The 56854-nt window shown below is 56.3% G+C and carries 57 protein-coding genes, 2 tRNA genes and 1 pseudogene (2 of these 60 only partly in view); 20 read left to right on the top strand and 40 right to left on the bottom strand.

Translation table 11 applies throughout. The features are described 5' to 3' along the window. Positions 1-296, bottom strand: partial view of an ArdC family protein gene (locus tag GOW31_RS04260; RefSeq protein ID WP_254441633.1) — the 5' end (the start) only. It extends 628 nt beyond the left edge of the window; 296 of the gene's 924 nt are visible here — the first part of the coding sequence; the start codon lies at positions 294-296; its stop codon lies beyond the left edge, outside the window. A gap of 443 nt (positions 297-739) precedes the next feature. Between GOW31_RS04260 and GOW31_RS04255 the strand changes: the two genes are divergently transcribed. Beyond that, on the top strand, positions 740-4252 hold the full coding sequence (locus GOW31_RS04255) for a DEAD/DEAH box helicase (protein ID WP_171168116.1): 3513 nt from the start codon (positions 740-742) through the stop codon (positions 4250-4252). Then, a complete protein-coding gene (locus GOW31_RS04250) occupies positions 4252-5595 on the top strand; it encodes a hypothetical protein (RefSeq protein WP_171168114.1) in 1344 nt (447 codons plus the stop codon). The genes GOW31_RS04255 and GOW31_RS04250 overlap by 1 nt, the downstream gene beginning before the upstream one ends. 742 nt (positions 5596-6337) lie before the next feature. On the opposite strand, the gene GOW31_RS04245 is transcribed toward GOW31_RS04250, so the two are convergent. The 5 genes from GOW31_RS04245 to GOW31_RS04225 all read right to left on the bottom strand — a co-directional run bounded on the left by GOW31_RS04245 (position 6338) and on the right by GOW31_RS04225 (position 11000). Beyond that, positions 6338-6664 carry a hypothetical protein gene (locus tag GOW31_RS04245; RefSeq protein WP_171168111.1) on the bottom strand — a complete coding sequence of 109 codons (327 nt, stop codon included), beginning with the start codon at positions 6662-6664 and terminating at the stop codon, positions 6338-6340. A 12-nt stretch (positions 6665-6676) separates the two neighbouring features. Continuing rightward, positions 6677-8233 (bottom strand): hypothetical protein, encoded by a 1557-nt coding sequence (locus GOW31_RS04240; RefSeq protein ID WP_171168109.1) that lies wholly within the window; start codon positions 8231-8233, stop codon positions 6677-6679. Beyond that, on the bottom strand, positions 8202-9716 hold the full coding sequence (locus GOW31_RS04235) for a hypothetical protein (RefSeq protein WP_171168107.1): 1515 nt from the start codon (positions 9714-9716) through the stop codon (positions 8202-8204). Before GOW31_RS04235 ends, GOW31_RS04240 begins: the two co-directional genes overlap by 32 nt. Continuing rightward, the gene (locus GOW31_RS04230; RefSeq protein ID WP_171168105.1) at positions 9713-10306 is read right to left on the bottom strand and encodes a hypothetical protein; all 594 of its coding nucleotides are present in this window, start codon (positions 10304-10306) and stop codon (positions 9713-9715) included. Before GOW31_RS04230 ends, GOW31_RS04235 begins: the two co-directional genes overlap by 4 nt. Positions 10307-10397: 91 nt before the next feature. After that, positions 10398-11000 carry a recombinase family protein gene (locus tag GOW31_RS04225; RefSeq protein ID WP_171168103.1) on the bottom strand — a complete coding sequence of 201 codons (603 nt, stop codon included), beginning with the start codon at positions 10998-11000 and terminating at the stop codon, positions 10398-10400. A gap of 155 nt (positions 11001-11155) precedes the next feature. Between GOW31_RS04225 and GOW31_RS04220 the strand changes: the two genes are divergently transcribed. Further along, entirely contained in the window at positions 11156-11563 is a 408-nt protein-coding gene (locus GOW31_RS04220) for a hypothetical protein (protein ID WP_171168101.1), read from the top strand. Here GOW31_RS04220 and GOW31_RS04215 read toward each other — a convergent pair. Then, positions 11504-12268 (bottom strand): hypothetical protein, encoded by a 765-nt coding sequence (locus GOW31_RS04215; RefSeq protein WP_171168099.1) that lies wholly within the window; start codon positions 12266-12268, stop codon positions 11504-11506. The genes GOW31_RS04220 and GOW31_RS04215 overlap by 60 nt on opposite strands. 101 nt (positions 12269-12369) lie before the next feature. Between GOW31_RS04215 and GOW31_RS04210 the strand changes: the two genes are divergently transcribed. Both GOW31_RS04210 and GOW31_RS04205 read left to right on the top strand, forming a co-directional pair. Then, positions 12370-12651 carry a type II toxin-antitoxin system ParD family antitoxin gene (locus GOW31_RS04210; protein WP_171168097.1) on the top strand — a complete coding sequence of 94 codons (282 nt, stop codon included), beginning with the start codon at positions 12370-12372 and terminating at the stop codon, positions 12649-12651. After that, positions 12627-12944 (top strand): type II toxin-antitoxin system RelE/ParE family toxin, encoded by a 318-nt coding sequence (locus tag GOW31_RS04205; protein WP_171168678.1) that lies wholly within the window; start codon positions 12627-12629, stop codon positions 12942-12944. The genes GOW31_RS04210 and GOW31_RS04205 overlap by 25 nt, the downstream gene beginning before the upstream one ends. Here the strand turns inward: GOW31_RS04205 and GOW31_RS04200 are convergent. After that, the gene (locus GOW31_RS04200) at positions 12923-13660 is read right to left on the bottom strand and encodes a hypothetical protein (protein ID WP_171168095.1); all 738 of its coding nucleotides are present in this window, start codon (positions 13658-13660) and stop codon (positions 12923-12925) included. The two genes, GOW31_RS04205 and GOW31_RS04200, sit on opposite strands and share 22 nt — an antisense overlap. 245 nt (positions 13661-13905) lie before the next feature. Here GOW31_RS04200 and GOW31_RS04195 point away from each other — a divergent pair, with 245 nt between their 5' ends. From GOW31_RS04195 to GOW31_RS22230, 6 genes and pseudogenes are all read left to right on the top strand, one after another. Continuing rightward, entirely contained in the window at positions 13906-14205 is a 300-nt protein-coding gene (locus GOW31_RS04195) for a hypothetical protein (RefSeq protein ID WP_171168093.1), read from the top strand. 68 nt (positions 14206-14273) lie between these two features. Further along, on the top strand, positions 14274-14420 hold the full coding sequence (locus GOW31_RS04190) for a hypothetical protein (RefSeq protein ID WP_171168091.1): 147 nt from the start codon (positions 14274-14276) through the stop codon (positions 14418-14420). Between the two features lie 78 nt (positions 14421-14498). Further along, positions 14499-16148, top strand: coding sequence for a type IV secretory system conjugative DNA transfer family protein (locus tag GOW31_RS04185; protein ID WP_171168089.1), 1650 nt, complete (start codon positions 14499-14501; stop codon positions 16146-16148). A gap of 29 nt (positions 16149-16177) precedes the next feature. Beyond that, positions 16178-16735: a hypothetical protein gene (locus GOW31_RS04180; protein WP_171168087.1), complete on the top strand. Its 558-nt coding sequence runs from the start codon at positions 16178-16180 to the stop codon at positions 16733-16735. Positions 16736-16764: 29 nt separating this feature from the next. Next, positions 16765-17679, top strand: a complete 915-nt coding sequence (locus GOW31_RS21860; protein WP_217356608.1) for a recombinase family protein — start codon at positions 16765-16767, stop codon at positions 17677-17679. Further along, a pseudogene (locus GOW31_RS22230) lies at positions 17642-17764 on the top strand (zinc ribbon domain-containing protein); the annotation flags it as partial. The gene GOW31_RS21860 and the pseudogene GOW31_RS22230, both read left to right, overlap by 38 nt. On the opposite strand, the gene GOW31_RS21855 reads toward GOW31_RS22230, so the two are convergent. The 11 genes from GOW31_RS21855 to GOW31_RS04125 all read right to left on the bottom strand — a co-directional run bounded on the left by GOW31_RS21855 (position 17708) and on the right by GOW31_RS04125 (position 26120). After that, entirely contained in the window at positions 17708-17959 is a 252-nt protein-coding gene (locus GOW31_RS21855; RefSeq protein WP_217356607.1) for a hypothetical protein, read from the bottom strand. The pseudogene GOW31_RS22230 and the gene GOW31_RS21855 sit on opposite strands and share 57 nt — an antisense overlap. 346 nt (positions 17960-18305) lie before the next feature. After that, positions 18306-18382: transfer RNA gene (locus GOW31_RS04170), tRNA-Arg, on the bottom strand. A 77-nt stretch (positions 18383-18459) separates the two neighbouring features. After that, complete coding sequence (locus tag GOW31_RS04165; RefSeq protein WP_171168085.1) at positions 18460-19680, bottom strand: cysteine desulfurase; 1221 nt, start codon at positions 19678-19680, stop codon at positions 18460-18462. 12 nt (positions 19681-19692) lie between these two features. Beyond that, positions 19693-20259, bottom strand: a complete 567-nt coding sequence (locus GOW31_RS04160; RefSeq protein ID WP_171168083.1) for a YIP1 family protein — start codon at positions 20257-20259, stop codon at positions 19693-19695. Continuing rightward, entirely contained in the window at positions 20256-20741 is a 486-nt protein-coding gene (locus tag GOW31_RS04155) for a YIP1 family protein (RefSeq protein ID WP_171168081.1), read from the bottom strand. The genes GOW31_RS04160 and GOW31_RS04155 overlap by 4 nt, the downstream gene beginning before the upstream one ends. Then, positions 20741-22021, bottom strand: coding sequence for a SufD family Fe-S cluster assembly protein (locus tag GOW31_RS04150; protein WP_171168079.1), 1281 nt, complete (start codon positions 22019-22021; stop codon positions 20741-20743). The genes GOW31_RS04155 and GOW31_RS04150 overlap by 1 nt, the downstream gene beginning before the upstream one ends. Then, positions 22021-22776: a Fe-S cluster assembly ATPase SufC gene (gene sufC, locus GOW31_RS04145; RefSeq protein WP_171168077.1), complete on the bottom strand. Its 756-nt coding sequence runs from the start codon at positions 22774-22776 to the stop codon at positions 22021-22023. The genes GOW31_RS04150 and sufC overlap by 1 nt, the downstream gene beginning before the upstream one ends. Positions 22777-22825: 49 nt before the next feature. After that, positions 22826-23029, bottom strand: coding sequence for a hypothetical protein (locus tag GOW31_RS04140; protein WP_152458013.1), 204 nt, complete (start codon positions 23027-23029; stop codon positions 22826-22828). Next, positions 23029-24549 carry a Fe-S cluster assembly protein SufB gene (sufB, locus tag GOW31_RS04135; RefSeq protein ID WP_171168075.1) on the bottom strand — a complete coding sequence of 507 codons (1521 nt, stop codon included), beginning with the start codon at positions 24547-24549 and terminating at the stop codon, positions 23029-23031. Before sufB ends, GOW31_RS04140 begins: the two co-directional genes overlap by 1 nt. Positions 24550-24567: 18 nt before the next feature. Further along, positions 24568-25611 (bottom strand): cysteine desulfurase family protein, encoded by a 1044-nt coding sequence (locus GOW31_RS04130; RefSeq protein ID WP_171168073.1) that lies wholly within the window; start codon positions 25609-25611, stop codon positions 24568-24570. Positions 25612-25661: 50 nt separating this feature from the next. Beyond that, a complete protein-coding gene (locus GOW31_RS04125) occupies positions 25662-26120 on the bottom strand; it encodes an Rrf2 family transcriptional regulator (RefSeq protein WP_171115867.1) in 459 nt (152 codons plus the stop codon). 181 nt (positions 26121-26301) lie between these two features. On the opposite strand from GOW31_RS04125, the gene GOW31_RS04120 reads away from it, so the two are divergent. The 6 genes from GOW31_RS04120 (at position 26302) to GOW31_RS21850 (ending at position 31807) form a co-directional block, all read left to right on the top strand. After that, entirely contained in the window at positions 26302-26955 is a 654-nt protein-coding gene (locus GOW31_RS04120; protein WP_152458017.1) for an alpha/beta hydrolase, read from the top strand. Beyond that, a complete protein-coding gene (locus GOW31_RS04115) occupies positions 26955-27200 on the top strand; it encodes a hypothetical protein (RefSeq protein WP_152458018.1) in 246 nt (81 codons plus the stop codon). Before GOW31_RS04120 ends, GOW31_RS04115 begins: the two co-directional genes overlap by 1 nt. Beyond that, complete coding sequence (locus tag GOW31_RS04110) at positions 27197-28360, top strand: HD family hydrolase (RefSeq protein ID WP_171168071.1); 1164 nt, start codon at positions 27197-27199, stop codon at positions 28358-28360. Before GOW31_RS04115 ends, GOW31_RS04110 begins: the two co-directional genes overlap by 4 nt. Positions 28361-28739: 379 nt before the next feature. Beyond that, positions 28740-29075 carry a multidrug efflux SMR transporter gene (locus GOW31_RS04105; protein ID WP_171168070.1) on the top strand — a complete coding sequence of 112 codons (336 nt, stop codon included), beginning with the start codon at positions 28740-28742 and terminating at the stop codon, positions 29073-29075. 76 nt (positions 29076-29151) lie between these two features. Further along, entirely contained in the window at positions 29152-30969 is a 1818-nt protein-coding gene (typA, locus tag GOW31_RS04100) for a translational GTPase TypA (protein ID WP_171168068.1), read from the top strand. Between the two features lie 463 nt (positions 30970-31432). Further along, positions 31433-31807 (top strand): hypothetical protein, encoded by a 375-nt coding sequence (locus tag GOW31_RS21850; RefSeq protein ID WP_217356606.1) that lies wholly within the window; start codon positions 31433-31435, stop codon positions 31805-31807. Positions 31808-31881: 74 nt separating this feature from the next. Here GOW31_RS21850 and GOW31_RS04090 read toward each other — a convergent pair whose 3' ends face one another. From GOW31_RS04090 to recA, 4 genes are all read right to left on the bottom strand, one after another. Next, the gene (locus GOW31_RS04090) at positions 31882-32505 is read right to left on the bottom strand and encodes a transglutaminase-like cysteine peptidase (RefSeq protein WP_254430056.1); all 624 of its coding nucleotides are present in this window, start codon (positions 32503-32505) and stop codon (positions 31882-31884) included. 369 nt (positions 32506-32874) lie between these two features. Further along, the gene (locus tag GOW31_RS04085) at positions 32875-33162 is read right to left on the bottom strand and encodes a DUF1330 domain-containing protein (protein WP_171168066.1); all 288 of its coding nucleotides are present in this window, start codon (positions 33160-33162) and stop codon (positions 32875-32877) included. A gap of 1 nt (position 33163) precedes the next feature. Beyond that, the gene (gene alaS / locus GOW31_RS04080) at positions 33164-35836 is read right to left on the bottom strand and encodes an alanine--tRNA ligase (protein ID WP_171168064.1); all 2673 of its coding nucleotides are present in this window, start codon (positions 35834-35836) and stop codon (positions 33164-33166) included. 175 nt (positions 35837-36011) lie between these two features. Beyond that, complete coding sequence (recA, locus tag GOW31_RS04075; protein WP_152458025.1) at positions 36012-37079, bottom strand: recombinase RecA; 1068 nt, start codon at positions 37077-37079, stop codon at positions 36012-36014. Positions 37080-37271: 192 nt separating this feature from the next. Between recA and GOW31_RS04070 the strand changes: the two genes are divergently transcribed. Beyond that, the gene (locus GOW31_RS04070) at positions 37272-37865 is read left to right on the top strand and encodes a sulfotransferase family 2 domain-containing protein (protein WP_171168062.1); all 594 of its coding nucleotides are present in this window, start codon (positions 37272-37274) and stop codon (positions 37863-37865) included. A gap of 5 nt (positions 37866-37870) precedes the next feature. Here the strand turns inward: GOW31_RS04070 and GOW31_RS04065 are convergent, their stop codons facing one another. From GOW31_RS04065 to guaB, 3 genes are all read right to left on the bottom strand, one after another. Next, a complete protein-coding gene (locus GOW31_RS04065) occupies positions 37871-40162 on the bottom strand; it encodes an ATP-binding protein (protein WP_171168060.1) in 2292 nt (763 codons plus the stop codon). Positions 40163-40271: 109 nt separating this feature from the next. Then, complete coding sequence (locus GOW31_RS04060) at positions 40272-41429, bottom strand: RsmB/NOP family class I SAM-dependent RNA methyltransferase (protein WP_171168058.1); 1158 nt, start codon at positions 41427-41429, stop codon at positions 40272-40274. Positions 41430-41521: 92 nt separating this feature from the next. Then, the gene (gene guaB, locus GOW31_RS04055; protein ID WP_171168056.1) at positions 41522-42970 is read right to left on the bottom strand and encodes an IMP dehydrogenase; all 1449 of its coding nucleotides are present in this window, start codon (positions 42968-42970) and stop codon (positions 41522-41524) included. Between the two features lie 216 nt (positions 42971-43186). Between guaB and GOW31_RS04050 the strand changes: the two genes are divergently transcribed. Next, a complete protein-coding gene (locus GOW31_RS04050; protein WP_171168676.1) occupies positions 43187-45232 on the top strand; it encodes an ASKHA domain-containing protein in 2046 nt (681 codons plus the stop codon). A 52-nt stretch (positions 45233-45284) separates the two neighbouring features. On the opposite strand, the gene GOW31_RS04045 is transcribed toward GOW31_RS04050, so the two are convergent. The 11 genes from GOW31_RS04045 to GOW31_RS03995 form a co-directional block, all read right to left on the bottom strand. Then, positions 45285-46391 (bottom strand): alpha-hydroxy acid oxidase, encoded by a 1107-nt coding sequence (locus GOW31_RS04045; protein ID WP_171168054.1) that lies wholly within the window; start codon positions 46389-46391, stop codon positions 45285-45287. Continuing rightward, the gene (gene comE, locus GOW31_RS04040) at positions 46391-46945 is read right to left on the bottom strand and encodes a sulfopyruvate decarboxylase subunit beta (RefSeq protein WP_171168052.1); all 555 of its coding nucleotides are present in this window, start codon (positions 46943-46945) and stop codon (positions 46391-46393) included. The genes GOW31_RS04045 and comE overlap by 1 nt, the downstream gene beginning before the upstream one ends. Next, a complete protein-coding gene (gene comD / locus GOW31_RS04035) occupies positions 46942-47448 on the bottom strand; it encodes a sulfopyruvate decarboxylase subunit alpha (protein WP_152458032.1) in 507 nt (168 codons plus the stop codon). The genes comE and comD overlap by 4 nt, the downstream gene beginning before the upstream one ends. A gap of 49 nt (positions 47449-47497) precedes the next feature. Then, positions 47498-47908, bottom strand: coding sequence for a universal stress protein (locus tag GOW31_RS04030; protein WP_171168049.1), 411 nt, complete (start codon positions 47906-47908; stop codon positions 47498-47500). A gap of 23 nt (positions 47909-47931) precedes the next feature. Further along, positions 47932-48912, bottom strand: a complete 981-nt coding sequence (locus GOW31_RS04025; RefSeq protein ID WP_171168048.1) for a zinc-binding dehydrogenase — start codon at positions 48910-48912, stop codon at positions 47932-47934. After that, on the bottom strand, positions 48909-49670 hold the full coding sequence (locus tag GOW31_RS04020) for an SDR family NAD(P)-dependent oxidoreductase (protein ID WP_171168045.1): 762 nt from the start codon (positions 49668-49670) through the stop codon (positions 48909-48911). The genes GOW31_RS04025 and GOW31_RS04020 overlap by 4 nt, the downstream gene beginning before the upstream one ends. Next, a complete protein-coding gene (hisD, locus tag GOW31_RS04015; RefSeq protein WP_171115843.1) occupies positions 49663-50970 on the bottom strand; it encodes a histidinol dehydrogenase in 1308 nt (435 codons plus the stop codon). Before hisD ends, GOW31_RS04020 begins: the two co-directional genes overlap by 8 nt. A 12-nt stretch (positions 50971-50982) precedes the next feature. Further along, complete coding sequence (locus tag GOW31_RS04010) at positions 50983-52311, bottom strand: TRAP transporter large permease (RefSeq protein ID WP_171168043.1); 1329 nt, start codon at positions 52309-52311, stop codon at positions 50983-50985. 11 nt (positions 52312-52322) lie between these two features. Continuing rightward, positions 52323-52835 carry a TRAP transporter small permease gene (locus tag GOW31_RS04005; RefSeq protein WP_170344207.1) on the bottom strand — a complete coding sequence of 171 codons (513 nt, stop codon included), beginning with the start codon at positions 52833-52835 and terminating at the stop codon, positions 52323-52325. A 111-nt stretch (positions 52836-52946) separates the two neighbouring features. Next, on the bottom strand, positions 52947-54092 hold the full coding sequence (locus GOW31_RS04000; protein WP_171168041.1) for a TRAP transporter substrate-binding protein: 1146 nt from the start codon (positions 54090-54092) through the stop codon (positions 52947-52949). 23 nt (positions 54093-54115) lie between these two features. Beyond that, positions 54116-54301 carry a hypothetical protein gene (locus GOW31_RS03995; protein ID WP_171115836.1) on the bottom strand — a complete coding sequence of 62 codons (186 nt, stop codon included), beginning with the start codon at positions 54299-54301 and terminating at the stop codon, positions 54116-54118. 134 nt (positions 54302-54435) lie between these two features. Here GOW31_RS03995 and GOW31_RS03990 point away from each other — a divergent pair, with 134 nt between their 5' ends. Next, complete coding sequence (locus GOW31_RS03990; protein WP_171168040.1) at positions 54436-55458, top strand: LacI family DNA-binding transcriptional regulator; 1023 nt, start codon at positions 54436-54438, stop codon at positions 55456-55458. Positions 55459-55583: 125 nt separating this feature from the next. Here GOW31_RS03990 and GOW31_RS03985 read toward each other — a convergent pair. The 3 genes from GOW31_RS03985 to GOW31_RS03975 form a co-directional block, all read right to left on the bottom strand. Further along, positions 55584-55657, bottom strand: a tRNA-Gly gene (locus tag GOW31_RS03985). Between the two features lie 70 nt (positions 55658-55727). Next, complete coding sequence (locus GOW31_RS03980; protein WP_152458042.1) at positions 55728-56555, bottom strand: polyphosphate kinase 2 family protein; 828 nt, start codon at positions 56553-56555, stop codon at positions 55728-55730. Positions 56556-56681: 126 nt separating this feature from the next. After that, positions 56682-56854: the 3' portion of a methyltetrahydrofolate cobalamin methyltransferase gene (locus tag GOW31_RS03975; RefSeq protein ID WP_152458043.1), read on the bottom strand. 889 nt of this gene lie beyond the right edge of the window; only the last 173 of its 1062 coding nucleotides appear in the window; the start codon falls outside the window, past its right edge — the gene reads right to left on this strand; the stop codon is at positions 56682-56684.

Below are 56854 nucleotides of genomic sequence, written 5' to 3'. Positions count from 1 at the left end.
TCGCCCTTCTTGACGTGTGCGCCAAGTTCTTTGGCCTGCTTGAACGTCATCCAGAACGGGGAGTGATAACCCGCTTCCACGGCGGCGCCCCAAAGCATTAGAATATTGATCCCGTTGTAGGGCACGCCGTTGTGCCGCAAGGGTTTTGTGAATTTGCTGTCAAGGTTTCCAGCTTTCCAAGGCTTGAGCCATGACAACTCGCCTTGTTCCAGATCAGCAATAATCTTGTCGGTTACTTTTTGATAAGTATCTAGTCTCATTGGCTTTTTCCTTCCTTTGAAAGCTCGGTTGCGCATGCAACCGGACTAGGCCCGCGCCAATGAGCGGGGGGACGGCCGTCCAGACCGAAAGACATGGAGGGGTGCGGGCGCAGGCGTAGCCGAGCCACGGCCATGACTTTCGCCCGACGCCGTAGCGGAGGGCTTGGTCTTGACGGAGGACGGGCCTGCAAGGCCCCAAACGAAAAGAAGAAGGGTTAGCCGTTCACGGCTGGCAATGGTAGCGCAAGGGATGGAAGCCGCAGGGCCGAGACCACCAAAGGTGGACTCGGTTCACGACAGCCCGACCCGAAGGGTGTGCCCCAAAACTCCCTAAAAATATACGTTGTGTAGGTTGTATGCCGACACCCAAACGTGACAATAACTGGTGTGCAATATCGCATGACGATGCCACCCAGAAAATACTCAACGAATGCCTAACACCATGATAAGTTGAGGTTTAATAGTAACGAGAATAAGAAATGCCGAGCAGACCATATTTTAATAAATCAATTAAAGAGCTGGAAGCACTATTCGCTCAAAACAGTGTTGATGCCGCTGTTCTGACCAATCTGAAAGCTGAGCTTGGATTTCGAAATACGCAGCGGGCGCTTACCCTGAAAAGCAAGGTGCTTGCCGCAAATGAAAGCACGCCAAAGGCTGCACCCAAAACCAAGACGAACATCAAAGAACCAAGCACCAGAGGTAAGGTGGAGCCGAAGGCCGAAACACCTGCCCAGCCTGCCCCCGTTCAACCGACCGTCAAGCAAATGACGTTGAAGCGCAGTGATCTAGGTCCAAAACCACCTGTCGAGAATTCTCCGCAGGATATTTTGCGTGCCTGGACAGCACTCGAAGTTCTCTCACCCCAAGGATACAAGCGCGAAGCGGATTTGGCTGCTGGCGATACCTCAAGAATTGCCCGTTTCGATGAAAGAGACTTGCCTTGGGAACTCGGTGAGAGATCACGGCCAAAGAAGCGCCTGTATTATGAGCTTATCCTAGGCGCTATCGCCCTTGCACCCGCCGTAGAAGAGCTTCTGAAGCTCTATTCCGACAATCGGCCAGATAAGCCAAGCATGAAGGGCTTTTGCCCGATAGCCAGTGTTTTGCTTGATAAAGAAGGCAGACCGCTGGAAGAAGATACGTCTGCCGCAATTTCCAGCTTTGCCTGGGGCGTTCCCATCGCGCTTCAAGGTGATCTGAAAGCATTGGCGGACTGGCCACATCAAGAAAAGCAATTGATGGGCGAGTTCAAAAAACGGCTGATCAGACGCGACCGCAATGATGATGTCATTCCTCTATCCAAAAAGCACATTGCGGAGTTGTTTGATCATCTGGTGCAGGCATTGAATCTTGCTGGTCATGAAATCAAGGCCCCATATTTTGCGCTTCGGCGCTATGAGTTTTTTGCCAGCAAGACACCGCCCGAGCCTGGATTGCTGAATTCATTCTTTCTGGAAGATCTGGCGCTTGCCCGAACCATGGAAAGCAGCGGCGCTCTTCCTCATGCACTGAAACACTATCTGGGCATTGCCAAGCCGCCAAGGCAAACAGACCTGTTGGAAAATGATGCGGGCTTGCAGCATCTTCTTCAACCTGCGCTATCGCCGCTTGGGCGCTGGCCGGGCAAAGGCCGCTATCCATTGGCTTTGTTGCAGCAAGCCGCTGTCAACGCCACCGACAAGCGCCTGATGGAAACAGGGGTATTGGCGGTTAATGGACCGCCGGGAACGGGGAAGACAACCTTGCTGCGGGATGTTGTGGCAGCAAGGCTTATCGAGCGTGCCAAGATCATGTGCGAGCTCAAAAAACCTGCTAGCGCCTTCACCCCAACAAACCAGAGCCTTCAAAGAAGCGGCGCAAAAATCACCCTGCACAAGCTTGATGAGCGTTTGAAGGGCTTCGAGATGGTCGTTGCATCATCAAACAACAAAGCGGTTGAGAACGTCAGCGCCGAGTTGCCCGCGCTGGAGGCCATCGCAGAAGATGCGCCCGAATTGAGATACTTCAAGAGCATTTCTGACAAGGTGTTGGAGCGTGATACTTGGGGGATCATAGCGGCGGTTCTCGGAAATTCATCGAACCGATACCTATTTTCTCAAGCCTTCTGGCGCGATGAAGAAAATGGCCTTTCCACCTATTTGAACCATGCCAGCGGCTTGCCTCAGATCGTCTCGGAGCCGCAAGATGACGGCCCGCCCATAAAGCGAAACCGCGAAATCGTGGATGCCGAGAAGCCGCCCGCAAACGCGCGCGAAGCACAGCTACGCTGGGACAACGCTCGCAAGGAATTCCTGCAAGCGCTCAAGACTTCCCAGAAAACTCGAAGCATGCTTCAAGATTTGCACAAGGGTCTTGTTCGGCTTGTTGAAATCGCAAACGCGCTGGATGATCTGCACGCAGAACAACCGAAACATGAAGAAGAACTTGAAGCGCTTTCAGCTTCGACAAAACGGGCGCAGGAAGAATTTCGGCAGGCAGATGAAATCCATAGAGGGAGCGAGCGTGATCGAGGCGCTCACTATGCGGGGCGGCCAGGCTTTTTTGCACGATTGTTTCGAACCAGCCGCTTTAGAGACTGGCAAAGGCGCTTCGATGAACTAACAGCGAAGGTTGCTAGTGAAAAGACCGTCACAGATGCCAACAGAACGGCGTTTGACAACCTGCGGAGCCAGCTTTCGACAAAACAAAGGATCACTGACGAAGCGAAATCGAAAATCACGGCGTTGCAAACCGAAGAGGCGCAATTAAGAGACGAAATCAAAGCTGCCAAGAACGGTCTCAATGTTCCAATGCCGGATGCCGACTTCTTTGCTCTGGCTCATGAAGACATTCAGATTGCCAATGTGTGGTTTGATGAAACCGCCAACCGCGAGCGTGATCTGGTCTTTGAGACTGCCATTGCGCTGCACCGCGCCTTTATTGACTGCGCCGCCGATCCGATCAGGCAAAATCTCTCGATTTTCGTTGAATCGTTCGGCACGCGCTCGCTGGGCACGCCGCAGAAAGACGCTTTGATCGCAGATATGTGGGCATCGTTCTTTCTTGTTGTGCCTGTTGTCTCAACGACCTTCGCTTCGGTCCATCGCATGCTCTCTCGCCTTCCGGCAGAAGCACTCGGCTGGTTGCTGGTCGATGAAGCGGGCCAGGCACTTCCGCAAGCGGCGGTCGGCGCAATGATCAGAACGAAGAACTCGGTAGTCGTTGGTGATCCCTTGCAGATCGAACCTGTTGTGACACTTCCCAACAGCTTGACCGAGGAAATTTGTGGGTTCTTCGGGATTGATCCGCTGAAATTCAATGCCCCCGAGGCATCAGTACAAACGGTGGCCGATGCAGCCAGCATGTATTGCGCCCGCTTTCCTATAGGAAGCGGACACAGAGATGTCGGCGCGCCGCTTCTGGTGCATCGGCGCTGTGATAGCCCCATGTTCGAAATTTCCAATGAGATCGCCTACGCGAACCTGATGGTGCAGGCCAAAAAGCCGTCAAGTAATGCTCCCGTCCTAGGACGTTCCAGTTGGATCAACGTGGTTGGAAAGCCGGGGCCGGATAAATGGTGTGCCGATGAAGCTACTGTACTGATTGATCTGCTGCGGAAGCTACGGGATGCTGGCGAAAACTCTGATCTTTACATCGTCACACCCTTTGTCATCGTGCAGAATAACTTGCGGCAAGAACTGCTGCGAAGCGGCGTACTAGATGGGTGGACGAACAACCCGAATGCGTGGGTATGGGAGCATGTCGGCACTGTTCATACCGTTCAGGGGCGCGAAGCCAGCACAGTGTTCTTTGTGCTCGGCGCGCAAGGATCATCACAAAACGGCGCGCGCAATTGGGCGGGCAGCAGGCCAAACCTTGTAAACGTTGCCGTTACACGTGCGCAGACATCACTATACGTGATCGGCAACCGCCAGCTTTGGAAAAACGCGGGCGTGTTCGCGGCGCTGGATCGCTATCTGCCGGATGGCGCGAGTGCGAGTAATCCCTGATGGCAGGAATTTGGCCCTGGCTCACTGAAAACTTTAACAATCGGGAACTCGCTGGAGCGTTTTGGCTCACGCTGGTTTTTTCCCTTCTTTTTCTGAAAAAGGACGTTCGCAACGGCATCGGCGGCATCATCAAAGCGGCAGCGGCTCCGAAGCTTCGAGTTCTGTTTCTTGGATATGCAGGTTTTGTAGCTCTTCTGGCTTGGTTGGATATTAGTCTGGGTTTATGGACAAACGCGCTGATCACGCCAACCGTAGTCTGGTATTTTGTTGGCGGTTTGCCGCTTTTATTTCGCGCGTTTGATGCAAAAGAAGGCACACAACATTTTCGAGGATATGCAACATCGGTGCTCAGCGGAACTGCCCTGCTGGAGTTTTTGTATGTCGCCAAGACATTCAGCCTTCCAGCCGAGCTGGTTCTGACACCCATTGTCACTGTTGTCGCGCTGCTCGCGGCAGTATCAGAGCGCGATCCAGAACATTCCGCCGTGAATAACTTAATGACGTGGTTGCTAGCTGTTTTCGCCATTGTTGTATTCTGGAATTCGATCTCTCAAATTTGGGCGGAACCAAAAGACTTTTTCACGACTACAACGTTTAGAACCTTCTGTTTACCGATCTATTTAACCATAGGGTCGATTCCGTTTTTCTATCTGATTCATTGTTATTCGCATATTGAAAGCGCGCGAATTCAAATCGACCAGAAAACATTCCAATCCAGCGACTTAAAGGCCTATGCGAAGAAGCGTTTCTTTCTAACATTTCTTCTTCGACCGTGGCTATTGAGGCGCGCAACTCGCCAATTTCACATCAAACCTGCAAAGGAAAAGAATGATGTGGATGCAATCATCCGTGAAATTCTTCAACACGAACGCGACACGGAAAACCCTCCTGATGTGAGCGACGAAGAAGGTTGGAGTCCGCACGCAGCACGCGAATTTCTAGCCGAAGAAGGAATGAGAACCGGAGACTACCATTCTGGCTATGATGGTGAAGAATGGTGGTGCGGAGTAACTTCGAAAGAGCTGGATGACGCGCTTTTGCCAAGCACAGCCAACTATTCATTTCTTGGCATCGAAGGGCTGGTTACTCAAATCAAGTTGCGCGGCCACTTTCGGGATGAGTTCGTCAAGCAAGAGGCCCTGGACGAGTTTTCAAGGCTGTCGCAGCTGCTTGCAAAACGAGCGATACCACGAGCCAAGATTGAAGAGGTATTCGCGAAGCTGGAAGAACGCCAGCCGTTCCAGATCAGTAATGGCGAGACAAAGGCCAAGCTTATGCATGAACGGTTCCCTAATGAGCTAGGATTTGAGTTGGTATTCGAACTAACACGGCCTACCGAATAACTGGATGAAGATAAATAGTGGTTTGGGAATCCGTAGGCCATATAATGTTCAAGCGGAGGATCAATCGTTCCGTCGATTGTGTTTGGTTCGGTGCAGGTGGAGAAGTCACTCTCTCCAAGTCCTGTGAGCTGGTTTCAACGGGCGGTGATAGGTCCTTTGATCATGATCCATGTTTGACAAAATGGCGCGCATCCAATCTGAGGAAGGTTGGTCTTCATGAAATGATCTGGATGAAATCCTCATGGGGGTATCGGTTGGGAGCTCGAAGGCTACCCTGATTGGTGGTCAAACGGGCAGCCGTTTGTGCATGGTTCGGTGTTGGTGGAGAGGCACGTCTCCAAGCCCAACGACTGATTGAACGGGGATACGTTCTATGTGGCTCTGGGAGGGGCTTTATGCCCTGATCCGAGCCACTGGCCGGGGGGATGCAACGGGGGCGCGCAGGAACGAAGTTTCGGAGCGGGCCCCCTTGCCAAGATGTGTGTGGTAGTACCACGCACACATCTTGCACATCAAGAATTGGTGCCTTGAGGCCGATGTAGGCGGGCAGAACTTCGGCTCACACAGCCTTCGAAAGACGTGAGGCTATCATCAGCGAGCCCGGCCCTTGCTCACGGCTGCCTATAGCCACGCTACGCAGGCACAAACGCTCGAATATCTGCGCATCCAGAACAAGGAAGTCCACGATCTCTACGCTATAGAGCTATGATGTAGTACCTGAGCAGCGGCGCACACAAGATATCTATTGGAGGAAGAAGCCGTCGAGTGGAATGCCCTGAACGCTACCAGCAGACTCTCCGCCAGTTCCATTCACTCCATCACAGATCGCGCGAGCGATTGGGTCGGCGGCTCCCAGCAAAGGGTTCTTTAGCGCAAGAATAGATGAAATCATTGAGATCGTTGGTACAAACCGACACCCACCATCACTCGCTCCCCTTGAAGTTGCTGCTTGAACGGCTCCATACAGGCTTTCGTTTAAGATGGCCTGACCTTCTTGGGTACTCAATTCATCGCAGCCTGCCAACAAAACAAATGCCATCATCGAAACGGCGCTTCCAGCTTTCTTCATATTCTTCTACCTCTATTCCTGAACAGCATCGTACCGATAAGGCAGATACCCAGCCAAATTAGTCTCCCTAAGAACGCGTTGTGCAACGCCACCCTTCGAAACACTTGCGTCAATTACCTGAAATCTGATTGGTTTGTCCTTGCCTACCGCCAGAAAAATGTAGACGTGGGAACCAGCCTTCAACAGAATATCCCCCGGGCGCAACTCTGATTTACTTTCGAGCTTAGACGATATTTGCGATAGCGTTGACGTGCCGTACTTTTGGCTACCAATTCCCCAAACTCGAGTAACGAAGCCAGAGCAATCAACACCTGCAGATTCTTTGATAACACAGTTCCCGCTACAGGTTCCGCCTCCATTTAGCTCGCCGTACCGAAAGTTTGTGCAAATGTCCCCCGCAAGCGAACCACTGGCCACTTTTTCTCTATAGCCACTAATAGAATCATACTTTCCCCATGCGTATGGAACTCCTCCAATTACGCTCCCGCCCACTGCATTTTCTAACTTTCTCGGCCGCAAGTGACGGCTTTCTCCGCGGCACCCGAAATCCAATGAAAGACCGAGGTTTCGGCTTGATAAAAAAGTGATGTTTTTGAGATACTTCTCCGCTGTCACCAACATTTGGACACGAGTAGTTTTCGGTAACGGCGGTTTGGCGATCTCCGGCACAGCGCTACCTTGGATATCACCAAAGTATCCATCTAATATCTCGTTGAGGCGGTCTTCACTTTGAGCAGCCGTCAGAAAAGCACCTACGGGTTGAAATGTCATGGTTACTAAGTTAATGCCGCGATCAATCATGAGGAACTTGGCGTTCCCCGTCGAGCTCACTGCGACGGGCACACTACCGACGTTCTCACTCTCCCAAGCCGGAACTTCAAAGCCGGCTTCTAAGCCATCGCTACCAAAGCGGCCCACGAAGAACCTTGCGAACTCAAATCCTCCCGCTCTTTGTCGCTCAGTCCATAAAAGAATAACTTCGCCAGTTTCCAGTCTATTTAATGGACGCCAATCAACCAACTCGGAATCCCCTGACGAGATCGGCTCTAAACTAAACTCGAGACTAGAAAGATTTTGAGATTCAGCAACACCGCGTAAGCCAAGAAGTGCTTCATTTGAAACAGATACACTTAACGTTCCGTCTTCCTCGTAGACGAATCCGACGCGGCTCTCTACAGGCTGAATTTCGCTCTGCACTGCTTCTCCGCTACTTCCCCTTGGAGCAAATGCAGAAGGCGTAATGTCAAACTCACTACCGTCTGTATTGACTACGATGATAGAGCCATTTGCCGTTTTTAGATCAACAACTTCGCCAATGTTTTCAAGAGACAAGCTCACGAAAACATTCAGACCTCTGTCCAGAACATGAAGCTCCTTATCGTAGTTTTCGACGACCACCCACAAGTCGAGATAACTGGCAAGAAACTCTGGAGACACCCCTTGGTCCTCCGACGAAGGGGAAACATAATCTATCTCTTCATTTCCAGCCCAAAGAAAACTTGGTAATGAAATCTCAAGCAGCAAAAGCAAGAACAGATTAGCGATGCGAGAACAGATGGCTTGCGACATTCTCCACTCCCTGAGTTTTTGAAACCTTGCAACCTTCTGGCATGGTATTAACTCCCGCTCCAAAACCTCCGGAGTGACTACCGGCGAGACCCCACTCACCATCTACCAGAGCAAAGACAGGCGCCCCACTTGTGCCTTCCTCGGTTTGACACAACGAATGTATACAACCATTTTCTACGCGGAATGCTCGGCAAACGGGACTATTGTCGACCCACACTTGCCTCGTTGGCTCTCCAGATGTCTGAATATTTAAGTGGCTGATAAGATTGTTTGGGCCAAGTATCATCAACGGCTCTAGACCGGTTACGCTATGGATTTTTGGCTCTTTGCTCCCCAATGGCAACTTTGAGATATCGGAAACTTCAGCTTCAAGAATTATTCCATCCGTCGGAACCTGTAATTCTCCAAAATACTCCAGACCGGTGAGCCGTTCTATGTCCGGCAATACATCTGCATTCCGTTCAAACACCGCACGCAACTTGTCGCGGTTAGAAACCGGTCCCAGCTTAAATCTGACTTCGGGTAAACCAAGGAGATTCCACCCACGGTCGGGGATAATCTTCTCGCAGTACTCCCCGTTCGCCTCGCGTTCTTCACAATCAGTCGCGGAATCGGGTACTCGCTTGCTAAAGCAGTGCCTCGCAGTCAGGAAGTAGGTAAAATCCTGATCTATAAAAAATCCGGTGCATGATACAAACGCGTCGGTTTCTTTTGATCGCACTACTTCTCGAACACCAATCCGAGCTATTAGTTGATCGGAAACGCCAGCAATATTGCTTTCGACGAAGCAATTTTCCCGATACATTTCGAGAGTTGCCACCCAATCGGCTGACGATGGCTTTGACCTAACCCGGTATGCACTATATCGGCCGCCGCGTGATCCCTCTTTGAAGATTTCATAGGCCGCTTCGGTGCACAGTCGCCCACGCTCTGTCTTTTCAAGTTCGCACGCTACCCTGAAAATTTCTGCGTCCTCTTCCGACCAACCGCTTGGCGCATTTTCTGGGCTACATTCCGTAACAGAAACTGTTTGGTCTGAGTCTCGCGTTACTTCGGATTGACCCGAAAAACCCCAGCCGTCACGGTCTAGAAATCGATTCAAGATTGTCTCTAGCTCATCATCTCCTGATACGCTCTCTCCACTGCTGAGAGAGGCCGCAAAATTCTGCACCGCGACGGCTGCAATAGTGCTTTGCTGCAATGGCAGTTCACTCAGGTTTGTCGAGCAAGGGCAAGAGCCAGTCCAACAGCAAATGGGATTCGGCATAGGCTTTGTCGGATCATATGGCACTGAAAAGCGTTTCACACTCAACCCAGAGAACTGAGTAGGCGCGAGTAACGAGCCGTCACAGTTCTCACATGAGCCGGTAATACAACATATCGGAACAGGTGTATCTGGAAACACCCGCCCGGTCTCCTGCGAGAGAGACAGACCTGGAATCCACGCCAGCGCAAAAGCCAGAAGTATCGATACTAGTTTCATGCTTCGACCTCTTCAATTTCAAGTATGGAATACCGTGAGTCAGCGCTCGACGTGCTGCAAACAGAAGCATTGATGCAGATCAACGCCGTACCCGTCTTCTCGACGACATTGAGGTTTTGAAGAGTCAAAATAGTCGTTGCTGACGATGCCGCTGGTACTCTTTCAAATTGCGCTGGAAAACCCGAAGAAAAGGCGGGTGTATCTAGAACTGTTTGGATACCAAACCCCTCTTTTGGAGTTTCGTTTCGAACAACGGTTAGACCATCACCTTCAGATACTCCAAATAAGCGAACCTGCGAAACTCCGTCTTCACACAGGTTCATGCTAATCGACGGACGGTTCTGCGCCTGTTCGCCAACAGAACCGAAAAACTTAATTTTCTGACAATCTGAGGAAACAGATGCAAAGTCGGAACCAGAACTCTGCCCAGCTTCAATCTCGGACTGCGGACCCTGTGGAAGGTTTTGCCCCGTCGTGCCTCCGGCCAAAAAACCATCGCACGCACCCACTAGAATCAATACGGACCCGAAGAAAGTTAAGCGAATATGTTTCAAAGAAACCTTCGGTAGATTGACCATAATCTTGTCCAATATCGATAAAAATAGATCTAATTTTACATACGAACCGTTATCATATTTTGGCCTATTGGTCACGCTGCGGCCGCATTGACTGACCCAGACACTAGCTAACTGCCTGATCCAACTTGCCTAAATGGCGTTGAAGCGTAGTACGATTGGTTCTTATCCTGCGGGCGGCCTCAGCGACGGAGAGCCCGTCCTGTTGTATGGCGCGGTGGGCGGCGAGGACTGTTTCGATATCGAGCGTGGGCGGTCTGCCAAGTCGGGTGCCGCGTTTTCGGGCAGCTTCTAGCCCCGCAATCGTGTTCTCTGCGATAATGTCGCGCTGGAACTCGGCGAAGGCGCTGAACAGGTGATAGACCAGCTTACCGCCTGGTGTGGTGGTGTTGATGCCTTCGCTGATTGAGCAAAAGTGGATGCCCTCGCGCTGGAACAGTACCAAGAGGTCAGCCAAATGTAAGACGGATCGCCCAAGGCGGTCGAGTTTGAAGACAACTACAGTATCGCCTTCGCGTAGCTCCGTCAGCATATCATCCAGTCCAGATCGGCTGGCGTTGGTGCCGGACACGCCATGGTCATCGAAAATCAAATCGCAAGCAACAGAATTGAGCGCGTCTCGCTGCATGCGCAGCTTCTGGTCTTTGGTCGAGACACGGGCGTAACCGATCCGCCGCCCAGGCGCGCTAATACTTGGCCAGATGCTCATACCGCCCCCTGCTCAAAAACGAACCTTTCTGAACAGGAGCTGCGCGTCGATAAATCGCCCGCGTATGCCTTTTGAAAACGCCGAATTCTGGCGTCTGTGAAATATAGCTCTTTCATAATCCTCCGAAAAGAGTCAGTGTTCAAAATCCTTCGATTATGATCACCCGCAAAGCTTTGCTTTTAAATGCTTTTGTTCTGTCTTTGGTCAGCTTTCCACAGATTTCTGCTGCTGATGGCTTTACCAGTGCAGATGTGCTGGAATGGCCGGAGGCAAGCCAAAATAACTACTTCCAAACGTCGGTTACGATGATTGGGATAGTGGCCACGCAAGTTGAAGGCCGCGAGCACATTGCCGAGTGCATTGATAGCTGGATGGGTGGAGGACAAGAGAGCGTCCCCAAACGCGCGGCAGTCATTCGTTCGGTGATGGAAGGCATCCCCGAATATCACCCACAAGCAGTCATTCTTGCAGTTATCGAGAAAGAATGTGGGAAATTTTGTGTCCTAAATTTCAGGCATTGCCAATCCGGCAGATTTGGTGACATCGGGCGTGCCAGATACTGATTGATCAATGGCTATTGCCTGTTCACGCTCAAAGCGTTTCTCCGCATCATCCACGATCTCTCCGGCGCGGTCTTTTACGCCGTTGAGTCTGCCTTCGCTTTTCGGGGCGTCGTCTTCGTTAATCTCGGTCTGCATATCTCCGATCTCGGCTTGGCCTGCGTGGATGTCATCGGCCAGAATACCCAATCGTTGCAACCTTTGCCTGTCCGCTTGAACGTCTTCCAATGTCGGCTCGGTGCCGTTCCAGAGTATTGTCGCGGCCAGATCACCGGAGACTTTCGATCCGTCTTCGCGGCGAATATCCCCGTTCTGGTCTTTGAAAACATGGGTGCCATCAGGCAGGCGCGCAGCGCGTTCCAGCTTCTCATCTAATGCGGACTGGCTGCGCTGGATTTCAAGCTGAACGCGCTCAAGGACGATTTCCAACCTGCTTTGGGCGTCCATCAAGACATTGGCGGTTTCCTCAAACAGCGCCGCATAGGCGGGATTGTTCGCCATCATGGCCTGTAAGCGCGTCAACGCCTCGGTACGGTCTTGCTTTGACCTGCCGGATGCGTCGGCGGTTCTTGCATTCGCCGGCAGGAAACGCCCGATGCGACCAACATCGCGGCCAGCCATCTCATTCTGAAGATCGTCAAAGTCCCGCGCTTGCTTGGCAAAACGCTGGGTTAGGTTCAAAATCTCTTCGTTATTTTCAAAATTCACAATGATATTATATGCTTGCAGGCGTTAAGTTTTGGTTAATCGCTCCACTGCGTTTGCAGTTTTGTCGCATTATATGCTACAATGGTGAAAAGGAGACCGATATGGCACGCAACCCCAGCATATCATTGACTGAGCACCAGCAGGAATTTGTCCAGGCTCTGGTTTCAAGCGGACGTTACCACGGCGTCTCGGAGGTTGTCCGTGCTGGCTTGCGTCTTTTAGAGGACGAAGAAGAACGCCGCGCTGCCGAACGGCAGATGCTGGAGGCTGGCATTAAGGCGGGTCTGGATGACATTAGGAAGGGACGTGTATCCGACTTTGATGCACAGCGGCTAATTGTCAAAGGGGAGGCCATTCTATCCGCCCGCTCAAGCTCAGAATAACGGCCAAAGCCGAAACCGACCTGTCCGAGATTTGGGCCTATATCGCGCAAGAGTCACCGCAGGCGGCAACATCTTTCGTCAACCAGATCGCCCAGCACTTTGAACCTCTGCTCCATCACCCGGAAATCGGTCCCTCCCGCGCAGATTTGGCCGCTGGCCTTCGCGTTCACTTTCACCGCAACTACGCGATCTATTATACCTTCACCAATACCGAGCTAATCATCGTCCATGTTGTACATGGTGCGCGCGATGTAGCGGCCCTCTTCAGTGATCAAGATGAAGAGGAAAACTGAATCGGGTTCTTCGCCAAAAAGCTGCGTAGCTGCGTGAATATCATGTGGCTGGGATCAATCGAAACGCGATGGTCTGCCGTGATGGCTTCAAGGTTTTGCTGCAACTTGAGCAAATCAAGCTCCATGAGCTTGTGTTCCAGTTCGATCTTGAGGTAGCCCGCCGTCCACCTGTTGGCCAGATCGGTTTGAACCCGTTCGATTTCGGCAACAAGGCTCTCCAGTTCGCGTTGGCACTGAACTACGGGCGCTGAAGCCTCGGCCAGTTTGCGCCTCATGCTTGGCGATTTACACAAGACCCGTATCCCCATCTCGAAGACTAACAGACCAACTTGTTCGTCGGTGGGTGGTCGGTTGCTTGAGTATTGGCGGTCTATCAAGTCAACGAAAGCGCCACTGTCCGCAACGGCTTCCATAAGCAACGTGCCCTGACGTTCGATCTTCCCAAATGGAAATAGATAGCAGCCAGCATTGTTGAAGCTTGTTTTGTTGGTGTGGACAGCAGCGAAAAGCTTCTTCCGAAGCTCCCAATAGGTATCGCGAATAGTCTTCTCTGAAATCCCCGATTCAGCATTCAAATCCTTGACGGTTTTGGCCTCGGCGAATCCCTTCAGAATCTTCAAAAACCGATATTCGGAGAGCTTCGCTCCAAGCACATATCTGTTGTGGGGGCGCGATTTCTTGGCCTGTTTTTGTCTCTGATATTTCCGTTTTTTCATCATATTATTAATCACTTACAGGCAGGCGTTTCGCGGTTCTGCTTCCGTGGCCAGATTTACAGCCCCATGGCGCACAGCTTACAAATCTACTTGTGCTGCCACAAAGGGCACGCCGCCCAGACGGGCACACAGGGCAAAATAGCCCATCCAAAACGAGAAGACCAAACCACCGCTGAGAACCCCGTTTTCAGTGCCCGATACCGCTGTGCCTTCGCACAGGTCAACAGAAACGAGAAAGGAAAGACATGCACTATCCAAATCACTACCCCGGCCAAGGAGGTCGGGGTCCGGGTGAAGACCTAAAAGGCGGCTTTGCAACATGCGCCGCCGCGATGGTCTCCATCGTCATCAGCCCTCCCTTCTACGAGTTCACAGCTCCCTACGTCTGGGAATTGTCTCGCCGAAGCTACGGGCCTGAAATGGTCAATTTCATCATGGTCTGTTGGATGATTCTGACTTGGCCTCTGACGTTCTTCGCAGCTCGCGCCGCGATCATCGCAGGGCTGACAGTGGCAGGTGTCTACATCGCCTACCGACTGATCTGAGACAATCTGACTGGCTGCGCTGAGGTGGCCAGACATCAAAACTGAAACGAAACATGAAAGGAAACCAAATGCCTAAGATCATTGAACGCGAAGTCGGAAAGATTGTTCACCGCCAGAAGGTCAAGACCTTCGGTGACAAGGTGAAGGAATTCCTCGAAGGACTCGCCGGATTTATCATCATCATGGCAATCATCGGCGTCTTCATCGGTGGTTGATCCGACCAACAGGATGGCGGCTCTCTAAAAGCCGTCATCTCACCTCAAGCGAAAACTGAAATATGAAAGGAGACCCTCATGCGATTTGAGGAACAATACCCCTATGGCTCGGCGCGGTTCGCGCAAAGCCTCGAAATCAGCCGCGCCTTCAAGGCGAAGGGCGGCGTGCCCTTTGGCTTCTGTAATGGGCGCAAACTGTATCACTCCAAGAATGCTGGCATGCTGCTGATCGGCGGCGCTGGCTCGGGCAAGTTCACGTCCATCCTCGCGCATCTCATGGATGCTCCTGGTCGGAGCGGCGAGCCTGCACGCTATGCGATCTTCGATCCCAAGCGCGAACTGCGCGCGGTGATGGAGCCGTATTTTGCGCACGTGAAAGCGCGTGTGTACGAGATCAACCCGTACTTCACGCACGGCGTACAAGGTAATCGGCTCTCGCTTCTGAGTCACCTTACGCCTGATGGCCCGCGCCTCGTTGCAGATTGCCGCCGTGCGGCGCGAACATTTCTGCCCGAAAGCGGCGGCGGAGACTCAGCCTTCTTCGATCAGAAAGGGCAGAACTGGCTTGATGCCCTGATGCGCGGCCTTGTGCATCTGGATGGCAGCGTATCCCCGACTTCACTTTATGAACTGATCGGCATGGTGCGCTCGTACCCCGATGCCTGGGAAGAGACGGCTGAGGTGATGAGCGCTCTTGGTGAACGCGATCTTCGCATCACTTTCGATGAGATGCTGGATATGGCAGCCGAGAGCCGCCGCACCTTTGACTCTGTCATGGGCGGCATCAGCAATGCGCTGGCCTTCATGAACGATCCGCGCCTGCAAGCCTCGCTTGTTCGAACAGGCGAGGCAGATTTCACACTGGATGTTCTCTGCGAGAAGACAAGTGATCCCGTCTTCGTCTTCTTTGTCATGCCTCCGGAGATGACCGAGCAGAATGCTGCTGTCATTCGACAGTTCTTCTCGACCCTGCGCACGCTCAAGCAACTGCATCCCGATGCGCCGACGCTCAATCTGGTGATTGATGAAGCCGCCCAGCTCGGGCGCTTCCCCGAGATTGCCGAATTCTATTCGATTGGGCGTGGCTTCGGACTTTGCCCCGTCTGCGTCTATCAGGACATCGGTCAAATCCGAAACAACCTCGGGCCAACGGGTGCAATGACACTCTCGGCGAGCGCCGATCTGGAGGTCTATCTCGGCGGCGGCATCTCGGATTTGGAGACCGCACGGCACTTAAGCGCCAAGCTCGGCAACCAGACGTTGGAGCTGGATGATCATCTCACCCAGCACCGTGCTGAGCGTGAGATGCGCGTAGCGATGCACGATGCGCTCTTTGGAAACAAGGGCGGTGCCATTCGTACAGGGCTTGCGATGAAGGCGCTGGATTATGAGCGCGGGCATAAGCGCAAGCAGGCGCGCGCACTCATGACGCCCGAGGAAATCCTCGGGATGAGCCACAAGCAATCGCTGGTGATGGCTTCGGGATACGGCATTCCGCCGTTCCTTGCGGACAAAAGCCCGTACTTCGCCATGCCGCGTTACTCCGGCCTCTATGCGCCGAACCCGTACTTCGACCGCGATCTCTCAAAAGTCAAAATGCCTGGCCGCTTCAAACTGAAGCAATCTCTCAAGGTGATCACGGAAGCCGTTCCTTCGGCGCTTGCTGATCTGCCGCAATACCAAAACGGGACGTGGAGCTTCATCGAAGGCCATCGCCCAAACGTCTGAAAACTGGAACCAACATAAAGGATAACGCCATGAAACTTGAAACGATCACTTGCCGCGACGGCACGGAAATTTGCCATGAAACAACCGAAGGTGGTATTATGAAAGTAGAGCAATGCGTATCGAATGATGCTGCGCTTTCCGCCTCCGCTGTTCGGCATGAGGCACCTCAAGGACGTGACGGACAATTTGAACATCCGCATGTTGCGGATGCGGAACAACGCACGCTTGAAGTCGGAAAGGAGGGTGCAGCCATGAACGAGAACAATGAAAGTCAGGGTTTCCGCTTCACGCTGAATTCAGCGGCCAAGCCCGGCCTTGGGATCGATACAACGAAGTATCAGGCCTACCTCGATGATCCATCGCTTAGCGAGGCTCAAAAAGAAGAGATCGTGCAAGCGCTTTGGAGCATCATCACCGCCTTTGTGGACCTCGGCTTCGGCGTTCATCCTCTCCACGAGGTACTGGGCCAAGAAGCCTGTGGAAAACTCGGGGCGACACTTGAAGTGCAAGGCAACAAGGATTCTAATGAATCCAAGCCTGCAAACACTTTGAGCAAAGAATTCGAGCGCGCCAGCGATGATACGTAATCGCGACCCGCCAGAGATTAGGAGTCGATATGAAAGTACATTTAGAAAAGGATGTTGGAATCGGCACGAAGGCAGTCATCTACTGCCGCGTGTCCGATCCTAAGCAGACCACACGCGGTGATGGGCTGAACTCGCAAGAGACCCGCTGCCGCGAGTTTGCCAAGTACAAAGGGTACGAAGTCGTTGCCGTCTTCAAAGATGATATGTCGGGCAAGTACTCTATGCGCCCTGGCATGAAAGAAACGCTGTCCTTTTTACGCCAACGTCGGAAGACACCGCATATTCTGATCATCGACGATATCACGCGGCTTGCTCGCGGGCTTGAAGCCCATATCAAGCTCCGCGCAGATATAAGTGCCGCAGGCGGAATCCTTGAAAGTCCTTCGATTGAATTCGGAGAAGACTCAGATTCGATCTTAGTCGAAAACCTGCTGGCATCTGTTTCCCAGCACCAGCGACAAAAGAACGGCGAGCAAACTAAAAACCGCATGCGCGCACGACTTCAAAATGGTTATTGGCCTTTTCAGGCACCAATCGGATATCGCTATGAGCGCTCCAGCGCTGGCCATGGCAAGGTCTTGGTGCGCGATGAGCCCAATGCGTCGATCTTGCAAGAAGCGCTCGAAGGCTACGCCAGCGGTCGCTTCCAGACGCAAGTCGAAGTGAAACGCTTCCTTGAGCGCCAGCCTGCCTTCCCCAAGGACCTGAATGGCAAAGAAGTTCGCAACCAGCGTGTCTATGAGATGCTGGCGCGTTGTCTTTATGCAGGCTATGTCGAGCATGCCGATTGGGGCATTTCGGTTCGCAAAGGCCAGCATGAAGGTCTCATCTCTTATGAGTACACACCTGAAGATTCAGGAGCGGCTGACGAGCACAGCCACGGCTCCTGCCCGCAAAGACATCTCGTTGGACTTCCCGCTTCGTGGCTTCATCCAGTGCGATGATTGCGGAGCAGCTCTGACCGCCTGCTGGTCAACCAGCAAGACGGGTAAGAAGCACCCCTACTATCTTTGTAAGACCAAGGGCTGCGAAAGTTATCGGAAGTCGATCAAGCGCGATCAGATCGAAGGCGACTTCGAAAAACTGCTCCAGCGCCTGGAGCCGTCCGAAGGCCTCTTCAAGATCGCTAAGGCGATGTTCAAAGACGTCTGGGATACGCGTCTCGCGCAAGCTGCGGACACGTCGAAGACGCTCAAGCGAGATATCCACAAGATTGAGAAACAAATCGAAGCCCTGCTCGACCGCATAGTTGAATCGGGCGTTGGCAGCGTGATTGCGGCTTATGAGAAGCGCATCGGCAAGCTAGAAAGCGAAAAGGCGCTGCTCGAAGAGCGGGTGGCGATGGGCGGCAAGCCGAAGAACACTCTAGAGGAGTCGTTCGAGCTCGCGCTACGCTTTCTGTCAAGCCCTTGGAATATCTGGAAAAATGGTCGGATTGAGTGGCAAAAAACGGTGCTTCGACTGGCCTTTTCGGAGCCTGTTCGATACAGCCGAAATCAGGGTGTTCGAACCCCTATTTTTTCTTTCCCTTTCAAGGTGTTGGAGGGATTTTCAACTGCCGAAAGTGAAATGGCGCACCTGAGAGGATTCGAACCTCTGGCCTCTGCCTTCGGAGGGCAGCGCTCTATCCAGCTGAGCTACAGGTGCCTTGGCCGTTAGCTAACCTTGTTCCAATCCGGGTGCAACTGAAAATCGTGATTGTTGCACCCTCTTTGAAACCAAAATCAGGCGAAAAGATCATGCGCCAATTCAAGCGCTTCGATCAGTGTGTCGACCTCATCCGTCGTGTTGTAGAGACCAAAGCTGGCACGGCAGGTCGCCGTGACGCCCAGGTGATCCATAAGCGGGCCCGCACAGTGATGCCCGGCGCGGACGGCAACCCCTTTTTTGTCCAGAATCGTGGATACATCATGGGCATGGCCGGCCCCGTCCAGCGTAAAGCTGAAGATGGCTGCCTTGTCTGGCCGCGTGCCCTGAACCTGAAGCCAGTTGAGACCGTTCAGGCGCTGCATGGCATAGTCCCGCAGGCCGGATTCATGGGCGGCAATGTTGTCCATTCCCAAATCCATCATGTATTCCAGCGCAACGCCCAGGCCAATTGTTTGGACAATGCCGGGTGTTCCGGCCTCGAACTTCATTGGCGGGTCGTTGTAGATCACCTGATCCTTGCTGACCTCTTTGATCATGTCACCGCCACCGACAAAGGGGCGCATCTCGGCCATTCGTTCGGACTTGATATAGATCGCACCCGACCCCGACGGGCCATACAGCTTGTGGCCGGTAATGGCGTAAAAGTCGCAACCGATGTCCTGCACGTTCACCGGCATATGCACCGCGCCCTGACTGCCATCAACCAGCACCGGGACGCCCCTTGCATGTGCACCTTCGGTGATGGCTTTGACATCCACAACGGTGCCCAGAACATTGGAACATTGCGTCACGGCCACGAGTTTGGTTTTCGGGCCGATCGCATCGATCACCGCCTGCGGATCCAGCCCGCCGTCAGCATCCACATCCACCCACTTCAGAACAACGCCCTGCCGTTCCCGCAGGAAATGCCAGGGCACGATGTTGGCGTGATGCTCCATGACGCTCAGGACGATCTCATCCCCGGCTTCCAGGCGCGGCATGGCCCAGCCATAGGCAACCAGATTGATCCCTTCGGTCGTTCCTGAATTCAGAACGATCTCATCCTCGTTCGATGCCCCCAGGAAACGGACGATGATGCCGCGAACAGCTTCGTATTTCTCGGTCGACAGATTGGACAGATAGTGCAATCCACGGTGAACATTCGAATACTCTTCGGAATAGGCGCGGGTCACCGCATCGATGACGACCCGAGGTTTTTGAGCCGACGCACCGTTGTCCAGATAGGTCAACGGCTTGCCATTCACCTGACGTGACAGGATCGGAAAGTCAGAGCGAATTTTCTGCACATCATACATGATACGGTTTTCCTAGACAGGCGCGGCCGGTGTTAAATACAGGACGAAGGGAACCGCAATCAGGGCTGACAACAGAATCACGGCGAAGGACTTCCAAAGGGATCCGAATTGATGCGCTTCGTTCAGGAAATGAAGCGTGATGTAAAGGCTCAGGATCGCCGTCGCGAACAGCATCATCATCATCAGAAACGGCATCGTCAGGCTTAGAACAAGGGTCATGACCAAGGCGACGATTTGCAGGAACTGCAACCACACCGTCAGAACCATCAGATCGTCAAAGCTTGCTTTGCCGCCTATCGCTTTTCCGACGACGAAAAACGCAAGGATGCTCAGCAGCATTGCTCCGGCGGATCGCAGCAAAACAACGGGGATGCTTTCGGGAGGCGGTGCGATTTGACCTTGCGGCACGGGCACCGACAAATCGATTCCCAACTGCACGAGACAGTTCAAAACCACTGCCAGCGCAAAGGCCAACCACAACCCTTCCCGCCCTGGTTTCAGGGACAACAGCTGGCGGGCGGCTTGGTCTGGGCTTCTGATCGTCAGAACCGCCAGAGCGCCAAGGGAATTGATAGTCATGCAGCGGACCTTTGTACTTGTCTCAGACCGGATAACCAGAACCAGACAAAAACAGCAACCCAGACGACACCCACAATTGTCAAAGCGGGCCCGGGCCCGATGAACCCGGCAACCAGACCATTCAACAAGACCAGGGGGGCGGATGCCAACAACGCCCAGAACAGGGCCAGTCGTGCGCCATAAGCAGTGCCCTGCCCGCCCGTCATCCGCGCCGCCCAATACGAAATCAGCGCCAGCGTGTAGAAAAACAACGGCAGTATGAACACCGACCCCAGCAAAGCGCCGCCCAAAAGCATGTTCAGCTCGACGCCTTCAAGATGCGCTTTGCGGGCAAGGCTGGGCATTTGCGCGACAAAAGCCACCAAGCAAAACGCCATGACAAACACCAGCGCCCTGTCTTCCCGCTGACCCATTTCAAGAAGCCGGCGCACCACGCGCCCCGGCCCCCGGTATGTAGCCAATATGTCTGACGAGACGGCCATCAGCTACGACGCGCCAGCCACCCTTCCAGACGGCTTACGATCTCTTCCGCCAAGGCGCTGTCTTCGATCTCATCCACCGCTTCGGCAAGAAAGGCCAAAGTCAGCATGTTGGTTGCGTCCTTGACCGGCACGCCACGGGACCGCAGATAGAACAGCGCGGTTTCGTCGATCGCACCCGAGGTCGAGCCATGCGAACACGCCACGTCATCGGCATAGATCTCAAGCTCGGGCTTGGCGAGGAACTGGCTGTCATCATCCAGAAGCAGCGATTGGCTGATCTGGTAACCGTCGGTCTTCTGGGCGCCTTCCTTCACGAGGATCTTGCCCTGAAACACGCCCGTCGCCCCGTTGCGCAGCACTTTCTTGAACACCTGACGGCTTTCGCAGTTCACCGCATCATGGGTGATGAAAACCGTGTCGTCATGATGGAAGTCGCCATCGCCAACACAGGCTCCGGCCACATGGGCGACCGCGTCATCGCCTGTCAACTCGACGACCTGCTCATTGCGGGTCAGCACGCCATTCACGGTCAAAGTGAAGGATTTATAGACCGATTCCGTGCCCAGACGGGTGAACATATGGGTCGCGGCCCGGCGTTCATGGTCCCTGCCCTGGGCGCGCACATGGTGCAGCGTGCCCTTGTCGGCGATGTCGATCTCCATGCATTTGTTGAAGCGTGACGCAGCCGGACCGGTTTCCAGAATGGTGGCCTCGGCCCCGCTTTCGACGCGAATGACGTGGTGCAGGATCGCATCCGAGGTTGGCGACGCATGACGATAGATCAGGTTGATCGGTTTGGACGGTTTGCCGGTGACATGAATGGCCACACCATCCGACGCAAAGGCCGTATTTAGCGCCGCCAGCGGACGCTGGACCGGAGACTGACCGCGCGTCTCAAGCACGCCATACAGGTCTTTCGCCCAATGAATGTCCTTGCAGCAGATATCCTCGAGCCGGTCGATGGTCACGCCTTCCAGCGTCAGGTCGTCCGACTCTTCGGCGCTGAATTCACCGTCCACGAAGACGATGTTCAGCCGGTCGAGTCCGCTGAACATCAACGGCTCGTCATCGGCAAACACCGCAGCCGGAGGCGCGTCTGGCGAGACCAGAGTGTCCGGTTGAGTGTATTTCCAATACTCGTCACGCCGTCCGGGCAGACCAGTTTCCAGAACACGGGCCAGCGCGTCTTCGCGCGCGGCGCGGGTGCATCCCGCGTCGGGCATGGTCAAGGCAGACAGCCGGGCCTCGGTCGCGGATTGTTTGACTTCGGGCAAGGCCATCAGTTCACCTCGGCAAGAATGTCGGCATAACCGTTGTTTTCAACCTCAAGCGCCAGATCTGGGCCTCCGGTTTTGACAATGCGGCCATCGGCCATGATGTGCACGACGTCGGGTTTGATGTGATCCAGCAGGCGCTGGTAATGGGTGATGACCAGGAACCCGCGACCTTCATCGCGCAGCGCATTCACACCTTCGGCGACCAATTTCATCGCATCCACATCCAGACCCGAGTCGGTTTCGTCCATGATGCACATCTTGGGTTCCAGCATGGCCATTTGCAGGATTTCATTGCGCTTTTTCTCACCGCCCGAGAAACCCACATTGACCGGACGCTTGAGCATATCCGCGTCGATCTTCAGCGTCTTGGCCTTGGCACGCACTTCCTTGAGGAAATCCGCGGCGGACAGCTCGTCCTCACCCCGCGCCTTGCGCTGTGCATTCACGGCGGTGCGCAGGAAGGTCATGTTGCCCACGCCCGGAATTTCGACCGGGTACTGGAAGGCCAGAAACACGCCGGCAGCGGCGCGCTCTTCCGGTTCCATCTCCAGCAGATCGTCGCCATTCAGCGTGGCGGAACCCTCGGTCACTTCGTACCCGTCGCGGCCCGACAGCACGTAGCTGAGTGTTGACTTGCCTGACCCGTTCGGCCCCATGATCGCGTGTACCTTGCCGGCTTCAACCGTCAGGTCCACACCCTTTAGGATCTGCTTGTCTTCTTCTTCAAGCTTCACGTGCAGATTCTTGATTTCCAGCATTTTTTATCCTTTTGCGTATCGCAGGGGGCACCGTGGCCCCGAAACCTTCTTATCCCAGCAACTTGCGGATCAGACGCGCGACGATCCAGCCCAGGATCGCCCCTCCGCCAACCGCCCAAACCGGGTTGATGAATTCCATGTGGTTGATGTTGACGTAAGCCATACCCAGCAGACCGCCAAGAACCGGCAACGCGTAACCCAGCCAGGTCAGCACGTCTTCTTTCCGGATGCCGCTTCGTGACGCCCGCGTCATCAGCCAACCGACCCTTCCAGCGAGATTGCCACCAGTTGCTGCGCTTCCATGGCGAACTCCATCGGCAGTGCTTGCAGAACGTCCTTGCAGAACCCGTTGACCACCAAAGCCACGGCCTCTTCTTCATCCATGCCGCGCTGACGGCAATAGAACAGCTGATCGTCATCCACCTTGGATGTCGTCGCCTCATGCTCAACACGGGACGAGTTGTTCTTGACCTCGATATACGGAACCGTATGCGCGCCGCATTTGTCGCCGATCAGCAAGCTGTCGCACTGGGTATAGTTGCGGCTGTCCTTGGCCTTCGGGTGCATCGAGACCAGACCGCGATAGGTGTTCTGCGCCTTGCCCGCACTGATGCCCTTGGACACGATGCGCGACTTGGTGTTCCTGCCCAGATGAACCATCTTGGTGCCGGTATCGGCCTGCTGATAGTTGTTGGCAATCGCGATCGAATAGAACTCACCCTGGCTTTCGTTGCCGCGCAGGATGCAGGACGGGTATTTCCACGTCACGGCCGAGCCGGTTTCGACCTGCGTCCACATCACCTTGGACCGGTCGCCCCGGCAATCGGCGCGCTTGGTCACGAAGTTGTAGATCCCGCCCTTGCCGTTCTCATCCCCGGGGAACCAGTTCTGAACGGTCGAGTATTTCACTTCGGCGTCTTCTTCGACAATGATCTCGACCACGGCCGCGTGCAGCTGCGCGGTGTCGCGCTGGGGCGCGGTGCAGCCTTCCAGATAGGACACGTACGAGCCTTTGTCCGCGATGATCAGCGTACGCTCGAACTGGCCGGTGTTTTCGGCGTTGATTCGGAAATAGGTGCTCAGCTCCATCGGGCAGCGGACACCGGGCGGAATGTAGACGAAGGACCCATCCGAAAACACCGCCGAGTTCAAAGTTGCATAAAAGTTGTCCGACACCGGAACCACAGTGCCCAGATACTTTTTGACCAGCTCAGGATGTTCCTTGATCGCTTCGGAAATCGAACAGAAAATCACACCGGCCTTTTTCAGCTCGGCCTGAAAGGTCGTGCCGACGGACACCGAGTCAAACACCGCGTCCACAGCAACCTTGCGACCCTCGGCCGGAGCATCCTCAGCACCTTCGACTCCGGCCAGAATCATCTGTTCTTTCAAAGGGATACCAAGCTTTTCGTAAGTGGCCAGCAGCTTGGGGTCGACATCGTCCAGCGATTTGGGTTTCTCTTTCATCGATTTCGGACGCGCATAGTAATACTGGTCCTGAAAATCGATCTCGGGATACGTGACCATGGCCCATTTCGGTTCTTCCATCTTGGTCCAGCGCTCAAACGCGGCCAGACGCCACTCGGTCATCCATTCTGGTTCTTCATTCTTTTCCGAGATCAGACGAACGATGTCCGGGTTCACACCTTTCGGCGCGTACTCCATTTCGATGTCCGTGTCCCAGCCGTATTTATAGGTTCCGACCTCACGCACCGCATCCACGGTTTCCTGATCGACACCCTCTTTCACCTGGGTCTGGTCCAAAGCGGCCATAACTTACCCTCCGTCAGATCACGCGGCGCGCGCGCGATGCTTTTTCTCTTTCTCAAGCCACGTTTCGGCGAAACGCAGCACATCTTCTTCCGTTGTCCGAGGTCCCAGCGATACGCGGATTGCACTGCTGGCCGTTTCCTCGTCAAATCCCATGGCGGTAAGCACCGCGCTGGAACGAACCTTGCCGCTGGAACAGGCAGAGCCCGCACTGACCGCAAATCCCGACAGGTCCATTTGCATGACCTGGGTTTCGCCCTTCCACCCGGGCGCAGCAAAACACAAGGTGTTCGGCAGGCGTTGCCGCCCTTTCCCGACAAAAATAGGTGATTTTACAGCAGCCTCAAGAGCGTTTTCTAGAATATTTCTAAATTCTTCAACCTGCTCCCAAACACCACTGGCAAGGTCACGTGCTGCCGCTTCAGCTGCGGCGCCGAACCCCACGATTCCAATGACATTTTCCGTTCCAGACCGGCGACCCATTTCCTGGCCGCCCCCCTTGATCTGTGCCGCCAGATCGGTTCCGCGTTGCATCACAACGGCACCGACACCCTTTGGACCGCCCAGTTTATGCGCAGAGACCAGGGCCATCTGGGCATTCATCCAGTTGAACGCGACGGGCAGCTTGCCAAAAGCCTGTGTGGCGTCTGTCACGGCCAGACCGGACGGCAGTGATTGAACAATCCCCGTCTCTGAGTTTGCCAGTTGCAATGCCGACATTTCAGGTGCGGTTACCTGCACGTCTCCGGCCTCGGAAACCGTAAGATTCTCTTTGATCCAAGCTCTTACCGCGTCATGTTCAATCGCCGCGCCGTGCAATTGGCGCCCCGACAATGCCAGCGCCGCACCTTCGGTTGAACCAGATGTAAAGACGATATCCGCCCCATCCGCCCCAAAGGCCGATGCAACTTGGGCCCGGGCGCGCTCGATCAGAGCTTTGGCGGCCCGACCTTCCGCATGAACCGACGAGGGATTGCCGCAGACATCCATCGCCGCAATCATCGCGTCCCTCGCTTCGGGGCGCAGCGGCGTTGTTGCATTGTGATCCAGATAAACACGTTTCATGGATACATCTTTTTGCCGACAGGCTTCATTTCATATCCCGCCCGTTCAGATCATTCATCTACAACGGAAAACAGGCTCGGAACGGCCGGGCACGGGGCGAGGTCGTTCTTGATCACATCTGACAAACGGGTTTGATGCAGGAACACATAGACATGCGCGCTGAGACTTTCCCAAAGCCGATTGGTCAATGATTGAGCGCGGCTGCCGGACGAGGCCCCTGACGCTCCGGCCCCTTTTTGCAGCGCATCAACGGTTTCGTCCACGGCCGCCAGAATTTCGACGACACGAATTTCAGATGCCGGGCGTGCCAGTCGATACCCGCCGCCGGGCCCCCGCACGGAAGACACCATGTCCGCCCGGCGCAGTTTGACAAAGAGCTGCTCGAGATATGGTAACGAAATGTCCTGCCTTTCGGAGATTTCCCCAAGCGTCACCAGTCGTTCCGTCGGCTGGAGCGCAATATCCGCCAGGGCGACCATTGCGTAACGCCCTTTGGTCGACAGCTTCATTCCATGTCCCCTTTCAGCAGGATTTGCGCGAAATCATTGACGCCGACGTTGCCAGTGCGTATCTCCGACTGACAGCGCTGGTATGCGCCAAGCAATATAATTAGAACCGTTCTAAGGTGCCCGACGATTATCGTCAAGTATATCCGGGCATCGGTACGAAAAAGACAGGACCAAAGCACACATGCCCGAGGTGATTTTTCCCGGACCCGAAGGCCGCCTGGAAGGCCGCTACCACCCGCAAAAGGAAAAAGACGCACCGATCGCCATCGTGCTTCACCCGCACCCTCAGTTCGGCGGGACCATGAACAACAAGGTGGTCTACAATCTGCACTATGCCTTCTACAACATGGGTTTCACCGTGTTGCGCTTTAACTTCCGCGGCGTCGGTCGCAGCCAGGGCGAGTATGATCAGGGCGTGGGCGAGCTGAGCGATGCGGCGTCGGCGCTGGACTACCTGCAATCGATGAACAACAATTCGAAACACTGCTGGGTCGCAGGTTTCTCGTTCGGTGCGTGGATCGGTATGCAACTGCTGATGCGCCGCCCTGAGATCACGGGGTTCATCAGTGTATCGCCCCCTGCAAACATGTATGACTTTTCGTTCCTTGCCCCCTGCCCGTCTTCCGGCCTGATCATCAACGGCACCGCTGACAGGGTGGCGCCACCGGCTGACACGACCTCGCTGGTGAACAAGCTGCACGAGCAGAAGGGAATCACCATCACTCACACCGAAGTGGAAGGTGCAGATCACTTCTTTCAGGATCGTCATATGGATACGCTGATCACCAATGTCAGCGACTATGTGAAACGCCGCCTGACCGAGAACACCCGCTGATGTCCGACACCATCACATCTCTTGCCGCCAAACTGGCCGAAGATACGATGAAGGTTATGGATGAGACAGGCGAAGACAGGTTCTTTGTCGAAGTTGGTGAAGTGCTCGGGGCCGCGTCTCAGTCTCTGGAAGAGGCGTTTCTGACGGAAATTCGTGTTCGGTTGGCTGAACGGAAAGCCAGGCAGTTCGTGATCAAACGCTTGTCTGCGCATCGTGCAAAGCAGAAGGCCATCGAAAAGCAATGACCGACCGTTTGTCGGCGCAAATCGCGTTTCTGAAACGGGCCGACGAACTGAAAATGGTCGAGCGGGCAAATGTCCTGCTTGATCAGTCCAGACCCGAAAATTCGGCCGAACACAGCTGGCATCTGGCCTTGTGGGCCCTTGTCATGGCCCCGTTGGCAGGGCCGGATGTCTCGATTGATCGGGTCATACGCATGCTGTTGCTGCATGACCTTGTTGAAATCGTTGTCGGCGACCATCCAATCCACCTTAAGACTGACTGGAACTTGGTTGCCAAAGCTGAGCAAGCTGCAGCCAAAGAACTGTTTGGGCTTTTGCCAAAGGATCAGGCCGATGCGTTTCACGCTGTCTGGCGTGAATTTGAAGAGGATCAGACCGCCGACGCCCGGTTTGCAAAGGTTCTGGATCGTTGTCAGCCACTGTTTCAGGTTCTGTGTGCCCCGAACCCAGATCCGGATCACGTGGACATAGCGCGTTCAAATCTCGAAGGCGGTCGCGCCGCCTATCTGGAACAGGTTTTTCCACTGGCCTACGAGCACGCCGCAAACCTGCTGGCTGGTGCAGATACGCAGGCCAACGCGTTTACGACACGGCTGGCGTTTCTGACCGAAGCTGATCGGCTGAAGTCTGTTCTTCGTGCCTCGCGGCTGATGGCGGGTGATCGTTTCGAAAACTCGGCAGAACACTCGTGGCACATCATGCTCTACGCCTGGGTCCTGGCTGAAAATGCGCCCACAGGGATCAGTGTTGATCGGGTCCTTCAAATGCTGTTGCTGCACGATATTGTTGAAATCGACGCTGGCGACAATCCGATCCACGGGCAGGTCGATCACGCAGCGCAAGCAGCCAAGGAACAAGCGGCGGCCAAGCGCTTGTTCGGGTTGCTGCCCGACACGCAATGCAACACCTTCACGACATTGTGGCACGAGTTTGAAGCGGCAGACAGCCCCGACGCCAGGTTCGCCAAAGCCGTTGATCGTTTTCAGACACCTGTCGCCAATCTGGAAACCGGTGGCGGATCGTGGGTCGATTACAAGGTAACATATGCCCAGCTTGAGGCACGCGTTCAGCCTGCGATTGCAGCAGGTTCTCCCGGGCTGTGGGATTGGCTGCAACCGCAACTGGCAGCACACTTCCAAAGCGTCGAGGCTGTACACCACTAGGCAGAAAAGAAAAAAGGAGCCCGACGGCTCCTTTTTCCCTGCTAAGCTCTACGTGGCGCTTAAAAAACACTACTACCATCAAACTGTTCAACCATGTTGGCTGCTTCAACTTCGACGGACCCCCCGTCAGCAAGCCACCCAATCGCCACTATCAGACCCGCAGCAAATATTACGGATTTCGAAAATGTCGTCATAACTCAAAACTCAATAACAAATCATAAAATACGTTGAGAAGACTACACCAATTCGATTCTCTGAATAGTCAGGTATACCTGACCTCAGATGGTATTCTCATATCCTCAGACCCAAAAAATCGCCTTGCCCACCCCTTCGGTTTCATGCTCAACGCGAGGGTATCTTTCCTGTTTCGAGGATCAAAATGCCCCAAGCGTATCTGTATCTGATGCTGGCTGTTGTTGCGGAAACCATTGGCACCACGGCCTTGCAGGCTAGTCAACAATTCACGCGGTTCTGGCCGTCCGTCCTTGTGGTCGTAGGGTACGCACTCGCATTTTACCTCATGGCGCTGACGCTGAAATACATGCCTGTCGGTATCGTTTATGCGATCTGGTCCGGTCTGGGCATCTTTCTGATCGCCGTGATCGGATTCATCGTGTTCGGCCAAAGGCTGGATTGGCCTGCGATCCTGGGGTTGACGTTGATCTTGTCCGGAATCCTGATCATTCACCTCTTTTCCAAGACTGCCGGTCACTGATCATCGGTTAGGGCTGGTATATTTTGTCGCGCCGCGCTATGCGCGCGGCAACTTCCCGTTCAAAGGCTGACCTCTCATGGACCTGCGCAACATCGCAATCATCGCTCACGTTGACCACGGCAAGACGACCCTGGTGGATGAGCTGCTCAAACAATCCGGCGCGTTCCGGGAAAACCAGGCCGTGGCGGAACGCGCCATGGACAGCAACGATCTGGAGCGCGAGCGTGGCATCACCATTCTGGCCAAGGCAACTTCGGTCGAATGGAAAGACACACGCATCAACATCGTCGACACCCCCGGCCACGCCGATTTCGGTGGTGAGGTCGAGCGTATCCTCAGCATGGTCGATGGCGTTGTCCTGCTGGTTGACGCCGCGGAAGGCCCGATGCCGCAGACCAAATTCGTGACGTCGAAAGCGTTGGCGCTGGGCCTGCGCCCGATCGTGGTTTTGAACAAGGTCGACAAACCGGATGCGGAACCTGACCGCGCACTGGACGAATGCTTTGACCTGTTCGCAAACCTCGGTGCCGATGATGATCAGTTGGACTTCCCGGCCATGTATGCCTCAGGCCGTTCCGGCTGGGCGGATATGGAGCTGGACGGCCCGCGCAAGGACCTGAGCGCACTGTTTGATCTGATCGTCGATCACGTTCCTGCCCCGAAACAGATCGCGCATAAGGGTGAGCCGTTCCGGATGCTGGCCACCACTTTGGGCAGCGATCCTTTCATCGGCCGCATTCTGACGGGTCGTGTGGAAAGCGGCACATTGAAAGCTGGCGACAGCCTGAAAGCCCTGAGCCGTGACGGATCGTTGATCGAGAACTTTCGCGCCTCAAAAATATTGGCATTCCGTGGGCTGGCACAGCAACCTATCGATGTGGCCGAAGCCGGTGACATCGTCACCATCGCCGGCATGAGCAAAGCCACCGTGGCGGATTCTCTGGTTGCTCCGCAGGTCGAAGAAGCCCTGCCTGCACAGCCCATCGACCCGCCGACGATCACCGTAACTTTTGGCATCAATGATTCTCCGTTGGCCGGTCGTGACGGCAAGAAGGTTCAGTCGCGCGTCATCCGTGATCGCCTGATGAAAGAAGCCGAATCCAATGTCGCGATTCGCGTCACCGACACACCCGGCGGCGAGGCTTTCGAGGTTGCGGGCCGCGGCGAATTGCAGATGGGTGTTCTGATCGAGAACATGCGCCGTGAAGGGTTCGAACTCAGCATCTCGCGCCCGCAGGTTCTGTTCCGCGAGGAAAACGGCCAGCGGCTGGAACCGATCGAGGAAGTCACCATTGACGTTGACGATGAATACTCGGGCGCCGTGATCGAAAAGATCACCGGGGCCCGCAAAGGTGAGTTGGTCGAGATGCGCCCGGCAGGTGCAGGCAAGACCCGCATCATTGCCCACGTACCGTCCCGTGGCCTGATTGGCTATCACGGCGAATTCCTGACTGACACCCGCGGCACAGGCGTTCTGAACCGCGTGTTCCATGGCTGGGCGCCGCACAAAGGCCTGATCCCGGGCCGCCGGGCGGGTGTTCTGATCTCGATGGAAAATGGCCAGGCCGTGGCCTATGCCCTGTGGAACCTGGAGGAGCGTGGCCGGATGTTTGTCGGTCCTCAAACGGATGTCTATCAAGGCATGGTGATTGGCGAGCATTCTCGTGACAATGATCTGGAAGTGAACCCGCTGAAAGGCAAGAAGCTGACAAACGTACGCGCCAGTGGCTCGGACGATGCGGTTCGTCTAACGCCGCATATTCAGTTCTCGTTGGAAGAGGCAATTGCCTATATTGACGACGATGAACTGGTCGAAGTCACCCCGAATGCGGTGCGCTTGCGCAAGCGTTATCTTGACCCGCACGAGCGCAAGCGGATGGCCAAGTCGGCCTGATTTACCCGGCGGACCGCTGCCGCAATCGGAAACAATTGCCCAAGTGTGGCAATTTTGCGTCCAAATGGACAAAAGATAAAAACCGGACAACCGGGCACTACGCCCGGTTTTCCATTGAAAAGATTAATATTTCTTCTTTAGGTTGCATTAATTCTCCATCACTCCCCCAATCCACATATTGTGATTGAGACCCGTTTAAGGTGAAAATGTGCCAGTTGTGTGACGTCGTTCATAAACACACTCGCTTCGGTGGTTCATATGAACACGTAGTAAAGTATCGAGTTTCGAGGAGTTCCAAATGGGTATCCGGTCCCGCAATATCCCGCTGTATTTTGTTGCTACGACGTTTTTGTTTTCGCCCGCGGGCGAAGCTTTCGCAGCCGGAACATGTACCGTTCAAACAGCCAGACAATCCGCAGCATCCGCACAGGTGTTATGTGAGTGCGACGCTGTGACATCGGGTATGATCCGATACATTCAACGCCGGCACGATTTCGATCAAATTCTGGCGCGTGTCGGAGCTGAATGTACACCACTTGCAGACTTGCTTTCTGATTTTCCCACGGCCTCGATCGGCGCAAGTGATCAGCGATCCGGAGATGGTCCGTCCGATGAGACAGTCGACAGCAGCCCGGATTTCGGAGGAGGCGGCGGTTCAAGCGGTGGATCTGGCGGCATAAGCGGTGAAAACGGCGGCACCGGCGGCGGTGGCACTGGCCGAGGGGGCGAAGGCAGCGGCTCTGGCGGCGGCGGCGAAAACGAAGGTGGCGGCGAAAACGAAGGCGGCGGCGAAAACGAAGGCGGCGGCGAAAACGAAGGCGGCGGCGAAACGTTCTAATTGGGAAGCAATATTACCGGTGCAAGACACGATTGCACCGGTATTCAGTTTGTCAAAAAGACTTTCAGGTTTCCTCAGCTATGGCCGTACACACCAACCCAACGTCCGGGCCGGTTCGGGTCTTGCATACGAAGAAACAGATACCGCGTTGCTGTCCAGGGTTTGATACGGTTTGTGAGGTTGTCCAAAACCAAATCACCGTTTGAAGAGCGGTACACCAGCACCGCGTGAGGCACCCGACGCGTGTCCAGAACCGTAGCGATCAACAGTTTACTTGGATCGACGCCTGCATGGATCAAATCCCTTTTCTTCAACAGCGCGAAGTCTTCGCAATCGCCACCCCTGGCTGTCGGAAGCGCCCAACGCTCAGTCATCTTGTACTGAGATTGATCGGTGACTTCTCGCGTCGATCTGTTCACGCGCCGATTTACCTGTTCGACAACCTTCAGTTCTTGCTGGCTGGACATGGATACGGATCGTTTTCCTGCACAGGCCCATTTGTACTGAGCACACAGGTTGATAGCTCCTGACGGTGGCGGCGAGGACGCGACACTTGGGATAAACCCGTTCCCGGACGCATGTGCGACGGGGGCCATGGCGATGGTGCAAACGGCCAAACAACTGATGCTGAAAGCCCGCACTGAAACCGGCAGAAGTCTTGCACCAAACCGCTTGGCCAGATTTGTGAAGTGTTTCATGCCTGTACCCCAATCCGATGTTCTTCGTACGATTGCACGTCAAACAGGGTCGCATTCCGATTCGTGAAACTATCCGCGAACAATCCCGCCCAGGCAATCACCTAAAAAGTTGAAGGGGAAAAAGGGCGGAAATTCGTCCGTCAATCTGACCTTTTTGCGCAAGAATTTGGGTGAAGCAGCCACAATTCAGGCGCTAAACGCGCAAATCCGCGATAGCATGGCAGTATAAGATATTGAAATAACTGTAAAAAACTAGCCCCCCTGTTAGCGGGCTGAGTTCCCTTGACCGATTGGTGGCATGAGCCAATGATTGCCTATTGGCTGCCCGTTTACCTGGCAAACCGCGCTACACTTCGTGAACGCAGACGTTCACTCCGTGATTTCAACCACAACCAATTCACGTTCACTGGCGTCGCGCGCATGACTCAATGCTTCTTGATACTCAACCGAGTTGTAGCATTCCACAGCCGCTTCAAGCGACGGGAAACGGGCAACAACGTTGCGTGGCCGTTCCTTGCCTTCCAACTGAACGTAACGCGCCGCACGGGCGATGAAAGTGCCCCCGTGCTTGGCAATGGCCGGCCCGGCCAATTCGGCATATTTTCCATACGCCTCAGCATCGGTCACCGTCACATGTGCAATCCAAAGTGCAGCCAACTTACCCTCCCAAAACCTGTTCTGCGGCCTTGATCGCCGAATCCGCGTTCGACGCATCCCGACCACCGCCCTGGGCCATGTCCGGGCGACCGCCGCCGCCCTTGCCGCCCAATTCCACCACGGCTGCCTTGACCAGATCGACCGCCGAAACGGTTCCTGTCAGGTCTTCGGTGACGCCAGCCGCAACAGCGGCCTTGCCGCCTGTATCCGCGATGAGCAGAACAGCCCCCGACCCAAGACGCGCCTTGTGTTCGTCGATCAATGCCGGAAGATCCTTGCCGGACACCCCGCTGAGGGCCTGCGCTATGAACTTAACGCCGTTCACATCACGCGCTTCGGCACCGCCGCCCTGCCCGCTCCCGCCGGCCATCGCCAGATCTCGACGCAGTTGAGCCACTTCGTTCTGCAATGACTTGCGTTCCTCCAGCAGGCTTTTCACGCGGGCCACCACATCATCCGGCTGCGCCTTCAGTTCCGACGCCACCTGCGCAAGACGATGATCCTGTGCTGAAAGGTAACGGAACGCTTCATCCCCGGTCAGTGCCTCGATGCGGCGCACGCCGGCACTGCTTGCGCTGTCGCCCAGGATGACAAAGGTGCCGATGTCACCCGTCTGGCGCACATGGGTGCCGCCGCACAGTTCGATCGACCAGGTTTCGCCATCATGGCCCTTGCCCGTATGCGCCTTGCCCATCGAGACAACACGCACCTCGTCACCGTATTTCTCGCCGAACAGTGCCTGCGCGCCCAGTTTGCGTGCGTCATCCGGTGTCATGACCCGTGTCTCGACAGCCGAGTTCTGGCGGATGAAACCGTTCACCTCACGTTCAATCTTCTGGATTTCCTCCAGGCTCAGCGCTTTGGAATGGCTGAAGTCGAACCGCAGACGATCCGCCGCATTCAGCGAGCCGCGCTGCGCCACATGGTCGCCCAGCGTTTCCCGCAGCGCTTCATGCAGCAAGTGGGTGGCCGAGTGGTTGGCCCGGATTGCCGTGCGGCGCGCATGATCGACTTCCAGCTCGACAGAATCGCCTTTTGACACGGCACCGCTGACGACCGTCACCTTATGTGCATAGACCTTCCCATCCGCGAATTTTCTGGTGTCCTCCACCCGGCTGAGGTGATCGCGATCTTCAAGACGCCGCAACTCGCCGGTGTCGCCCACCTGACCACCAGCTTCGCCATAGAACGGCGTCTGGTTCACCACGACCCAGCCGCTGTCGCCCGCTTCGATCTTTTCAACCAAAGCACCGCCAACAACCAATGCCGCAACCTGAGCTTCGGCTTTCTCGGTGTCATAGCCAAGGAAGTCGGTCGCCCCGGCGCTGTCCAGAACATCGAACCATACCGCCTGATCCGCGGCTTCACCTGACCCGGCCCAGGCAGCCCGCGCCTTGGCCTTTTGTTCGGCCATCGCTGTTTCAAAGCCTTCGGTGTCAACTGTCCGGCCTTTTTCACGCAGCGCATCCTGTGTCAGATCCAGTGGGAAACCGTAGGTGTCATACAGTTTGAATGCCGCCTCACCGGACAAAGGCGCACCCTCGGAAAGGCCAGACACCTCATCGTCCAGCAGCCTCAACCCCCGGTCCAGCGTCTGCTTGAAACGCGTTTCTTCAAGCAACAAGGTCTCTTCGATCAATGGCTGTGCCTGGGTCAACTCGGCATAGTGACCGCCCATCTGTTGTACCAATGACGGGACGAGCCGGTGCATGACCGGATCCTTGGCACCCAACAGATGCGCATGACGCATGGCACGACGCATGATGCGGCGAAGAACATAGCCGCGGCCATCATTGCTGGGCATCACGCCATCAGCAATCAGGAACGAAGTCGAACGCAGGTGGTCCGCGATCACGCGGTGGTGCACGTTCTGATCCCCGTAAGGATCCACGCCAGTTGCATCGGCCGATGCCTCGATCAGTGCCTTGAACAGATCGGTGTCATAATTGTCATGGCTGCCCTGCAACAATGCACCGATCCGCTCGAGCCCCATGCCCGTATCAATCGACTGCATGTCGAGCTCGACCATCGAGCCGTCTTCGAACTGCTCGTTTTGCATGAAGACGACGTTCCAGATTTCAATGAACCGATCGCCGTCCTCTTCGGCAGAGCCCGGAGGACCACCCCAGATGTGGTCTCCGTGGTCGTAGAAGATCTCGGTACACGGGCCGCAGGGGCCGGTCGGGCCCATCTGCCAGAAATTGTCGCTGGTGGCGATGCGGATGATCCGGTCTTCGGGTACACCGACCTTTTTCCAGATTTCAAACGCTTGGTCATCGGTATGATAGACCGTTGTCAGCAGGCGGTTCTTGTCGATCCCAAATTCCCTGGTGATCAGCTCCCACGCGAATGGGATCGCTTCGTGTTTGAAGTAATCACCAAACGAGAAGTTCCCCAACATCTCGAAGAATGTATGGTGGCGCGCCGTGTAACCCACATTGTCGAGATCGTTGTGCTTGCCGCCGGCACGCACGCATTTCTGCGCCGTGGTGGCGCGCTTGTAGTCACGTGTTTCCAATCCGGTGAACAGGTTCTTGAACTGCACCATGCCCGAATTGACGAACATCAGCGTCGGGTCGTTGCGCGGCACCAGCGGGCTGGACGCCACGACCTCATGCCCCTGTTTTTCAAAGTAGTTCAGAAAGGTCGATCGGATGTCGTTCAGGGTTGGCATAGGGCTCTCTCGGCGCACAAAAAACTTGGTCCCCGCAGGTTTATCCCCCTGTCAAACGAGTGTCCACAGCAGAGGCGTGTCCGAACGAAACAAGGCGGCCCGGGGACCGCCTTGTTCATGGTGTTTTCAACACAACATGTCGGGTCGGGAACGTACCGCACCCCGTCAGCGATCGTCAGGCTTCAAGGATGTCATCATCCTCGGCTGCGCCCGGAGGCATGTCGAAATCCAGCCCGTGAGCCGCCCGAATCTTGTCTTCGATCTCAAAGGCAATGCGGCTGTTGTCGCGCAGATATTGTTTGGCATTCTCACGCCCCTGCCCGATCCGTTCGTCGCCATAGCTGAACCATGACCCTGACTTTTCGACCACACCGGCTTTGACACCCAGATCCAGCAGTTCGCCCATCTTGCTGATGCCTTCGCCGTACATGATGTCGAATTCCACCTGCTTGAAGGGGGGTGCAACCTTGTTTTTGACGACCTTGACGCGCGTCTGGTTGCCGACAACTTCGTCCCGGTCCTTGATCGCGCCGATGCGCCGGATATCCAGACGGACCGAGCTGTAGAATTTCAGTGCATTACCGCCGGTGGTGGTTTCGGGGCTGCCGAACATAACACCGATTTTCATCCTGATCTGGTTGATGAAGATCACCATACAGTTCGAGCGGCTGATCGAGCCTGTCAGTTTCCGCATCGCCTGGCTCATCAGACGGGCCTGAACGCCGACATTGCTGTCACCCATGTCGCCTTCCAGTTCGGATTTCGGCGTCAGCGCCGCAACCGAATCGACCACGACCATGTTGACCGCGCCCGAGCGCACCAGTGTATCGGTGATTTCCAGCGCCTGCTCTCCGGTATCGGGCTGCGAGATCAGAAGCTCGTCCAGATCAACACCCAGCTTTCGCGCATATTGCGGGTCCAGCGCGTGCTCGGCGTCGACAAAGGCGCAGACACCGCCGCGTTTCTGCTGTTCCGCAATGCAATGCAGCGTCAGCGTCGTCTTCCCCGAGCTTTCGGGGCCGTAAATCTCAACAATCCGCCCCATCGGCAGACCACCAATTCCCAGCGCTATGTCCAGCCCGAGCGAGCCTGTCGAACTTGCGTCGATGTCCTGTTTGGCTCCTTCGCCAAGCTTCATGATGGAGCCTTTGCCGAACTGCCGTTCGATCTGGGCCAGCGCGCTGTCGAGCGCCTTTTGCTTGTCTGCGTTTTTCTTGTCGCTCATTGTCAGAAGATCCGCCATTGTCCTGTCGCCTTCCCTTTTGTCACACCCTTGATCGGGCGGCAATCGCTGCTTTGTTCGCCTCTTGTTCCTTATGGGACCAAAAGAAGAACATTTCAATAAAAACTTACGAGATTTAGTCTTCAGTAATTGTATTAAGAAGTCCTTTACGACAATCTGCGCGCATAGCCGGATGACAATTGGAGCAATTAAATGCTTGTTTTCTATGAGGAACGCCTTGCCTTCCTTGCCGTTCCGAAAACCGGCAGCACGGCTTATCACACGGCGTTGCGGGATCGCGCTGATATCGTTGTCACTCATCCGCCCGAGCTCAAACATGCTCCGGTGCGCAGGTATGATCGGTTTTTCCAGAACGTTTTTCGGAAGATGTACGATACCGAGATGGAGGTCCTGGCAGTTGTTCGCGAACCCGTTGACTGGCTGGGCAGTTGGTATCGATTTCGCAGCCGCGCCGATCTGGTCGGCCACGTCCATTCGACCCGAGACATGAGTTTCGATGCGTTTGTGCAAGCCTATATGACAAACCCGCGCCCGGATTTTGCCGATGTTGGCAGCCAAAGCCAGTTTTTCCGTACCCGCAGCAATGGTCGCGGCGCCACGCATATCTTCAAATACGAAAACCAGGACAAAATTCTCGACTTCCTGCAAGCGCGACTGAATATGCAGATCGACCTGCCGCAAGAGAATGTATCACCTCCGGGTGATCTGACGCTGACGCCCGAGACACGGCAGAAATTTCGCAAAAGACACGCAGAGGAATTCGTTCTCCACGATGCAGCCTTGTAGGGAGTTCAGTTCAGCTGTTGGAAAACCGCCTCGGTCAACTGGGTGAGTGAAAACGGCTTGGGCAGGAAGGTCGAATTGGCGATCTCGGGTTCTGAATCGCCAAAGGCACCTTCCGTGTAACCCGATACGAAGACCACGCGGGCGTCCGGGCGTGTTTCCCGAGCTTTGCGCACCCACGTCGGCCCATCCATGCCGGGCATGACCACATCCGTTACGAATACGTCCACGTTCAAAGACGGATCGTCCAGAAGCCGCAGGGCTTCCTCGGCCGAATCCGCCTCCAGCACGGTATAGCCCTTGAGCCGCAGGGCCCGGGTTGCAAAGGCGCGGACCGGCGCTTCGTCTTCAACCAAAAGCACGACGCCCTCTCCTTGCCGGGCGCTTTGAGCTTCGGGCTGGGCTGGAGTGTCCTGTTCAGCCTCTGCCACCGTGGCGCAAACCGGTAGAAAGACGGTGAATTCGGTGCCTCGACCCACCGTACTGTCGACAAAGATGAAACCGCCCGTCTGCTTGACGATACCATACGCTGTTGAAAGCCCAAGCCCTGTCCCCTCGCCCGTACGCTTTGTCGTATAGAACGGCTCGAAAACCTTTTGCAGTTTGTCGGCAGGAATTCCCACACCGCTGTCCATGACCCTGACCGTAACGTATTCGCCGGGCTGGACGGTCGCCCTGTCCCTACTGAGCGGTTGCGACAGGTTCAACACCTCGGTCTCGATACGGATCTCGCCCCCGTCAGGCATGGCATCGCGCGCGTTGACGACAAGGTTCATCAACACCTGTTCCAACTGCCGTTTGTCCGCCCGAACCGGCTTTAACACCGGATCATGGCTGAGGGTCAGTAGAACTTTCTCGCCCACCAACCGGTTCAACAAGTGAATGAGATCCGAGATCGTGTCGCGCAAATCCAGAACTTCGGGCCTGAGAGTCTGTTTGCGCGAGAATGCCAGAAGCTGGCTGACCAGCGCAGCGGCCCGGTTGGCGTTCTGATTGATCTGAACCAGATCCCCATAATCCGGGTCATTCTGATCGTGACGCAACAACAGCAGATCGCAGTGCCCGGAAATGGCCGTCAGCAGGTTGTTGAAATCATGTGCGACCCCGCCGGCCAATTGACCCACAGCTTGCATTTTCTGCCCTTGGACGAATTGAGCCTCCAAAGTCTTCAACTCGGTCGCATCATTCAGAACCGCGATCAGACAGATCTTACCATCGACAACGACACGGCTCAGCGTGACCTGTACGAAGACTTCCTTGTCTTTTCGGGTCAACTGAAGAAACTCGGATCGTTGCGCGTCTTCTTGCGCGGCCGTCCGCGCCAGCCAATCCAGAATGGGGTGCCCCATACCCCGCATGATGTCGGCTATGTTCGTGCCTTCCAGGTTTTCATTTCCCAGCAGCTTATTCGCCAGCCTGTTGGCATTCAGAATGGCCCCCGCCGGAGACAGGGTGAGAACCGGAACCGGAAGATCTGCAAAAGACGTGCTGGCCCCGGGCGCCTGAGTTTCAATGAGCGGCACCAACCCAAGGCTTCGTTCCTTGCTGGATCGGGAAAGTTCCGTCACAGCGACCGAAATCATTCCGTCCTGTGACTTGATGATGTTTGAGGCTCCGATCCGGGGGTCAGCATCACCGAAGATGTCGCGAACCCGACCGGGACGCGGCCCAAGCAACTTTTTCGCCGCCGGATTCGGGCGCACCACGTCATCCGCGCATCCGATGGTCAGAACCGGCAGGTTGAGAGACTGCCAGCTTTCCTGTTCTGACTGTTGAAACCGCCAGCAAAAAATGTCGGGAGCCAATAGAAACACGGTTACACTGCTTGTGTTTCCCCTGATCACGCAGTCTTCGCGGGCCCGACCGAATGATCGGGCCTGAGATTGCAACCTCAACAAAATCACCTGAGGGGTCGAGAACGTCGAACTGAGGCAGTTTTCAAGGCTGGCTCCTTTCGCCGCACCGAACTGTTCCCGCGCTGATGCGTTGGACGCCAGAACGTCGCCATAGGTGTTTGCGATCAGGAAAGGTGACTCTTCCTGTTCTGCAAACGCGGCCATGACGGCAGTGGTTTGTTGCTCATGTCTGGCGTGGACCTGGCCCTTGATCACGACGCATAGTGCAACGATCAAAAGCGAAGTTCCCGCGACCATCATGCCCATGGTCCAATTCGGTGGCAGCAACCCGACCATGGGGGCAATGCTGATCAACAATGCCACCGCCACCAACGACCATAGACGAGATGCGGAAGGCGTGTGGACAAGAGATGGGTCGCTGAAAAATCCTGCTGTGTCAGACATAAACGGCTCGGGCGCAAAGTTATCGGCTATAACGGTCAAAATTGGTTAATTCCCGCTTAACGGCGTTCGGAAAGCAGCGATCTACCCAAGGTTGTTATTTGCTAAAAGCTCAGCGCGTCAAGTGCGACGTAAAGAACCCGTCAGATTCGTGTGTAACGTGCCACGTTTTCCGGAAGGTTTCCCGCCACTGGGAAAAATGATCCAGAAAATCGTCTATGATCGCGCCGTTTTCATCGTTCAGAACCGAACAGGTTGCGTAAGCCAGCAGGCCGCCCGGATGCACCAAAGGCGCAATGTCAGACAGAATACGGGCCTGAATGGCGGTGAGGTCCCGCAAGCGATCCTCGGTCAAGGCCCATTTCCCGGCCGGCGCCCTTCGCCACGATCCGCTGCCAGAGCACGGCGCATCAACCAAAACCACATCAAACGGATCAACACCTGTAAGGTCATCGGAGTTGAGGATGGTTATCTTTGCACCTGCTCGTTCCGCCCGGGTCGGAATATCCTTCATGCGACCGGCATTCACATCATGTGCAAACACGTCGACGCCCTCGTGCGCAGCAAGCGCCAGCGCCTTGCCGCCACCACCCGCGCAATAATCCAGAACACGCATCCCCGGCCGCAGATCCAGCGCGGCCACGACCGCCTGGCTTGCAGCGTCCTGAAGCTCGACCAGACCCTGGGCATAGGCCTGGCTTTGGGCAATGCGCCGGGCCCCCTCTGTCACCTCGAGCGCGGTTTGGCATACCTGAACCGGATGGGCGATCACACCCTCGGACTTCAAGGCGTCGATGGCCCCGCCAAGATCGGTTTTTCGCAAGTTGACCCGCAGGTGAACAGGCGCCCGGTGCTGCAATGACATCGCGCAAGGAACCAAGGCATCCTTCAGAGAGTCAACGAACCGAGGCCACAGCCACTCCGGAATGTCATATCTTTCGGCCTCGGACGCGAAATCTCGCGCCGTTTCCGTTTCCTCAACCGGCATCGGAGCGTGACAGTCGCCGGTGAACAGGTCGGCCAGATCACCGCTTGACGCACGGGTCGCACCGATCATCAAACCGCGCCCGGTGTCGGACCCTCCCAACGCTGCATACGAGCGCTTGCGTCGCAGCGCGTCGAATACGTGATCGCGAATGGCTGCCCGATCCTTGGATCCGGCGAAGCGACTGCGCCGCGCCCAGCCGGTTAGTGCTTTTTCAACCGGCGCGCCAGCCAGAATATCATCCAGAATTTCGATCGAGGCCTGAACACGGGCGGCGGGTGTCATTGTGGAATACCTTGGCGAAAATGGGCCCGGCTGGCCGATCCAAGTGGCAAATAGGCACCCGTTCCCGGGTGCCTTGTGTCTTGCTGGATGGCTTACATGACCCGGTAGTTCGGGCTTTCGCGGGTGATCTGAACATCGTGGACGTGGCTTTCCTTCAGACCGGCGCCCGTAATTTTCACGAAATTGCAGTTCTTGCGCATCTCTTCGATGGTGGCGCAGCCGGTATACCCCATCGCCGCACGCAAGCCGCCAACCAACTGGTGGATCACGGCACTGGCCGAGCCTTTGTAGGGCACCTGCCCTTCGATGCCTTCGGGCACCAGTTTGTCATTGGCTGCATCTTTCTGGAAATAGCGGTCGGCTGATCCGCGCGCCATTGCACCCAGGCTGCCCATGCCGCGATAGGATTTGAACGAACGGCCCTGATACAGGATCACCTCGCCCGGGCTTTCGTCGGTACCCGCAATCATCGACCCGACCATGGCACAGGATGCCCCGGCCGCGATCGCCTTTGCAAAGTCACCCGAGAACTTGATGCCCCCATCCGCGATGACCGGCACGTCGCCCGCTGCCGCCGCACAATCGCTGATCGCGGTCAACTGAGGTACACCAACCCCCGCCACCATCCGTGTGGTACAGATCGATCCCGGACCGATGCCCACCTTGATTGCGTCGGCACCAGCATCGATCAGGGCTTTGGTCGCTTCTCCTGTTGCAACATTCCCGGCAATGATCTGAACCTCGTTCGACAGGGTCTTGACCCGCTTTACAGCGTCCAGCACGCCCTGCGAATGACCATGCGCCGTATCGACGACGATGATGTCGACACCCGAATCCACCAATTGTTCGGACCGTTCGAACCCGGCATCCCCGACCGACGTCGCCGCAGCAACCCGCAGGCGACCCAGGCGGTCCTTGCAAGCGGTTGGGTTCAAAACGGCCTGTTCCGTATCCTTCAGCGTCAGAAGACCGGTCAGCTTGCCTTCGCCATCGACAACCAGCAGCTTTTCGATACGGCGCGCCCGCATCAGGCTTTTGGCTTCTTCCAGATCGGCCGGTTCCTGTAGCATCGCCAGGTTTTCCGAAGTCATCATCGCGTGTACCGGCGTATCGTCCGAGTTTGCAAAGCGCATGTCTCGGTTGGTCAGGATACCCACCACGCGGCCCTGCTCGTCGACGACTGGAAAACCGGTGAAGTTGTAGCGCTGTACCAGCGCATTGGCGTCGGCCAATGTCTGATCCACCCGCAACGTCACGGGGTTATAGACAATACCGGATTCGAACCGCTTGACCCGGCGGACTTCGCGGGCCTGTTCTTCCACCGAAAGGTTCTTGTGTACCACACCGATGCCGCCCGCCTGAGCCATGGCAATGGCCATGCGCGCCTCGGTCACGGTGTCCATGGCCGAACTCAACAATGGGATGTTCATGGTGATTTCGCGCGTCACACGCGTGGTCGTATCCGCCGTTGCCGGCAGCACGGAAGATGCGCCCGGAACCAGGAGAACGTCGTCAAAGGTAAGTGCCTCACGAATCTGCATCTGAATACCCCATGCAAAAGCCCGTTTGGCGGTGACCCTATTACATGGATTGAACCAAAGGAAAAGCCCTTGGGGGCAACTCTTTGGCTCTGGTTGTCGATGCAGTGGAAGAAAACGACGCTCGTTGTGCAGATCGTGCCGCTGATGGCCTTTCCCTTTTCGCGCAAACCCATATCTTGCCCAACATACGCGCGAATATGAAAAGGTATGTCACTGATGACCACCGACCCTCTTGTCGTCTTTACCCCGTCCGGCAAACGCGGGCACTTCCCCGTCGGCACCCCAATTCTGACGGCGGCCCGTCAATTGGGGGTGGATCTGGATTCGGTCTGCGGGGGCCGCGGCATCTGTTCAAAGTGCCAGATCACACCCAGCTATGGCGAATTTCCCAAGCACGGCGTCACGGTGTCAGAGGATGCGTTGAGCGAATGGAACGCCGTCGAACAGCGTTATGACGACAAGCGCGGTCTGAAACCGGGCCGCCGTCTGGGCTGTCAGGCCTCGGTTCAGGGCGATGTGGTGATCGACGTACCGCCGGAAAGCCAGGTGCACCGGCAGGTCGTGCGCAAGGCGGCAGCCGCGCGTGCCATCACGATGGACCCGGCCACGCGCCTTTACTTCGTTGTGGTGGAAGAACCGGACATGCATTCGCCCACCGGTGATCTGGAACGGCTCGAGCGCGCGTTGCGCGAACAGTGGGACATCGAAGCCGTCACGGCGGACCTGACGCTGATGTCCAAACTTCAACCGGTTCTGCGCAAGGGCAAATGGGAAGTCACCGTGGCGCTCCACAAAGGTCACAAGGACAGCGTGGCGCGTATCGTCGAAATCTGGCCCGGCCTGCATGAAGGCGGGCTGTATGGTCTGGCCATCGACCTCGGCTCGACCACCATCGCCGCGCATCTGACCGATCTGGAAACCGGCGAGGTCGAGGCATCCTCTGGCCTCATGAATCCCCAGATCCGGTTCGGCGAAGACCTGATGAGCCGTGTTTCGTATTCCATGATGAACCCCGGCGGTGATCAGGAGATGACTAAGGCAGTGCGCGAGGCAATCAATGACCTGGTCACGTCGATTGCCGAAGAGGCAGGCATCGATGCCTCTCTGATCGTGGAAACGGTGTTCGTCTGCAACCCGGTCATGCATCACTTGCTGCTGGGGCTGGACCCGGTGGAACTGGGTCAGGCCCCGTTTGCGCTGGCAACGTCGGAAAGCATGTCCCTGCCCGCCCGCGAGATGGATCTGACAACCATGAACCCACGCGCGCATGTCTATATCCTGCCCTGTATCGCGGGCCATGTGGGCGCGGATTGCGCGGCGGTGGCCCTGTCCGAAGAACCCGGAAAGTCGCGGGATCTGGTTCTGATCGTCGACGTGGGCACCAACGCCGAAATCCTGCTGGGCAATACCAGCCGCGTGCTCGCCTGCTCCTCGCCCACCGGGCCTGCCTTTGAAGGCGCTCAGATCAGTTCAGGCCAGCGCGCCGCACCCGGGGCGATCGAGAGAATCGAGATCGACCCTGTCACCAAGGAACCCCGGTTCCGCGTCATCGGGTCGGATAAATGGTCCGACGAAGACGGCTTTGATCAGGAAATCGCCACGACCGGGATCACAGGCATCTGCGGATCCGGTATCATCGAGGCAGTGGCCGAGATGCGTATCGCAGGCCTGCTGGACGAAGGCGGCCTGATCGGATCGGCGGAACAGACCGGCACTGCCCGCTGCGTGCCCGAAGGTCGCACACATGCCTATCTGATCCACGATGCCAGCGCCGAGGGTGGCCCCCGCATCACGGTCACGCAGGGTGACATCCGTGCCATCCAGCTTGCGAAATCAGCATTGTACGCAGGTGCACGCCTGCTGATGGACGAAATGAATGTCGAAAAGGTGGATCGCGTGGTTCTGGCCGGTGCGTTCGGCGCGCATATCTCGACCAAACACGCCATGGTGCTGGGAATGATACCCGACGCGCCACTGGATAAAGTCTCCAGCGCGGGCAACGCCGCAGGCACCGGCGCACGTATCGCGCTGTGCAATATCGGATCGCGCGCCGAGATCGAGCGCGTCGTGCGCGAGATCACCAAGATCGAAACCGCCATTGAGCCGAAGTTTCAGGATCATTTCGTGGCCGCCAATGCGATCCCGCACAAGACCGACCCGTTCCCGGAACTGGCCCAGGTTGTCACGCTGCCCAACCCAAGCTTCAACACCGGCGGCGAGACCGAAACAGGTGGCGGACGTCGTCGCAGGCGCCGCGGTTAAACCGACAGTTCAGTGACCCGTGGGAAACCTCGGGTCATTGCTGTCACCCACATCAGGCGTTGCGTCGGACCTCGTCCAGCGACGTGACGCCCAGCTGGGCCATGGCGATGCTGATTTCTTCGCTGAGTACCGACCATAGCTGCGCCAGACCCTTTTCGCCTTCGGCCGCAATTGCAAACTGAAGGATACGGCCGAAAAAGGCAAAGTCCGCCCCGTTTGCAAGCGCCTTGAGAACGTCTTCACCAGAACGCAACCCGCTGTCGTAGAAAAGCGGAAAATCCGGACCGACGGCCTTGCGTATCTGGGGCAGCACCGTGATTGGCGCGGGCGCACTTTCCAACTGGCGTGCACCATGGCTTGAGACCTGAATTGCGTCCACGCCCGCTGACTTGAGCCTTTGCGCGTCGTCTGCGTCCAATACGCCTTTGACCACCAGATTTCCGGTCCACTGGTCGCGCAGACGGGCCAATGTCTCCCACGTGGCCTTGGCGCGGCTTTCAGTGCGGTTGAAATCGTAGCCATCCATCCGGAAATTCGCCATTTCCGGCTTGCCTTTCAGCAAGACCGGCAAGGACCACCGGGGGTGCAGGGCAAAATCCATCACCTGCTTTGGCCCCATTTTGAAGGGCATTTTGAACCCATGACGCAACTCGCGCGGGCGTCGGCCAACCTCGGGCACATCCACGGTCAGCACCAGTGTCTCGTACCCCGCTGCCTTGGCGCGATCGACCAGCTTGAATGTGCCGCTGCCATCGCCGCTGAAATACAGCTGGAACCAGGCATGGCCTTCCGCTTCGACGATCAGATCCTCCATCGCGGTCGAGGCCACAGTCGAAACCCCAAGCGGCACCTCGTGGCGTGCCGCGATGCGGGCCAGCATCAAGTCGGCCCCCGGCGCGGACAAATTGCACATGCCCATCGGCGCGATACCAAACGGGCGTTTCGCGGGCCGGTCGAACAGCGAACTTGCCAGAGATCTTTCACTGACGTCGCGCAGGATACGCGGGCGCAAGATCATTGCATCCAAAGCGGACCGATTGCGACCGGCACCCATCTCGGCCCCGGCGGCACCATCAATATAGTCGAACACCATCCACGGAAGACGCCGCCGCGCCAGGCGGCGGGCGTCCTCGGCGCTGTGGATGGCGCTTGCACCCATCAGGCCTGAACGGCCTTCATGAAGCGTTCGCGGATGACCACCGGATCCATCGTGATCGGCGGCATCTTGGCATTGCCGCTTTCGCACTTGCTGACGATGATGGTCATCTGTTTGGCATCCAGCGCCTCTTGCAGCACACGCCCGGTGTCTTCGGCGGCACATTCGATCACGCGCTCACACCCGGCGGCCTCGGCCATTTTGGCCAGCGAGGTCTTTTGCCCCGCATAGGTCGGCTGATCGCCGGTCGAACCGTACGAGCCGTTGTCCACGATCAGCAGGATGTAATTGTCCGCCACGTTGTTGGCGATCGTTGGCAGGGTGCCCAGATTGGTCAGGATCGAGCCGTCGCCGTCGATCACGATCACCGGCTTCGGCTGCGACAGCGCCAGCCCCAGACCGATCGAGGACGCAAGCCCCATGGTGCCAAGCATGTAGAAGTTGGTGGGCTGGTCGTCGATGGCATGCAGCTCCTGGCTGGGAATGCCGATGTTGCAGACAACCAGTTGATCACGCAGGATCGGGGCGATTTCCTTCAGAATTTCAGAACGGATCATTGGTCGCCATAGCCTCCCCAGAAATTGGCGTCGGTCAGGATGGCGACCGGCTTGTTGCACATGAATGTGTATTTCAGGATCGCGTCGAGCTCTTCGACATCGGCCTGATGGTGGAAGTGGTAGGTGGGGATGTTCAGCTGAGCCAGCAGCGCTTTGGTGTGAACCGCCATTTCAACCTGGCAGGCAATGGGTTCGCGCAATTCCCCCCGGTACGATATCAGCATCGGCAGCGGCATCCGGTAATACTGGATCAGCGTCGCCAGCGTATTGATGGTCACGCCAATGGCCGTGTTCTGCATGATGATCGCGGGCCGCTTGCCGCCCATCCACGCCCCTGCACACAGGCCCATCCCTTCGTCTTCCTTGTTGGACGGGATGTGATAGATGCCTTCGCGCTCGTCGATTTCTGCGATGACACCTGCCAATTGCTTGCACGGGACAGTGGTGACAAACGAGATATCGTTGGCCACCAGATCGTCGGTGATCTTTTTGTCTATGTTCATGATCCAGCTTTTGGTCCTGTTTGGGGCGCTAGACGCGCGATTGAGGAATTCAGGCCCTTCGGTGCACGTGTACGGCACAGGGGGCATGGCGGACGACGCGCGAAGCGGTCGATCCAAGGAAGTAGTCGCTCAGGTCCGGCTTGTGCGAGCCGATTACGATACAGTCGACATTCTTGCTGCTGGCATAGTCGATGATGGACCGCGCGGTATGGCCTTTGACGATTTCGGCCATCACCCCTTCAAGCCCTTCGACTTTTTGCAACAGTTGCAAACGGGCCCGTTCAAACCCTTCGGCGACAACCGATTTGTCCAGATAGGCGCTGACCGATCCCTGAGGCATCTCGTAGACATGCAGCGCAATTATTTCTGCGCCCTCTCCTGACAAGGCCCGTGCGATTTCCAGCGTGTGTTGCGATATGCCGTGATCCAAAGCTAACGGGACCAGTATTTTTGTGTACATGAAGGTCTCCAGTTCTGTCAGTTCTATCCCCAGGGTCTCAGGATAATCTTCGGTGCGGCCACGGCGCCAGACCGGATATCGCAAAACGCTTGCGCGCCGTCGGCCAGAGCGCGTTCTTCTATCCAGTCCAGAGCCCCCAGCCGCCCGTCAAAGATCGCCTGAGCCGTCTGGCGAAAGTCTTTGGCGGTGTATGTGTAAGTCCCTATGAATGTGATTTCCTGCAAGGTCATCCGGCGAACATCCAGACCACCGGTATCCTCACCCAAACCCACATGCGCGATCACGCCGCCCGGTTCGGCCATGGCCGAGGCAACCGACCGCGTCGCAGCGTACCCCACGGCATCTATGACCAACGGGTAAGTTCCTTTGGCTGACTCCACCAGCGCAAAGCTTTCGATTTTCGCCAGGTAGTTGCGACGCAGCTCATTTGGTTCCGCGATGGTCACATCGTCAACGCCCATTGCCCGCAAGGCCAATGCCGCCGCAAGGCCGATGGCCCCGCCGCCGATCACCAGTGCGCGACGGTCCATCGCAGGATGCAGAGCCTCGATCCCCAACCGGACCGTATGCCAGCTGACGGCAAGCGGTTCCGCCAGCGCGGCTTTGGCAAACGAAACATCCTCCGGGACCTCAACAAGATTGCTGGCAGGCATGGTGACGTATTGAGCAAACGCCCCTTCCCGCGGAGGCATCGAGATGATCTGGCGATCCGGGCACAGGTTTTCCCGACCGGCAAGGCAGGCCGCGCATTGACCGCAGCTTACCAGCGGATTGATCGTGACACGATCACCGGCTCGTATCCCGTCAACAATCACACCGGCCGCCTCGTGTCCCAGGATCAGCGGAGCCGGACGGCGGGCATCATGGCCCAGATAGGCGTGCATGTCCGAGCCGCAGATGCCAACCGCCTCGATCCGGATCAAATGCTCGGACGGACCGGCCTCGGCATCCGGCACATCACCGAACACCATCTGTTCCACACCTTGGTAAACCAGTGCCTTCATTTGGCTGTGAACCCTCCATCAACCATAAGAACCTGCCCCGTGACATAGCCGGACGCGTTCGAGCACAAAAACAGGATCGGCCCGTCGATATCCTGCATCCGCCCATTGCGCCCTATGCAGGTTTGAGCGGCGTTGCGTTCCGCGCGCTGGGGGTCGTCAAACACGGCCTGAGTCAGCTCGGTCGGAAAGAACCCCGGACCGATTGCGTTGGCGGTAATGCCAAAGGGCGACCAGGCTTCGGCCATGGCACGGGTCAATTGCGCGATCCCCGCCTTGGTCGCGCCATAGGCAATGCCGCCCGGAAAGGCCCGCGTCGTTTGCAGCGAGGCGAAATTGACGATGCGCCCCCACCCCTTCTTTTTCATTTCGGGCACCATCGACTGACTCAGGAAAAACGGCGCGCTCAGGTTCAGGGCAAGCGTGGCATCCCAGCCATCAGGTGTCACCTCGTCGGCGGCCTCACGCGTGTTGACCCCGGCCGCATGCACCAGAATATCCGGTGCGCCAAACTTGGAATTGATCACCTGCACCAGCCCGCCGATTCCGGCACGATCCGCAACATCAGCAACGACGGCTTCTGCGTGTTCGCCGATTTCGGCCTGCATCTGCGCCAACGCGTCGCTGCGACGCGCCACGCCGACGACACGCGCGCCGGCCGCGGCAAGCGTTCGCGCCACCCGCCGCCCCAGCCCCGAACTGGCGCCGGTGATGCAGGCCACCCGGCCCGTCAGGTCAAACAATGTGCGCGGGTCATCCATCAGCGGTCAGATCGAACTGCTCATCCGGGAAATACTTGGCCAGACGCACATCCGCTGCGCGAGCGTGACCTTCCATACCTTCCAGTCGGGAAATCCGTGCGGTGGCTTCGGCGATCGATTTCGATCCTTCACGTGTGGCCCGCTGCCAGGTGACGATCTTCATGTATTTGTGTACACTCAAACCGCCGGTGTAACTGGCCGCACCCGAAGTCGGCAGAACATGGTTCGTCCCAGTCGCCTTGTCCCCGTAGGACACGGTGGTTTCCTCACCCAGGAACAGCGAACCATAGCAGGTCAGGCGATCCAGCCACCAATCCAGATCCTCGGCCTGAACCGTCAGGTGCTCGGGCGCATATTCATCGGAACAGGCGGCCATCTCTTCGCGGTCGGAACAAACAATGACTTCGGCATAGTCGCGCCACGCGGCCGAGGCGTTTTCCCGGTTCAGCTCTGGCAGATCGTCGATCAAAACCGGAACCAGCTCCATGACTTTCTGCGCAAGGTCGCGATCATCCGTCACCAGCCAGACGGGCGAATTGTAACCGTGCTCGGCCTGACTGACCAGATCGGTTGCCACCACGTGGGCGTCCGCGGAACTGTCGGCAAGGATCAGGCTGTCGGTCGGACCCGCGATCATGTCGATACCAACCTTGCCGTACAGGATGCGTTTGGCCTCGGCCACGAACTGGTTGCCCGGCCCCACAAGGATATTGGCGCGCGGCAAACCGAACAAACCATAGGTCATGGCGGCCACGCCCTGCACACCGCCCATGGCCAGAATGCTGTCGGCTCCGCAGATATGCGCGGCATAGACAATCGCGGGCGCAACACCTTCGCCCGGTCGCGGAGGAGAACAGGCGGTGATATGACGGCACCCGGCGACCTTGGCCGTTGTCACTGTCATGATCGCGCTGGCGATATGGCTGTAGCGCCCACCGGGAACATAGCATCCTGCCGCATCCACCGGGATCGCCTTTTGCCCCGCAACGAAACCGGGAACGATCTCCATCTGTACGTCCGACACGGTAGCCTTCTGCGTCTCGGCAAAGCGTCGGACGTTGTCATGGGCAAAGCGTATATCGGCCTTCAGTTTTTCCGGCACCAGCGCGATGGCCGCATCAATCTCGTCCTGCGTCATCAGGACATTTCCTTCGAACTTGTCGAACTTGACGGCGTATTCCAGCGCCTTGGCATCGCCACCGGCCTCGATATCGGCAAGGATGGTCTTGACCGTATCATGCACCTCTGAGGCATGTGATTGAGCGGTTAAAGTCGCCTTTTTCAAATATTCACGAGGCATGTTCAGCAGGTCCTATTGGTAGATTTCAGGAAGCAGTGTGGTCGACACAGCAGGCACGTAGGCGATCAGGATCACCACGATCAGCATGGTCAGTACGAAAGGAATGGCCCGAGCGGCAATCTTCAGAATGGACTCACCGGTAATGCCAGATACGACGAACAGGTTCAGACCCAGCGGCGGCGTGATGAAGCCCACACCCAGCGCGGTGATCATCATGATGCAGAACTGGATTTCATTCATGCCGATATTGTCGGCCAGCGGTTTCAGGATCGGCGCCAGGATCACGATGTTCGGCGTTGTCTCCATGACGCAGCCCGCTGCGATCAGGATGCCGATCATCAGCAAGATCAACAGATACGGATCATCGGTCAGCGACGTGACCGAGGCCACGAAGCCCTGTGGCACGCCCATGATCGCCAGTGCTTCGGCCAAGGGTGCCGAGAAGGCGATGATCGGCAGGATGACTCCGTTCACCTTGGCCGAACTGACCAGCATCGATGGAAAGTCCGCCAGCGTCAGTGTGCGCAGGATGAAGCCCATGATGATGGTGACGACCACGGCGGTTGCGCCGGCTTCGGTCGGGGTCAGGCGACCTGAGAAGATGCCGTAGAAAATGATCCCCGGCACGATGAACGCGTACCAGCCCGATTTCAGCGCCTTGCCCAGATTGGCCAGCCATTCACTCATGGTCATCATGCCGCCGCCCTCATAGGCGTAAAGACGGTTCATGATGATGTTGGTGATCAGGATCGACACCAGGATGGCCAGACCCGGGATCAAGGCTGCTAGAAACAGGGTCGAGGCGGAAATACCCAGCACGAGGCCGATGATGATATAGGCGATCGAAGGCGGGATCAGGATGCCGGTACAGGCACCAGCCGCAACCAGAGCACAGGCATAGGGGCGCGGATATCCGCTTTCCACCAGCCGGTTGATGGTCATCCGACCAACCGCAGCCGCCCCGGCGGCATCCGACCCTGAAATCGCGGCAAACATACCGCAGACCAGAACCGTGGCCGACCCGAACCCGCCTTTGGCGAAGCAGGTCAGCGCCTCGGCTACGTCCAGGAATTTGCGCGACAGACCGGTCCGCACCAGAACGTCCCCGGTCAGGATGAACAAGGGTACCGCGGTCAGGGCAAATGCGTCGATACCTGTGAACAGGCTTTCTCCGACCAGGCTGAGAGGTAGATCACCGGACATGATCAGCATCACGATCGCCGCTGTTCCTATGGCGGCCCAAACGGGCACGGCCAAGGCGATCAGGCCTACGAACAGGATCACCGGCAGGTAAAAATCCCAGCCCAGTTCAACGGTTTGATTGAGGGAATTCCAAAGCATCCGTATTCTCCTCAGTCAAACAGCTTGTCGCCTTCGAAGACGGGGGTGCCGTCACGAAGTGATTTCAGGTCACGCAGGAAGGATTGGATCAGCCGCCATATCATCAGGGCAAATCCAGTGGGCACGGCCATAAGGAACCAGACTTTCGAGACCCGAAGCCCATCCGTGACCGAGCCGAACTTGGCCGAAACATGAACCGCCTCATACGACCAGTAGAGCGCGATGATCGCCACGCCGAACATCACCAGATCGCCAAAAATATAAAGCACCGCCTTGGGGCGCGGCCCGATGTAGTGCATGATCACATCGATCCGTATATGCGCCCGCTCTTTCACCGCAGCCGCGGCACCAATCCAGGCAAGGTAGATGAAGGAATACCGGACAATTTCCTCGCCCCAGATCGACGAATAGGCAAAAATCTCGCGCCGCAGCACCTCGATGGCCATGGTAATCACCAGCATCACGTAGAACACCAGCAGCAACCAGCGCTCTGCGTTCCGGTCTATGTTTTGAAGAATGGTCATCTGATCCTCCGGCGCAGGGACAGCCTGACCCGCGCCTGATGTGGCGGGTTGTTGTCGGGCTGACTGAAAGTAAGGTTCGTGGACGCCCGTCAGGCGTCCACGGCTTGGGCCTTAGGCGTCGTGGACGTAATATTTGCCTTGAGTACCGGCGGCTTCGACCAGCTTTTCGAAGTTTTCCATCGATCCGGCCAGTTCCATCTTGAACGGATCCCAATCGGCGTTCTGATACCCGCCTGCATCCTGCCATTCCGCTAGTTGGTCGTCACTGAGCGAGTGGAACTGCACCCCGGCCTTGTTCAGCTCGGCCATGGCATAGGCGCGGGCCGACGGAACCTTGGACAGGTTCTGATGGCTGGTCATTTCCGACCCCCACATGATGCCTTCCTGCACATCAGCCGGCATCGAGTTGAACCATTCCAGATTACAGGAATAAACTTGGCTGTCCGGCACCGCCTGCGTGAAGGTCACATGGCTGAGGATGTCCTTGAAGCCGAAGACATAGAGTGCGCCAACCGAAGGATCGAGCGCATCCGCAACGCCCTGCTTGATGGCCGAGGGGGTCTCGCCCCAGGCAACGGGCGTCGGGTTGGCGCCGACCATCCGGTAGTATTGTTGCAGCATCTTGGATCCCGGCACGCGGAACTTGATCCCGCTCATATCACCGGGTGTGAGCACGGCATTGCCGCCCTGACGAACCGCAACGACGCGCGGGTCGATGTTCACATAGAACAGAGCCTTGAACCCTGCCGCTTCGACCTTGGGGTGAACCTCACTTTTCCACGTGTCCGAATGGACAAGGTTCGTGAAACGCTGGTTCGAGCCGCACAGGTACGGCATGTTGATCAGGTCGACTGTCGACGCGAACGGCGCGAAATTCGACAGCGAATGCTGCGCCGCCTGAATGGTGCCGCCCTGCACCTTCTGGACCAGTGCGCCACCTGCACCAAGCTGACCGCCGGGGGCCAGTTTGACATAGACCTTGCCGTTGGTGGCGTTCTGAATGTTTTCTTTCAGGTCCAGCTGCATGATCGGATAGCTGCGCGACGCGCCAAGCACATAGGCCGTGGCCACGGTCATCACGTGATCTGCGGCCTTTTCACGCTCGCTCTCTTCCTTCGCGGTCTGCGCGGCGGCCTCGGAAGACCACAAAACGCCCCCTGCCCCAGCGACCAATGCGGCCGTAAACGCGCCACTGGCGCTCAGTTTCAGAAAATTGCGGCGCTCGGCCGATGCCAGTTCGGTCTTGTCGGTTTTCATCAATTGCCCTCCCAAGCAAAAGTTCAGCTGCCGTCTTGTGCGTCCCGGTCAGCTTCCTTTTTCAGAATTGCGACAACGAACAGGATCGAAGCCGCGAACAGAACCAACATCTCTCCAACGTCACCAAGAAACGCGCTGCTCGCAAAAGCACCCAAAGCGACATTTGCGAAATAGATCGCAAAAACGATGACTGATGCAGCGAGATACATTTCCGGGACTCCCTTCAGAATCGGCTCAAATACATTTGTAAGCGCTTACATCATAAATGCAAGCGCTTACATAAACGCTTTCATCCTTGGAAAAATGCGACTAACTTAGGTGAACCGGAATTGAGAGTTCGAGAATGTCAAAACATCGGTCCGCACCGACGCTGGATGACGTTGCCAAGGCAGCAGGCGTTTCAACTGCCACCGTGTCACGGTGCCTGAACACCCCGCAACAGGTGGTCGAGTCAACGCGGAAACGTGTTCTTTGTGCCGTAGAGACCCTGGGCTACACGCCGAACTTTGCAGCCCGAGTGATGGCTGCACGGCGTTCTTTCACGATCGGCGCGATAATTCCGACGATGGAAAATGCAATCTTTGCAAGGGGGTTGCAGGCGTTCCAAGAGGAGATTCACAAACAGGGCTACACCTTGCTGGTCTCCAGCTCGGCTTACCAGCCGGCCGCAGAAGAAGAACAGATCCGAACTCTGGTTGCGCGGGGCGCCGACGGGCTGTTGCTGATCGGGCATGACCGGGACGTGCAAATCTACGACTATCTCGAAAGGCGTAAAGTGCCGGCCCTTGTCGCGTGGTCCTTCCTGCCAAACGAACCAATACCGTCCGTCGGGTTTGACAACAGACGGGCGATGGAGGCTTTGACAAGCAAGATCATCGAATTAGGCCATACGCGGTTGGCAACGATTTCAGGCATCAGCAAGGGCAACGACCGTGCGCGTTTGAGGATCCAAGGGATAAAAGACGCGATGTCCCGACATGGACTGTCGCAAGACGACCTTTCGGTGATCGAAACCTCGTACGAGATTGAAAACGGCGCCGATGCGTTCAAACATCTCATGTCGAGTGACAACCCGCCGACCGCGGTGTTGTGCGGCAACGACGTTCTGGCCGTCGGTGCGGTAAGGCAAGCTCAGCAGATGGGACTGCGGGTGCCCGAAGATGTATCGATCACCGGCTTTGATGATATCGAGCTTGCGCGCATAGTCGCCCCTGCGCTGACAACTGTCCATGTTCCTCATCGTGACATGGGACGCAAGGCTGCTCAGGCGTTGATTCAGATGATCGAATCCAACGCACCGGGCAAATCTGTTGAACTGCCGACGCACATCGTTGACAGAGAGTCCTTGCTTGGCCTCAACAGCTAGAACCGGCTTTACAAGCCCGTTGAGCAGATCCGTGGAAACACGTGCCGGTTAGATCCGTGAAGGCGGTGGCAAAGCCACGCAGCGTCACCTTTTTGATGAATTAACAGCGCCTTACAGTCCGGTTTTGGAGCGGGTAGCGGGAATCGAACCCGCGCGTTCAGCTTGGGAAGCTGACAGGCTACCATTACATCATACCCGCCTTGTCAGATGAAATAACACCAGAACATCCAGACGTTCAACCCGGATCGCAACCAACCTTTTTCGGGTTCTTACTCGGTTCGGGCTCGCAGGCTGTCGATCAGGGACTGGTCGACTGCCAAGGTCTTGCCTGCCGCTTCCAAAGTACGGCGATCCAGATGCTGGGGGTTCAGATCAACCCCTTCCGAAAACGCCTCGACAATGGCCTTCATGGCCGTGATCCTCGCATATTTCTTGTTGTTGGACGGGATCACGTGCCAAGGGGCAACTTCTGTAGACGTCCGTGCCAGCATTTCATCCACGGCCACCTCTGCGACATCCCATTTTTCGCGGTTTCTGAAATCTTCATAGGTCAGCTTCCAGCGTTTCATCGGGTTGGTCAGCCGCTCAGTAAATCGGCGCATCTGCTCTTCCTGTGAAATGTGGAAGAACAGTTTCACGATTCGAGTCCCGTCATCGACCAGCATTCGTTCGAAATCATTGATTTCCTGATACGCGGCCCGCCAGCGTGTTTCCGGAGTCAGCTTTTCGATCCGCTCAACCAAAACCCGGCCGTACCAGCTGCGGTCGAAGGCGGAGATCGCACCCGAAGGCGGCAGGCGTTCCCAGAAACGCAACAGATAATGCCGGTTGAGATAGTAGTTCCGGGGTGCACCAATCGGCCAGACCTTGAAGCTGCGCGGGTCCAGGGCCTGACTGATCCGGCGAATGGTCCCCCCTTTTCCGGCAGCGTCCCACCCTTCGAAAACCAACACGCCCTTGAGCCCGTGAAACAGATAAGCTTGCTGAATTCTGGCCAATCGTGTCTGCAATTCGATCAGCTGATCGAAGTAGACCTTTTTGTTCAGTTTCCTGGTCAGATCCGCATCCGAGAGTTTTGGGGGGTGATGTTTACTCATGCTGCCACCTGATCAATGCATCCTGGATCAGGGTATTCTGAAACCTTCTGCAAATTCGACATTGATCAGGGTCAAATGCAAAAGGCCGGGCGCTGAGCCCGGCCTTTGCAGTCTGTGTCGTTCAGATCAGGCGCGGCGCCGACGGCCACCACCGCGACGTCCACCTACGGGTCCTGCGGCACCCGCTTCGTCCGGTGCTTTGTTGAACCGGATCCACTCACCGCCATGTGGGTCGTTGTTGGTCAGCAGGTTTGCCGCGCGGATGGCTTCCATTTCCTTGCCGGCGCGCGGCTTCGTCG

This window comes from Ruegeria sp. HKCCA0370 (genome assembly GCF_013033705.1).
In the GTDB taxonomy this organism is placed as follows: domain Bacteria; phylum Pseudomonadota; class Alphaproteobacteria; order Rhodobacterales; family Rhodobacteraceae; genus Ruegeria.
This window is presented reverse-complemented; position numbering and strand designations above follow the sequence as displayed.

Coding starts and splice junctions, on each gene's coding strand:
- GOW31_RS04255 (WP_171168116.1), top strand. CDS start 740: ATGCCGAGCAGACCATATTTTAATAAATCAATTAAAGAGCTGGAAGCA.
- GOW31_RS04250 (WP_171168114.1), top strand. CDS start 4,252: ATGGCAGGAATTTGGCCCTGGCTCACTGAAAACTTTAACAATCGGGAA.
- GOW31_RS04245 (WP_171168111.1), bottom strand. CDS start 6,664: ATGAAGAAAGCTGGAAGCGCCGTTTCGATGATGGCATTTGTTTTGTTG.
- GOW31_RS04240 (WP_171168109.1), bottom strand. CDS start 8,233: ATGTCGCAAGCCATCTGTTCTCGCATCGCTAATCTGTTCTTGCTTTTG.
- GOW31_RS04235 (WP_171168107.1), bottom strand. CDS start 9,716: ATGAAACTAGTATCGATACTTCTGGCTTTTGCGCTGGCGTGGATTCCA.
- GOW31_RS04225 (WP_171168103.1), bottom strand. CDS start 11,000: ATGAGCATCTGGCCAAGTATTAGCGCGCCTGGGCGGCGGATCGGTTAC.
- GOW31_RS04220 (WP_171168101.1), top strand. CDS start 11,156: ATGATCACCCGCAAAGCTTTGCTTTTAAATGCTTTTGTTCTGTCTTTG.
- GOW31_RS04210 (WP_171168097.1), top strand. CDS start 12,370: ATGGCACGCAACCCCAGCATATCATTGACTGAGCACCAGCAGGAATTT.
- GOW31_RS04200 (WP_171168095.1), bottom strand. CDS start 13,660: ATGAAAAAACGGAAATATCAGAGACAAAAACAGGCCAAGAAATCGCGC.
- GOW31_RS04195 (WP_171168093.1), top strand. CDS start 13,906: ATGCACTATCCAAATCACTACCCCGGCCAAGGAGGTCGGGGTCCGGGT.
- GOW31_RS04190 (WP_171168091.1), top strand. CDS start 14,274: ATGCCTAAGATCATTGAACGCGAAGTCGGAAAGATTGTTCACCGCCAG.
- GOW31_RS04185 (WP_171168089.1), top strand. CDS start 14,499: ATGCGATTTGAGGAACAATACCCCTATGGCTCGGCGCGGTTCGCGCAA.
- GOW31_RS04180 (WP_171168087.1), top strand. CDS start 16,178: ATGAAACTTGAAACGATCACTTGCCGCGACGGCACGGAAATTTGCCAT.
- GOW31_RS21860 (WP_217356608.1), top strand. CDS start 16,765: ATGAAAGTACATTTAGAAAAGGATGTTGGAATCGGCACGAAGGCAGTC.
- GOW31_RS04165 (WP_171168085.1), bottom strand. CDS start 19,680: ATGTATGATGTGCAGAAAATTCGCTCTGACTTTCCGATCCTGTCACGT.
- GOW31_RS04160 (WP_171168083.1), bottom strand. CDS start 20,259: ATGACTATCAATTCCCTTGGCGCTCTGGCGGTTCTGACGATCAGAAGC.
- GOW31_RS04155 (WP_171168081.1), bottom strand. CDS start 20,741: ATGGCCGTCTCGTCAGACATATTGGCTACATACCGGGGGCCGGGGCGC.
- GOW31_RS04150 (WP_171168079.1), bottom strand. CDS start 22,021: ATGGCCTTGCCCGAAGTCAAACAATCCGCGACCGAGGCCCGGCTGTCT.
- sufC (WP_171168077.1), bottom strand. CDS start 22,776: ATGCTGGAAATCAAGAATCTGCACGTGAAGCTTGAAGAAGAAGACAAG.
- GOW31_RS04140 (WP_152458013.1), bottom strand. CDS start 23,029: ATGACGCGGGCGTCACGAAGCGGCATCCGGAAAGAAGACGTGCTGACC.
- sufB (WP_171168075.1), bottom strand. CDS start 24,549: ATGGCCGCTTTGGACCAGACCCAGGTGAAAGAGGGTGTCGATCAGGAA.
- GOW31_RS04130 (WP_171168073.1), bottom strand. CDS start 25,611: ATGAAACGTGTTTATCTGGATCACAATGCAACAACGCCGCTGCGCCCC.
- GOW31_RS04125 (WP_171115867.1), bottom strand. CDS start 26,120: ATGAAGCTGTCGACCAAAGGGCGTTACGCAATGGTCGCCCTGGCGGAT.
- GOW31_RS04120 (WP_152458017.1), top strand. CDS start 26,302: ATGCCCGAGGTGATTTTTCCCGGACCCGAAGGCCGCCTGGAAGGCCGC.
- GOW31_RS04115 (WP_152458018.1), top strand. CDS start 26,955: ATGTCCGACACCATCACATCTCTTGCCGCCAAACTGGCCGAAGATACG.
- GOW31_RS04110 (WP_171168071.1), top strand. CDS start 27,197: ATGACCGACCGTTTGTCGGCGCAAATCGCGTTTCTGAAACGGGCCGAC.
- GOW31_RS04105 (WP_171168070.1), top strand. CDS start 28,740: ATGCCCCAAGCGTATCTGTATCTGATGCTGGCTGTTGTTGCGGAAACC.
- typA (WP_171168068.1), top strand. CDS start 29,152: ATGGACCTGCGCAACATCGCAATCATCGCTCACGTTGACCACGGCAAG.
- GOW31_RS21850 (WP_217356606.1), top strand. CDS start 31,433: ATGATCCGATACATTCAACGCCGGCACGATTTCGATCAAATTCTGGCG.
- GOW31_RS04090 (WP_254430056.1), bottom strand. CDS start 32,505: ATGAAACACTTCACAAATCTGGCCAAGCGGTTTGGTGCAAGACTTCTG.
- alaS (WP_171168064.1), bottom strand. CDS start 35,836: ATGCCAACCCTGAACGACATCCGATCGACCTTTCTGAACTACTTTGAA.
- recA (WP_152458025.1), bottom strand. CDS start 37,079: ATGGCGGATCTTCTGACAATGAGCGACAAGAAAAACGCAGACAAGCAA.
- GOW31_RS04070 (WP_171168062.1), top strand. CDS start 37,272: ATGCTTGTTTTCTATGAGGAACGCCTTGCCTTCCTTGCCGTTCCGAAA.
- GOW31_RS04065 (WP_171168060.1), bottom strand. CDS start 40,162: ATGTCTGACACAGCAGGATTTTTCAGCGACCCATCTCTTGTCCACACG.
- GOW31_RS04060 (WP_171168058.1), bottom strand. CDS start 41,429: ATGACACCCGCCGCCCGTGTTCAGGCCTCGATCGAAATTCTGGATGAT.
- guaB (WP_171168056.1), bottom strand. CDS start 42,970: ATGCAGATTCGTGAGGCACTTACCTTTGACGACGTTCTCCTGGTTCCG.
- GOW31_RS04050 (WP_171168676.1), top strand. CDS start 43,187: ATGACCACCGACCCTCTTGTCGTCTTTACCCCGTCCGGCAAACGCGGG.
- GOW31_RS04045 (WP_171168054.1), bottom strand. CDS start 46,391: ATGGGTGCAAGCGCCATCCACAGCGCCGAGGACGCCCGCCGCCTGGCG.
- comE (WP_171168052.1), bottom strand. CDS start 46,945: ATGATCCGTTCTGAAATTCTGAAGGAAATCGCCCCGATCCTGCGTGAT.
- comD (WP_152458032.1), bottom strand. CDS start 47,448: ATGAACATAGACAAAAAGATCACCGACGATCTGGTGGCCAACGATATC.
- GOW31_RS04030 (WP_171168049.1), bottom strand. CDS start 47,908: ATGTACACAAAAATACTGGTCCCGTTAGCTTTGGATCACGGCATATCG.
- GOW31_RS04025 (WP_171168048.1), bottom strand. CDS start 48,912: ATGAAGGCACTGGTTTACCAAGGTGTGGAACAGATGGTGTTCGGTGAT.
- GOW31_RS04020 (WP_171168045.1), bottom strand. CDS start 49,670: ATGGATGACCCGCGCACATTGTTTGACCTGACGGGCCGGGTGGCCTGC.
- hisD (WP_171115843.1), bottom strand. CDS start 50,970: ATGCCTCGTGAATATTTGAAAAAGGCGACTTTAACCGCTCAATCACAT.
- GOW31_RS04010 (WP_171168043.1), bottom strand. CDS start 52,311: ATGCTTTGGAATTCCCTCAATCAAACCGTTGAACTGGGCTGGGATTTT.
- GOW31_RS04005 (WP_170344207.1), bottom strand. CDS start 52,835: ATGACCATTCTTCAAAACATAGACCGGAACGCAGAGCGCTGGTTGCTG.
- GOW31_RS04000 (WP_171168041.1), bottom strand. CDS start 54,092: ATGAAAACCGACAAGACCGAACTGGCATCGGCCGAGCGCCGCAATTTT.
- GOW31_RS03995 (WP_171115836.1), bottom strand. CDS start 54,301: ATGTATCTCGCTGCATCAGTCATCGTTTTTGCGATCTATTTCGCAAAT.
- GOW31_RS03990 (WP_171168040.1), top strand. CDS start 54,436: ATGTCAAAACATCGGTCCGCACCGACGCTGGATGACGTTGCCAAGGCA.
- GOW31_RS03980 (WP_152458042.1), bottom strand. CDS start 56,555: ATGAGTAAACATCACCCCCCAAAACTCTCGGATGCGGATCTGACCAGG.